At 70.5% G+C, this 43673-nt stretch carries 38 protein-coding genes and 3 pseudogenes; 14 read left to right on the top strand and 27 right to left on the bottom strand.

The window, feature by feature from the left end:
* Positions 1–282 (top strand): LAETG motif-containing sortase-dependent surface protein (locus tag VXC91_RS17355; protein WP_329508165.1); only part of this gene is annotated, 282 nt, incomplete at its 5' end.
* A 75-nt stretch (positions 283–357) separates the two neighbouring features.
* Here the strand turns inward: VXC91_RS17355 and ppc are convergent.
* Positions 358–3090, bottom strand: a complete 2733-nt coding sequence (ppc, locus tag VXC91_RS17350) for a phosphoenolpyruvate carboxylase (protein WP_329508164.1) — start codon at positions 3088–3090, stop codon at positions 358–360.
* A 359-nt stretch (positions 3091–3449) separates the two neighbouring features.
* Here ppc and VXC91_RS17345 point away from each other — a divergent pair, with 359 nt between their 5' ends.
* The gene (locus VXC91_RS17345; RefSeq protein ID WP_329508163.1) at positions 3450–4460 is read left to right on the top strand and encodes an acyl-CoA desaturase; all 1011 of its coding nucleotides are present in this window, start codon (positions 3450–3452) and stop codon (positions 4458–4460) included.
* 7 nt (positions 4461–4467) lie between these two features.
* Complete coding sequence (locus VXC91_RS17340) at positions 4468–5133, top strand: TetR/AcrR family transcriptional regulator (protein WP_329508162.1); 666 nt, start codon at positions 4468–4470, stop codon at positions 5131–5133.
* 16 nt (positions 5134–5149) lie between these two features.
* Here VXC91_RS17340 and VXC91_RS17335 read toward each other — a convergent pair.
* A pseudogene (locus VXC91_RS17335) lies at positions 5150–5534 on the bottom strand (VOC family protein).
* A gap of 3 nt (positions 5535–5537) precedes the next feature.
* Positions 5538–6344, bottom strand: a complete 807-nt coding sequence (locus VXC91_RS17330) for a trans-aconitate 2-methyltransferase (RefSeq protein WP_329508161.1) — start codon at positions 6342–6344, stop codon at positions 5538–5540.
* Between the two features lie 188 nt (positions 6345–6532).
* On the opposite strand from VXC91_RS17330, the gene VXC91_RS17325 reads away from it, so the two are divergent.
* The gene (locus VXC91_RS17325) at positions 6533–7030 is read left to right on the top strand and encodes a MarR family winged helix-turn-helix transcriptional regulator (protein ID WP_329508160.1); all 498 of its coding nucleotides are present in this window, start codon (positions 6533–6535) and stop codon (positions 7028–7030) included.
* Here the strand turns inward: VXC91_RS17325 and VXC91_RS17320 are convergent.
* On the bottom strand, positions 6989–7756 hold the full coding sequence (locus VXC91_RS17320) for a response regulator transcription factor (RefSeq protein ID WP_329508159.1): 768 nt from the start codon (positions 7754–7756) through the stop codon (positions 6989–6991). The two genes, VXC91_RS17325 and VXC91_RS17320, sit on opposite strands and share 42 nt — an antisense overlap.
* A 252-nt stretch (positions 7757–8008) precedes the next feature.
* Between VXC91_RS17320 and VXC91_RS17315 the strand changes: the two genes are divergently transcribed.
* Complete coding sequence (locus VXC91_RS17315) at positions 8009–8515, top strand: GNAT family N-acetyltransferase (protein WP_329508166.1); 507 nt, start codon at positions 8009–8011, stop codon at positions 8513–8515.
* On the opposite strand, the gene galK is transcribed toward VXC91_RS17315, so the two are convergent.
* From galK to galT, 3 genes are read right to left on the bottom strand one after another with little or no spacing between them, the layout of a single operon-like run.
* Positions 8445–9599, bottom strand: coding sequence for a galactokinase (gene galK, locus VXC91_RS17310; RefSeq protein WP_329508158.1), 1155 nt, complete (start codon positions 9597–9599; stop codon positions 8445–8447). The two genes, VXC91_RS17315 and galK, sit on opposite strands and share 71 nt — an antisense overlap.
* On the bottom strand, positions 9600–10568 hold the full coding sequence (gene galE / locus VXC91_RS17305) for a UDP-glucose 4-epimerase GalE (RefSeq protein ID WP_329508157.1): 969 nt from the start codon (positions 10566–10568) through the stop codon (positions 9600–9602).
* Positions 10565–11650 (bottom strand): galactose-1-phosphate uridylyltransferase, encoded by a 1086-nt coding sequence (galT, locus tag VXC91_RS17300; RefSeq protein WP_329508156.1) that lies wholly within the window; start codon positions 11648–11650, stop codon positions 10565–10567. The genes galE and galT overlap by 4 nt, the downstream gene beginning before the upstream one ends.
* 202 nt (positions 11651–11852) lie before the next feature.
* Between galT and VXC91_RS17295 the strand changes: the two are divergent.
* Positions 11853–12620, top strand: a pseudogene (locus tag VXC91_RS17295) (sodium:solute symporter family transporter); the annotation flags it as partial.
* A gap of 74 nt (positions 12621–12694) precedes the next feature.
* Here VXC91_RS17295 and VXC91_RS17290 read toward each other — a convergent pair.
* The 11 genes from VXC91_RS17290 to rsmI form a co-directional block, all read right to left on the bottom strand.
* Positions 12695–13402, bottom strand: a complete 708-nt coding sequence (locus tag VXC91_RS17290) for a helix-turn-helix transcriptional regulator (RefSeq protein ID WP_329508155.1) — start codon at positions 13400–13402, stop codon at positions 12695–12697.
* A gap of 282 nt (positions 13403–13684) precedes the next feature.
* Positions 13685–15442, bottom strand: coding sequence for an outer membrane protein assembly factor BamB family protein (locus VXC91_RS17285; RefSeq protein WP_329508154.1), 1758 nt, complete (start codon positions 15440–15442; stop codon positions 13685–13687).
* 60 nt (positions 15443–15502) lie between these two features.
* Complete coding sequence (locus VXC91_RS17280; protein ID WP_329508153.1) at positions 15503–17260, bottom strand: outer membrane protein assembly factor BamB family protein; 1758 nt, start codon at positions 17258–17260, stop codon at positions 15503–15505.
* 218 nt (positions 17261–17478) lie between these two features.
* Positions 17479–19284, bottom strand: coding sequence for an ABC-F family ATP-binding cassette domain-containing protein (locus tag VXC91_RS17275; protein WP_329508152.1), 1806 nt, complete (start codon positions 19282–19284; stop codon positions 17479–17481).
* A gap of 238 nt (positions 19285–19522) precedes the next feature.
* A complete protein-coding gene (locus tag VXC91_RS17270; protein WP_329508151.1) occupies positions 19523–20851 on the bottom strand; it encodes an acyltransferase family protein in 1329 nt (442 codons plus the stop codon).
* A 77-nt stretch (positions 20852–20928) separates the two neighbouring features.
* Complete coding sequence (locus VXC91_RS17265; protein WP_329508150.1) at positions 20929–21870, bottom strand: 4-(cytidine 5'-diphospho)-2-C-methyl-D-erythritol kinase; 942 nt, start codon at positions 21868–21870, stop codon at positions 20929–20931.
* Positions 21867–22784, bottom strand: a complete 918-nt coding sequence (gene rsmA, locus VXC91_RS17260) for a 16S rRNA (adenine(1518)-N(6)/adenine(1519)-N(6))-dimethyltransferase RsmA (protein WP_329508149.1) — start codon at positions 22782–22784, stop codon at positions 21867–21869. The genes VXC91_RS17265 and rsmA overlap by 4 nt, the downstream gene beginning before the upstream one ends.
* A gap of 141 nt (positions 22785–22925) precedes the next feature.
* The gene (locus VXC91_RS17255) at positions 22926–24260 is read right to left on the bottom strand and encodes a ubiquitin-like domain-containing protein (RefSeq protein WP_329508148.1); all 1335 of its coding nucleotides are present in this window, start codon (positions 24258–24260) and stop codon (positions 22926–22928) included.
* Between the two features lie 173 nt (positions 24261–24433).
* Complete coding sequence (locus VXC91_RS17250; RefSeq protein ID WP_329508147.1) at positions 24434–25315, bottom strand: TatD family hydrolase; 882 nt, start codon at positions 25313–25315, stop codon at positions 24434–24436.
* 51 nt (positions 25316–25366) lie between these two features.
* Entirely contained in the window at positions 25367–25822 is a 456-nt protein-coding gene (locus VXC91_RS17245; RefSeq protein WP_329508146.1) for a hypothetical protein, read from the bottom strand.
* Positions 25823–26108: 286 nt separating this feature from the next.
* Positions 26109–26972: a 16S rRNA (cytidine(1402)-2'-O)-methyltransferase gene (gene rsmI, locus VXC91_RS17240; RefSeq protein ID WP_329508145.1), complete on the bottom strand. Its 864-nt coding sequence runs from the start codon at positions 26970–26972 to the stop codon at positions 26109–26111.
* Positions 26973–27057: 85 nt separating this feature from the next.
* On the opposite strand from rsmI, the gene VXC91_RS17235 reads away from it, so the two are divergent.
* On the top strand, positions 27058–28797 hold the full coding sequence (locus tag VXC91_RS17235; protein WP_329508144.1) for a dolichyl-phosphate-mannose--protein mannosyltransferase: 1740 nt from the start codon (positions 27058–27060) through the stop codon (positions 28795–28797).
* Positions 28798–29287: 490 nt separating this feature from the next.
* Here VXC91_RS17235 and VXC91_RS17230 read toward each other — a convergent pair whose 3' ends face one another.
* Both VXC91_RS17230 and VXC91_RS17225 read right to left on the bottom strand, forming a co-directional pair.
* Complete coding sequence (locus tag VXC91_RS17230) at positions 29288–29875, bottom strand: hypothetical protein (RefSeq protein ID WP_329508143.1); 588 nt, start codon at positions 29873–29875, stop codon at positions 29288–29290.
* Between the two features lie 433 nt (positions 29876–30308).
* Positions 30309–30650, bottom strand: a complete 342-nt coding sequence (locus VXC91_RS17225; RefSeq protein WP_329508142.1) for a DUF5713 family protein — start codon at positions 30648–30650, stop codon at positions 30309–30311.
* Between the two features lie 343 nt (positions 30651–30993).
* Between VXC91_RS17225 and VXC91_RS17220 the strand changes: the two genes are divergently transcribed.
* Positions 30994–32631, top strand: coding sequence for a penicillin-binding transpeptidase domain-containing protein (locus VXC91_RS17220; protein WP_329508141.1), 1638 nt, complete (start codon positions 30994–30996; stop codon positions 32629–32631).
* Between the two features lie 94 nt (positions 32632–32725).
* A complete protein-coding gene (locus VXC91_RS17215) occupies positions 32726–34396 on the top strand; it encodes a penicillin-binding transpeptidase domain-containing protein (RefSeq protein ID WP_329508140.1) in 1671 nt (556 codons plus the stop codon).
* A 132-nt stretch (positions 34397–34528) separates the two neighbouring features.
* Here the strand turns inward: VXC91_RS17215 and VXC91_RS17210 are convergent, their stop codons facing one another.
* Positions 34529–34882: an SsgA family sporulation/cell division regulator gene (locus VXC91_RS17210; RefSeq protein WP_329508139.1), complete on the bottom strand. Its 354-nt coding sequence runs from the start codon at positions 34880–34882 to the stop codon at positions 34529–34531.
* A gap of 159 nt (positions 34883–35041) precedes the next feature.
* On the opposite strand from VXC91_RS17210, the gene VXC91_RS17205 reads away from it, so the two are divergent.
* The 5 genes and pseudogenes from VXC91_RS17205 to VXC91_RS17185 all read left to right on the top strand — a co-directional run bounded on the left by VXC91_RS17205 (position 35042) and on the right by VXC91_RS17185 (position 39050).
* Positions 35042–36082, top strand: coding sequence for an energy-coupling factor ABC transporter permease (locus VXC91_RS17205; RefSeq protein ID WP_329508138.1), 1041 nt, complete (start codon positions 35042–35044; stop codon positions 36080–36082).
* Position 36083: 1 nt separating this feature from the next.
* The gene (cbiQ, locus tag VXC91_RS17200; RefSeq protein ID WP_329508137.1) at positions 36084–36881 is read left to right on the top strand and encodes a cobalt ECF transporter T component CbiQ; all 798 of its coding nucleotides are present in this window, start codon (positions 36084–36086) and stop codon (positions 36879–36881) included.
* Positions 36869–37639, top strand: a complete 771-nt coding sequence (locus tag VXC91_RS17195) for an energy-coupling factor ABC transporter ATP-binding protein (RefSeq protein ID WP_329508136.1) — start codon at positions 36869–36871, stop codon at positions 37637–37639. Before cbiQ ends, VXC91_RS17195 begins: the two co-directional genes overlap by 13 nt.
* A gap of 76 nt (positions 37640–37715) precedes the next feature.
* Positions 37716–37829, top strand: a pseudogene (locus VXC91_RS17190) (organic hydroperoxide resistance protein); the annotation flags it as partial.
* Between the two features lie 63 nt (positions 37830–37892).
* Positions 37893–39050 carry a serine hydrolase domain-containing protein gene (locus tag VXC91_RS17185; RefSeq protein ID WP_329508135.1) on the top strand — a complete coding sequence of 386 codons (1158 nt, stop codon included), beginning with the start codon at positions 37893–37895 and terminating at the stop codon, positions 39048–39050.
* A 77-nt stretch (positions 39051–39127) separates the two neighbouring features.
* Here VXC91_RS17185 and VXC91_RS17180 read toward each other — a convergent pair whose 3' ends face one another.
* From VXC91_RS17180 to VXC91_RS17155, 6 genes are all read right to left on the bottom strand, one after another.
* Entirely contained in the window at positions 39128–39403 is a 276-nt protein-coding gene (locus VXC91_RS17180) for a DUF1876 domain-containing protein (protein ID WP_329508134.1), read from the bottom strand.
* Between the two features lie 71 nt (positions 39404–39474).
* Positions 39475–39894 (bottom strand): PPOX class F420-dependent oxidoreductase, encoded by a 420-nt coding sequence (locus VXC91_RS17175; protein WP_329508133.1) that lies wholly within the window; start codon positions 39892–39894, stop codon positions 39475–39477.
* A 17-nt stretch (positions 39895–39911) separates the two neighbouring features.
* Positions 39912–40802, bottom strand: a complete 891-nt coding sequence (locus tag VXC91_RS17170) for an NAD(P)-dependent oxidoreductase (protein ID WP_329508132.1) — start codon at positions 40800–40802, stop codon at positions 39912–39914.
* A 347-nt stretch (positions 40803–41149) separates the two neighbouring features.
* Entirely contained in the window at positions 41150–42241 is a 1092-nt protein-coding gene (locus VXC91_RS17165; protein WP_329508131.1) for a CU044_5270 family protein, read from the bottom strand.
* Positions 42238–42912, bottom strand: coding sequence for an RNA polymerase sigma factor (locus VXC91_RS17160; protein WP_329508130.1), 675 nt, complete (start codon positions 42910–42912; stop codon positions 42238–42240). Before VXC91_RS17160 ends, VXC91_RS17165 begins: the two co-directional genes overlap by 4 nt.
* A 139-nt stretch (positions 42913–43051) precedes the next feature.
* Complete coding sequence (locus VXC91_RS17155) at positions 43052–43597, bottom strand: YbaK/EbsC family protein (RefSeq protein WP_329508129.1); 546 nt, start codon at positions 43595–43597, stop codon at positions 43052–43054.
* Positions 43598–43673 lie beyond the last annotated feature (76 nt).

Genomic DNA, 43673 nt, shown 5'->3' with positions numbered 1-43673 from the left:
AAGGGCGGTGGCGGCGGTTCGAAGCCGTCCGCCTCCGTGTCGTCCTCCCCGTCCGCCTCGTCCTCGTCCCCTGCCGGTGCGACTGCCTCGCCGGGCTCGTCCCCGGGTGCGGGCGCAGCGACGCTGTCGCCTTCGTCGTCCCCGGCAGCCGAGGGCGCCGGCGGCGACCTCGCCGAGACCGGCAGCAGCGCTCCCGTAGGTCTGCTGGCGGCTGCCGCGGCCGCGCTGATGGCTGCGGGCGGTGGCCTGGTGCTGTGGCGTCGTAGGGCCGCGCGGAACTGACGGCCGCCGGGCACGACGGTGCCCCCGTACTCGCCGCCAGGCGAGTACGGGGGCACCGTCGTGCGCCAGGAGGGCTCAGCCGGTGTTGCGCAGGCCCGCGGCCACACCGTTCACGGTCAGCAGCAGGGCCCGGGACAGCAGCGGGTCCGCCTCGGCTCCCGCGGCCGCCGCGTCGCGCTGGCGCTTGAGCAGGGCGACCTGGAGGTAGGAGATCGGGTCGAGGTAGGCGTCGCGGATGGCGAAGGTCTGCTTGAGGACGGGGCCGGCGTCGAGCAGTTCCTGCTCGCCGGTCACCCGCAGTACCTCACGGACCGTCAGTTCGTGTTCGGCCTCGATCGCGGTGAACACGTGCTTGAGGCTGTCGGGGACGAGAGTGTCGACGTAGTGGCGGGCAATCCGCAGGTCCGTCTTGGCGAGGGTCATCTCGACGTTGGAGATGAAGTTGCGGAAGAAGTGCCACTGCTCGTGCATCTCGTCGAGCACGGTGTCGAGGCCGGCTTCGCGCAGTGCCTTGAGGCCGGAGCCGACGCCGTACCAGCCGGGCACGATCTGCCGGGACTGGGTCCAGCCGAAGACCCAGGGGATGGCGCGCAGTCCGTCGAGCCCGGCGCCGGAGTCCGGGCGCCGTGAGGGCCGGGAGCCGAGGTGGAGGTCGGCGAGCTGGTCCACCGGCGTGGAGGCGAAGAAGTACGCGGGCAGATCGGGGTCCTCGACGAGCCGGCGGTAGGCGGCGTGGGCGGCGTCGGAGACGACGTCCATGGCCGCGTCCCAGCGGGCGAGGGCTTCGCCGGACTGGCGGGGCGCGGTGTGCAGGGCGGAGGCCTGGAGGGTGGCGGCGACCGTCAGCTCCAGGTTCTCCCGGGCCAGGGAGGGGATCAGGTACTTGTCGGAGATGACCTCGCCCTGTTCGGTCACCTTGATCTCGCCTTCCAGGGTGCCCCAGGGCTGCGCGAGGATCGCGTCGTGGCTGGGGCCGCCGCCGCGGCCGACGGTGCCGCCACGGCCGTGGAAGAGCCGCAGCCGTACGCCGTAGCGGTGGGCGACGTCGCGCAGCCGGCGCTGGGCGCGGTGGATCTCCCACTGGGAGGTGGTGATGCCGCCGAACTTGGAGGAGTCGCTGTAGCCGAGCATGACCTCCTGCACGTCTCCGCGCAGGGCGACGAGCCGGCGGTAGGACGGGTCGGCGAGCATGTCCTCGAGGAGGGTGTCGGCGGCCTTGAGCTCGTCGGTGGTCTCGAGCAGCGGGACGATACCGATCCTGGCCCAGCCGGCGTGGAGGTCGATGAGGCCGGCCTCACGGGCGAGGACGGCGGCGGCGAACACGTCGTCGGCGCCCTGGCACATGGAGATGATGTAGGACTCGATGACCTCGGGGCCGAATACCTTCAGGGCCCGCTTGATCGTCTCGAACGTGCCCAGGGTCTTGGCGCCGGCCGCGTCCAGCGGGGCCGGTGTGGGCGCGAGGGGCCGGCGGGAGCGCAGTTCCTTGGCGAGCAGCTTGTGCCGGTACTCGCGCGGCATGTCGTCGTAGCGCCAGGACTCCTCGCCGAGCCGGTCGAAGAGCTGGCCGAGGGCGTGGTGGTGGGCGTCGGCGTGCTCGCGGACGTCCATGGTGGCGAGCTGGAGGCCGAAGGCGGCGATGGTGCGGATGGTGCGGGCGAGCCGGCCGTCGGCGAACAGGCCGCCTCGGTGCGCGCGCAGCGAGGCCTGGACGAGCCTGAGGTCGTGCAGGAGCTCGGTGGTGCCGAGGTAGTCGCGCCCGGGCTCGTGCTGGGTGCCCCGGGCGAGGCGCCGCTTGGTGTTGACGAGCTTCTGGCGGATGCAGGTGGCCTTGAGGCGGTAGGGCTCCTCGGCGTTGAGGCGCTTGTAGCGGGGGCTGATCTCGGGCAGCAGCTCCAGGTCGGCGCGGAGGGACTCCAGCAGTTCCTCGGTGGCACCGGTGTAGCGGATCGACTGGGACAGCAGGCCGCGCAGCTCGTCGATCATCTCCAGCACGTCGTTGATGCCGTGCTCGTGCTGGAGGATCAGCACCTCCCAGGTGACCTCGGGGGTCACGTTGGGGTTGCCGTCGCGGTCGCCGCCGATCCAGGTGCCGAAGGTCAGGGGACGGGTGCCGTCGGGGAGCTTGACGCCGACGCGCTCCAGTTCCGCGGTGAGGTCCTCCAGGACGTCGCCGACGGCACCGGCGTGCAGCTCGTCGAGATAGTAGATGGCGTTGCGGGCCTCGTCGCTGGGCTCGGGGCGCACGACGCGCAGTTCGTCGGTCTGCCAGACGAGGTCGATGTTCTCGGCCAGGCGGGTGTCGTGGCGGCGCCGGTCGGACTCGAGGACGGGGGTCTCCAGGAGCGCGGCGATGCGCCGGAGCTTGTTGAGGACGGAGCGGCGCGCGGCCTCCGTCGGGTGCGCCGTGAACACCGGGCGGACGTTCAGGTGCGTGACGGTCTCGCGCAGATGCTCCGGGTCTGCGTCCTTGAGCCGGTCGGCGGTACGGGCGAGGAGTCCGCCCTCGGCGGCACGCTTGGCGCGCAGTTCGCGTCCGCGGTGGACCTGCTCGGTGACGTTCGCCAGGTGGAAGTAGGTGGAGAAGGCGCGTACCAGCTTGGCCGCGGTCTCGAGTTCGGTGCCGCGCAGCAGTTCCGCGGCTGCCTCTCCGTCCTCTCGGGTGAGCCGGCGGACCCGCTCGACCAGCTCCAGGAGTTCGGGGCCCTCCTGCCGGACGAGGGTCTCGCCGAGCAGATCACCCAGTCGGCGGATGTCGGCGCGCAGCTCGCTGCTGGTCGTCGTGGTCTGGTCGTCGGCACTGCTCACAGGTGCGGCTCCTTGCAGTATTCAGGAGGTGCGTCGCGTCAGCGACTACCTGGAAGGGCGGTGATGGGCGACGGGTAGATGTCGTCTGGGAGGGAACCCGGACGGGTGCCGCGCGGCGGGTGCCGCATACGGAACGGGCATCCGGGAAGAAAACAAAGCGGACCGCGCTGTCCGACCGACTCCAGGATAGGTGTCCAGGCGGACGCGCAGGCTCACGGGCTCTTGCCGCCGGGCAACGCACTGCCATACTTACGACGCCGTAGGTTACGGAGCCGTAGGGTCTCCCGTCAGATCACGGGAGCACCCTGGGACCGTATCCGGGCACCTGCCTCAACCCTCGACCCCACAGGGGACGCCCCATGACCGCACGCTCCGATGTGATGGAAGACGCCACGCAGGCGAACAACGGCACTCCGCCGCTCTCCGCGACGCTGGGCGGCGAGCAGAAGCGCTCGGTCGAGCAGATCGCACTGCTGCTGTTCATCACCGTCCCGTTCCTGGCGCTCGTCGCGGCGGTGCCGCTCGCCTGGGGCTGGGGCGTGAGCTGGCTCGACCTCGGCCTGATGGTCTTCTTCTACTTCCTGGGCTGTCACGGCATCACGATCGGTTTCCACCGCCACTTCACGCACGGTTCGTTCAAGGCCAAGCGGCCCCTGAAGATCGCGCTGGCGATCGCGGGTTCGATGGCCGTGGAAGGCCCCCTGGTGCGCTGGGTGGCCGACCATCGCAAGCACCACAAGTTCTCGGACGCGGAGGGCGACCCGCACTCTCCGTGGCGGTTCGGCGAGACGCTTCCGGCTCTGATCAAGGGCCTGTGGTGGGCGCACATCGGCTGGCTGTTCGACGAGGAGCAGACGCCTCAGGACAAGTACGCGCCGGATCTGATCAAGGACCCGGCCCTGCGGACGGTCTCCCGCCAGTTCGTGCTGTGGACGGCGGTGTCCCTGGCGCTGCCGCCGCTGATCGGCGGGCTGGTGACGATGTCCTGGTGGGGCGCTTTCACCGCGTTCTTCTGGGGCTCACTCGTCCGGGTGGCGCTGCTACACCATGTCACCTGGTCGATCAACTCGATCTGCCACGCGGTGGGCAAGCGCCCGTTCAAGTCGCGCGACCGTTCGGGCAACGTCTGGTGGCTGGCGATCCTGTCCTGCGGCGAGTCGTGGCACAACCTGCACCACGCGGACCCGACGTCGGCCCGGCACGGCGTGGAGCGCGGCCAGCTGGACTCCTCGGCACGGCTCATCCGCTGGTTCGAGCAGTTCGGCTGGGCGTACGACGTGCGCTGGCCGTCACGCTCACGTATCGATTCCCGCCGCAACACGGACGGGAACGGCTCCCGGCGCGGGAAGGCGACCGCCGACGCGGCATGATTGACGCGTGGCGACCGACTCCTCCAACACCCCCAGCAACGAAAAGCCGCGGCGCACCCGTCGCACCCGGATGACCGGTGCGGAGCGCCGGCAGCAGCTGCTGGTGATCGGTCGCACGCTGTTCGCCGCCAAGGGGTTCGAGGGCACGTCGGTGGAGGAGATCGCGGCGAAGGCCGGGGTCTCCAAGCCGGTGGTCTACGAACATTTCGGCGGCAAGGAGGGGCTGTACGCGGTGGTGGTGGACCGCGAGATGCGACGCCTGCTGGACATGGTGACGAGCTCGCTGACCGCGGGGCACCCGCGCGAACTGTGCGAGCAGGCGGCCTTCGCCCTCCTCGACTACATCGAGGAGTACACGGACGGTTTCCGCATCCTGGTCCGCGACTCGCCGATCCCGCAGTCGACGGGTTCCTTCGCCTCCCTCATCTCGGACATCGCCACCCAGGTGGAGGACATCCTCGGCCGCGAGTTCAAGAGCCGCGGATTCGACCCCAAGCTGGCCCCCCTCTACGCCCAGGCCCTGGTCGGCATGGTCGCCCTGACCGGCCAGTGGTGGCTGGACGTGCGCCGCCCGAAGAAGGCCGAGGTCGCCGCGCACCTCGTGAACCTGGCGTGGCACGGCCTGGACGGGCTGGAGCAGAAGCCGCGGCTGATAGGTCATCGCAAGAGCTGAGGCGCCCTCCGCTCGATCACCCCTTGTGGTGATCTTTGCCGGTCGTGACCGGCTCCAGGAACTCCAGCCGGTTGCCCACCGGGTCCTGTGAGTAGAAGCGGCGGTGACCCGGCAGGTCGCCGTCCCAGGTGACCGTGACCCCCCGCGCCTCGAGCCGGGCCGCGTACGCCTCGATGTCCGTGACCCGCAGCCCCGGGTGGGCCTTCCTCGCGGGCCGGAAGTCGCTCTCGATCCCCACATGCAGCTGCACCGGCCCCGCCTGGAACCAGCAGCCCCCACGGGCGGCCGGCACCGGCGGCTTGGGGATCTCGTTCATACCGAGGACATCGATGTAGTACGCCCGCAGCAGCCTCCGAGCCGGGCGGAGCGGCGAGCTGGACGTGGTCGACGGCGGCGAGCATCGCTCATGCCTCCTTCGTGGCGACGGCGAAGATACGGCGGAAGGGGAACACCGTGCCGTGCTCGGTCGCCGGGTACGCCTCCCGCAAGGCCGCGCGGTAGTCGGCGATGAACTCCTGCGCCTCGTCCTCCAGCTCGGTGAGGATCGGCCGCAGGCCGGTGCCCTTCACCCAGTCCAGGACCGGGTCCTCGCCCTGGAGCAGATGCAGGTACGTCGTCTCCCAGACGTCCACCGTGCAGCCGAGGGCGGCGAGGCGCTCCAGACAGGCCGCGGGGGTGAGCACGGCGTCGTCGTGGCGCAGCGTGTCGGCGAGGCGGCCCTTCCAGCGGGGCGAGTGGGCCAGTTCCCGCATCAGACGGTGGCTGGGCGAGTCGAAGTTGCCGGGGACCTGGAAGGCGAAGGTGCCGCCGGGGGCGAGGCCCGCGACCCAGTCGGGGAAGCGGGCGGGATGCCCGGGCACCCACTGCAGGGTGGCATTGCTGACGATCAGGTCGTACGGCTCCGCGGGCGTCCAGGTGCGGGCGTCGGCGGGGGCGAAGTCGAGGCGGCCGCCGCCCGGGGTGGGGCCTTCGTGGTCGGTGTGGGCCTTGTCGAGCATCTCCGGCGAATTGTCGTACCCGGTGATGTGTGCCGTGGGCCAGCGGTCGGCGAGCAGGGCGGTGACGTTGCCGGGACCGCAGCCCAGGTCTGCGATGCGGGGCGGGTCGCCGGCCAAACCGGGGACGCGGGCGAGCAGGTCGGCGAAGGGGCGGGCGCGGTGGCCGGCATGGCGCAGGTACTGACCGGGGTCCCAGACGGGGGCGGCGGGCATGGCGGGGCCTCCTCACGGCGAGCGGACGGAGGCGGCGGAGCACCCGGGTGCGGGCGTCGTCGTACGGAGGCGGCGCCCCCGTACGACGACGCCTCCGTACGGACAGCATCCTCGCGCCCAACTATCTCGATGCCAAGAAACTCTACGCCAAGAGACTTCATGTCGACACAACCACTACACTGATCGCCATGGAGGACGAGGTCGATCGGCTGGTCGCGGCGTGGCGCCGGGAGCGCCCGGACCTCGACGTGGAACCGCTCGAAGTGCTCAGCCGGGTCAGCAGGCTGGCCCGGCATCTGGACCGTGCACGCCGGCTGGCGTTCGCCGAACACAGTCTCGAGCCCTGGGAGTTCGACGTTCTCACCGCGCTCAGACGGGCCGGCAGCCCCTATCAGCTCTCCCCCGGCCAGCTGCTGACCCAGACACTGGTCACCTCCGGCACGATGACGAACCGCATCGACCGCCTGGCGAAGAAGGGCCTGGTCGAGCGGCTGCCCGACCCGAGCGACCGCCGGGGCGTGCTGGTGCGCCTCACCGACGAGGGTCAGGACCGGGCCGACCAGGCCCTCGCAGGGCTGCTCGACCAGGAGCGCGCGATCCTGGCGGAGCTGAGCACGGCCCAGCGCAGTGAACTGGCCGCAGTGCTACGCCAGTTGACCGCCCCGTTCGACAACATCCCCGGCTAGGTCGACGGGCCCGACACCGGCGCGGCGGGCGAGGGCGACGGCGGCGAGGGTGGAGTGGACGCCCAGCTTGCCGAGGACGTTCTGCATATGGGTGCGGACGGTGTGCGGGGAGAGGAACAGCCGCTCGGCGACGGCCTTGCGGCCGAGCCCGGCGACCATGCAGCGCAGCACCTCCCGCTCCCGGGGCGTCAGGGACTCCACCAGCCGCTCGCTCTCGGTGCGATGCTTGCGCGCCGCGGTCAACTCACGCAGGACACCGGTGAGCAGGGCGGGCGGAAGATGTGTCTCGTCCCGCAGCACGCCCCGGATGACGGTGAGCAGCCGGGACAGCGAGCAGTCCTTGGCGACCCAGCCGGATGCGCCGGCCTGCAGGGCGAGGGCGGCTCGGCGCGGATCGTCCTTCTCGGCGAGGACGACGATCCGCACGTTGAGCTGCCCGGAACGGACACCGGCGACCAGGGATATGCCGTCGACGAGTCCGTCCTCGTCGCCCTCCTGGACGGGGACCGCCGGACGCGAGCCCGGGACGTTGCCCCCGAGGTCGGCGTCGACGAGCATCACGTCGAATCTGCGGCCCTCCGCGGCCGCCCGTTCGAGGCAGCGCAGCGCGGCCGGACCGCTGCCGGCCGCGGACACGTCGACGTCGGGCTCGGCCGCCAGGGCTGCGGCGAGCGACTCGGCGAAGATGCGGTGATCGTCGACGACCAGAACTCGGATGCGGATCACTGAAACCCCCACAGCTCGGGGGACGACCGGCGCAGGTACGGCGCCCGGAGTGCTCCCCGGTCATTCACCTGGGACGGAGGCGCCGCAGCCGCACGGCCGCCGCCGTGCTGGAACTGCTACCCCCATCCCGGGCGTCGTACCCGACTGTCTTCGCCCCCTGATCAACACCGGCCCCCACCGGCGCTGTTCACAGGGTAGGGCCAGGGACCGGGAGCGGAAGGAAATTTGCAGAACTGGTTGGCCAGCACGTTTATGGTGAGCCGCATGTTTCGTATCGAGACGGAAGTCGACAAGGCACGGCGGGATCTGCTCCGTGCTCGGCTGCGCGAGACGAACACGGCGGCGTCCCCGGTGCTGCGCGCACTGCGCAGATCTCTTGGTGAACGCGAAGTCCCGCTCCACGTATGGGCGTTGGACGCGGCGGGGGAACTTGCCGGCGGCCTGGTCGGCCATACCTGGATGACGTGGCTGTACGTCGCTTACCTCTGGGTGGACGACCGCCATCGCGGCACGGGCCTCGGTACCCGGTTGCTGGCCGAGGCGGAGCGCGTTGCGCGGGAGGAGCGCGTTTGCACGGCCGCGCGCCTGGAGACCTGGGACTTCCAGGCCCCGGAGTTCTACAAGAAACAGGGCTACGACGTGGTGTGCGTGATCCCCGACTATCCGCCGGGGATCACGGAGTACACCCTCACGAAGCGCTTCGGCCGACCTGATGCGCCCCTGCCGAAGGAACCGCCGGGAACACCCGGGGCGCCGTGAAACCGGCGGCGCCGAAGGCCTCCTCGATCGCCTTCATGACCGTGTCCGCATCGGAGGCCTCCACCAGGACGATCGCCGAGCCGCCGAAGCCGCCGCCGGTCATCCGGGCACCGAGTGCGCCGGAGGCGTTCGCCGTCTCCACCACCAGGTCCAGTTCCGGGCAGGAGATGCGCAGGTCGTCCCGCAGGGAGACATGGCCCTCGGTCAGCACGGGCCCGATGCCCCGGACGTCGCCCGCGTCGAGCAGGGCGACGACCCGGTCGACGCGGTGGTCGTCCGAGACGACGTGGCGCGCATAGCGGCGCAGCCGCTCGTCGGACAGACGCGCGAGCGCGGCCTGAAGGTCCTCGTACGCGATGTCCCGCAGATGCGAGACCCCGAGCTGCCGTGCGCCCTCCTCGCAGCCCTCGCGCCGCTCGGCGTACGCCCCGTCGCCCAGCGCGTGCTTGACGCGTGTGTCGACGACCAGCAGCGCGAGGTCCTGGGAGGCCAGGTCGAAGGGGATCTGGCGGATGGACAGATCGCGGCAGTCGAGGTGCAGGGCATGGCCCTCGGCGCTGCACGCCGACGCCATCTGGTCCATGACGCCGCACGGCACACCGACGAAGTCGTTCTCGGCGCGCTGGGCCAGCCTCGCCAGCTCGGGGCGGGTGAGGCCGAGGTCGTACAGGTCGTTCAGGGCGAGGGCGGTGACCACCTCGAGCGCCGCCGACGAGGACAGGCCGGCGCCCGTCGGCACTGTCGAGGACAGATACAGGTCCGCACCCGTGATCGCGTGGCCCGCATCACGCAGCACCCAGACGACCCCGGCCGGGTAGGCGGCCCAGCCGGTGTCGGACAGCGGCCGGAGCTCGTCGACGCGCAGCTCGACGACCGGGCCCTCGATGTCCGCCGAGTGCAGACGCAGCACCCCGTCGGTGCGCCGCGAGACCGCCGCGACCGCCGTGTGCGGCAGTGCGAACGGCATCACGAACCCCTCGTTGAAGTCCGTGTACTCGCCGATCAGGTTGACCCGGCCCGGTGCCGCCCAGACACCCTCGGGAGCCGTCCCGTACAGCTCCTCGAAGCCCTCGCGTACGCCCACCTACTGCTCCCTTGCGATGTTCTGCGTGAACTCCCACGCGTCCGCGACGATCCCCGCGAGGTCCGCGCGGGACGGGTTCCAGCCGAGCCGCTCGCGGGCCGTGGCCGCGGAGGCGACCAGGACCGCCGGGTCGCCGCCCCGGCGCGGGGCCACGACCTCCGGGATCGGGTGTCCGGTGACCTGGCGCACCGTCTCGATGACCTCGCGCACGGAGAAGCCGTTGCCGTTGCCGAGGTTGCAGATCAGGTGCTCGCCGGCGGTGGCGGCGTCCAGCGCCAGCAGATGGGCCTCGGCCAGGTCCGCGACGTGGATGTAGTCGCGGATGCAGGTGCCGTCCGGCGTCGGGTAGTCGTCGCCGAAGACCGAGATCGCCTCGCGCCGGCCCTGTGCGACCTGGAGCACCAGCGGGATGAGGTGGGACTCCGGGTCGTGCCGCTCGCCGCAGGCCCCGTACGCGCCCGCCACGTTGAAGTAGCGCAGGGACACGGCGCCCAGACCGTGCGCCGCCGCCTCACCGGTGATCATGTGGTCGACCGCGAGCTTCGAGGCGCCGTAGGGGGAGGTCGGCGCGGTCGGGTCGGTCTCGGTGATCGGGGTGCTGACCGGCTCGCCGTAGGTTGCCGCCGTGGAGGAGAAGACGAGCTTGCGCACCTCCGCCTCACGCATGGCGCCGAGCAGCGCCATGGTGCCGCCGACATTGTTGTCCCAGTACTTCTCCGGCTTCACGACCGACTCGCCGACCTGCGAGAACGCGGCGAAGTGCAGGACCGCGTCATAGGAGGGGTCCAGCCACTTGGCGGCGTCGCGGATGTCGCCTTCGATGAAGGAAGCGCCGGCCGGCACGCCCTCGCGGAAGCCGGTGGAGAGGTTGTCGAGAACGACGACCTCGTGGCCCGCCTCCAGCAGGTGCTGCGCGACCACGCTCCCCACATATCCCGCGCCACCGGTGACCAGGTACTTCCCACTCATGAACTCGCTACCTCTCGCAGTCGCTCGGCCGCGGCTTCCGGCGGCACGTCGTTGATGAACACGTTCATGCCGGACTCGGAACCCGCGAGGAACTTCAGCTTGCCGGAAGTGCGGCGAATGGTGAAAAGCTCGAGGTGAATGGCGAAGTCGTCTCTGGTGACGCCGTCGAACTCCTCCAGCGCGCCGAACGGCGCCTGGTGCCAGGCGGCGATGTACGGCGTCGGTGTCCGGGCCACGGCACCCGCACCGTCGTCCCCGCCCTCGAAGATCCGGTCGAAGCGCCTCAAGAGTTCCAGATAGACCTTGGGAAATTCGGCGCGGGCCGCCTCGTCGAGCGCGAGCAGATCGGGGACGCGGCGGCGGGGATAGAGGTGGACTTCGTAGGGCCAGTGCGCGGCGAAGGGCACGAAGGCCACCCAGTGTTCGCCCTCGAGGACGACCCGCTCGTCGGCGAGCTCGCGTTCCAGGACGGCGTCGAAGAGGTTCTCGCCGCCGGTCGCTTCCTTGTGTGCGGCAAGCGAACGGAGCATCAGGGCGGTGCGGGGGGTGGTGAAGGGGTACGCGTAGATCTGACCGTGCGGGTGGCCGAGGGTCACACCGATCTCCCGGCCCCGGTTCTCGAAGCAGAAGACCTGCTCCACGGCGGGCAGATGGGACAGCTCAGCGGTGCGGTCGGTCCAGGCGTCCAGGACCAGGCGCGCCTGCTCCTCGGTCAGGTCGGCGAAGGAGGCGTTGTGGTCGGAGGTGAAGCAGACGACCTCGCAGCGGCCGGAGTCGCCGGCGAGCGAGGGGAAGCGGTTCTCGAAGACCACCACGTCGTACGAGGAGTCCGGGATCTCGCTCAGCCGCTCGCCCCGGGAGGGGCACAGCGGGCACTCGTCGGCGGGCGGGAGGTAGGTGCGGTCCTGTCGGTGGGAGGCGACGGCGACCGAGTCGCCGAGCAGCACATCGCGGCGGATCTCGGAGGTCGTGACGGTCCGCTTCAGCGGCCGGCGGTCCACGGCGTCCCGCACGGTGTCGTCGCGCAGGTCGTAGTAGACGAGCTCACGACCGTCGGCCAGACGGGTCGAGGTCTTCTTCACGACACCTTGCCTTTCTGCTGCACTGCCGGACTCGTCATCCGCACCCGAACCATTCTTCAAACATAACTCAACACAACAAACCACAAGCAACCACCAGCGTCAACATCACAATCCAACAAAGCCCATCATCACAACTGTTCAGATATCGAACGCAAGGGCGTGGGTTCCGCTCTCTTTGGTTCATGCAGCCGAGCGAGTACGTATGCAAACCCCCACACATCTCGCCGCGGGGCTACGGCTCCCCACGAACGGACTCGACCACACGATCCTCGGGATCTACTTCGTCGTCGTACTGGGCATCGGGTTCGCGGCCCGGCGGTCGGTGAGGACCAGCCTCGACTTCTTCCTGTCCAGGCGCTCGCTGCCTGCCTGGATCACCGGTCTGGCGTTCAACTCGGCCAACCTGGCCGCCACCGAGATCCTCGGCATGGCCGCCAACAGCGCGCAGTACGGCGCCTACACCGTCCACTGGTACTGGATCGGCGCCATCCCGGCCATGGTCTTCCTGGGCCTGGTGATGATGCCCTTCTACTACGGCTCCAAGGTCCGCTCGGTTCCCGAGTTCCTGCTGCTCCGCTTCGACAAAGCAGCACACCTGCTGAGTTCGATCCTGTTCGCCTTCGCGGCCATCCTGATCGCAGGCGTGAACCTGTACGCGCTGGCGATCGTCGTCGAGGCGCTGCTCGGCTGGCCGCAGTGGGTGGCGATCGTGGTCGCCGGGTTCTTCGTGCTCGCCTACATCACTCTCGGCGGTCTGTCCTCGGCGATCTACAACGAGGTGCTCCAGTTCTTCGTGATCCTGGCGGCCCTCATCCCGATCACCGTGCTCGGCCTGAAGAAGGTCGGCGGCTGGGGCGGCCTGACCGACAAGCTCACCGCGGCCCACGGCCATGAATTCGTCACCGCCTGGGGCGGCACCGGCATCGGCCACACCAACCCGCTCGGCGCCAACTGGCTGACGATCGTCCTCGTACCGTCAGGAGCGCGGGGTACCGCCCGGCCGGCCGCGGACGGTCCGCGCGAGCACGAGACCTGCGGCTACGGCTATTGCGGCGACGGGTCCCTCCGTGGCGGCGCCGCGTTGTCGAGCGGCCCCGCCCGGTCCAGCAGACCCGTGCGGGCCGCCAGGGCCGCCGCCTCCAGGCGGGAGCCCACACCGAGTTTCATCAGGACCCGCTGGACATGGGTGCGGGCCGTCGACGGAGCGATGCCCATGCCGGCCGCGATCAGCCGGGTGTCCTCGCCGTCGGCGACCCGCACGAGGACCTCCACCTCGCGCGGGGTGAGCATCTGCAGCAGGCGCTGGCCCTCGTCGTCCGGTTGGGCCGCCGGATTGAGCAGCTCGCTGAAAGCGCCCTGCAACAGCTGCGGTGCCACCACCGCCTCGCCCGCCCGCGCCTTCATGATCGCCCGCTCGACGCCCTCGATGCGCTCGTCGTGCCGCACATAGCCCGAGGCGCCCGCGGCGAACGCGGCCGCGATCCCGCGCGGACTCGGCACCGGCCCGAGGACCAGCACCGCCACCTGCGGACGCTCCCGCTTGATCCGCACCACCGGGTCGAAGACCCCCGGCTCGGCCGGTGCCGACGTTCCCAGCAGGCACACCTCGGGCGCCCTGGTGATCACCAGTTCGGCCGCGCCCCCGGTCGGCGCGGCCGCGGCGAGCACCCGGTGCCCTCGCAGCTTCAGTGCCGAGGCCAGCGCCTCGGCGAGCAGTCGGTGGTCGTCGACCACCATGAGCCGCACTCCCATCGAGCAACCCCCCAGTCCCCCATGGATGCCCACTACGCGTGCCCACTGGCCCGTACGGGCAGAAGCCCCCAGCGCACCCCCGCCCTTCATGCCCCCGGAAGCTACACGCTTGTTCGACATTGCGCGCCCCTACCGGTGAGAAGTGCCCCGGATTGCGGAAATCCCAACCATTCGGAAGGGACGGGAATACGCACGCGGCCCCGCCCCTGAGCCGGGACGGGACCGTACGGCCGATACTCGGTCAGATGTGCGGGCCGGTGATCGCGGAGAGCTGCCGGGCCGTCAGCTCGTGCCGAACGCGACGGCCAGATACCGGCCGTCACCCGCGCCGGACGCCTTGTCGGCGAAGACCTGGGCCATGTAGAGGCGACCGTTCTGGTAACGGATCTCCGCGTAGTCCAGGGAGAAACGGCGCTCCGCGTTGCGGACGGACTCGGCCGACGGGTTCTCGAGGAGCTTGGTCTCCTTGAACGAGGCGCCGTCGATGCTGACGATCTGGCCGCCCTTGTCGTAGGGCGGGCGCTTGTAGGCGATGATGTTGCCGCCGTCCATGCGCAGCGGGGAGAGGGTGTAGCCGTCGCCCGCGTCCGCGCGCTGACCGTTCAGCTTTCCGGTGCCGAGGTCGAAGGCGACGATCTCGTTGGTCTCGCCGTAGCCGCCCGCGCTGCCCTCGTGCTCCTTGGTCGGCACGTAGACCCTGCCGTTGCCGACGACGATCTGGGTGCACGCCTCGGTCTGAGTGATCCCGTCGCACCTGGCCGCATAGGTCTTGGCCGGCAGCGAGATCTTGGTGCGCAGAGCGCCGCTCTTGATGTCGATGGAGAACAGGTCCGAGATGCCGCTGCCGGCCGCGGAGTCGCCGACGTCGGCGGCGACCACGAGCGGGCTCGCCGACACGACGCTGGCGTACTCGATGCCGGTCGCCATCTTGTAGTCGGAGTTCACCTGCCCGGACTTCGGGTCGATGGACTGGATGTGCAGCTGCCGGGCACCGTACTGACCGCACTTGCGGACGGCGACCAGCGCCGGACCGCCGCCGTACCCCGCGTCGTAGCAGGTATCGCCCGGCTTCGGGCTCCACAGCGTCCTGCCTGTGGCCAGGTCGAAGGCGGCCCCGCCGGAAGTGCTGCCCAGGGCGACCGTGTCCCCGCTCTGGGTGATGTTGCCGAAGGAGATCTTGTCGTCACCGGCCCTGGCGGACTCGGTCCACAGCTTCCGGCCCGCGCTCAGGTCGATGGCCGCGACCTCGGTGCAGCCGTAGGACGGCTTGTCCTTCGTCGGCATCCCCGACTGGTAGAGGATCGCCGTGCGGTCGTCCTCGCTGGTGTAGCGGCTCACCGCGCACACCGGGCCGGGGAGCTTGATGGTCCACAGCTTGGTGCCCTTGTCGGGGTCGTAGCCGTCGATCTCGGCCACCCCGCTCTTCACATACGCCTTGTCGGTCACCCAGGAGCCGGCGACCTGGACGCTGGAGTCGTTCTTCACCACCGGCATCGGCAGCTGGAACAGCACCTTGGCACCGGTGTCGGCCGGGACCTTCTCCCTGGCGTCACCGGAACCGGAGCCGCCGCCGGCACCCTTGCCGTCCTTGCCGCCGCTCGTACCGGCCGCGGAGTTCCCGCTCTTGTCGCCGCCCTGGCTGTTCGCATACCAGACACCGCCGCCGATGATCAGCGCGATGGCCACGACCGCCGCGACGATGATCCACACCTGGGCGCCCCGTCCCTTGCGGCCGCCGCCCTGGGAACCCTGCGCGCCCAGGGGAACGGTCGGCGCATAGCCGTAGCCGGGCTGCTGGTTCGGGTGGCCGTAGCCGGGCTGCTGCGGGTAGCCGTACGGCTGCTGGGGCGGGTTCTGCGGCTGCGGGTAGCCGTACCCCGGTCCCTGGGCGGGCGGCGGAGGGCTCTGGGGCGGCTGCGGAACCCCGAAGCCACCCGGCGGCGGGTCCTGCGGTGCCCCGAAACCCCCTGGCGGCGGGTCCTCGGGGGCGCCGAAACCACCCGGCGGCGGCTGGTTCGGGGGCGGAGGCGGCTGGCTCATGAAGGCGTACCTCGAAGGACGGAAGAGTGGTGGGCAGGGAGGGAGGAGCCGGCAGCCGGGTCATTTGCCGTAGGCGAGCATCAGCTTCTCCTTCGACTGGTTGTTGCCGCTCAGCCGGGTCGTGGAGATGTAGAAGCGCCCGTCCACGTAGTCGATCGCCTTGGCGTAGAAGCCGCTCTCGATCTGCGCGGCGCCCGACGGGTTCTGCAGCAGCCTGGTCGCGGTGTGGCTGCCGCCGGACGTCGCGATGGAGACCACCTGACCGCCGGCGGAGTACGACGGCTCGACATAGGCGATCAGGTGGGTGCCGTCCGTCCTCAGCGGGAGCATCGTCCGGTCCGCCGGGGACTTCACCCGCCACTTCTCCTTGCCGGTGTCGAGGTTGAACGCGACGACCTCGTTCGGGCCGCTCTTCGCCTCGGTCGGCAGGTACAGGGTGTTCGCGTCGGCCACCGCGCCGGTGCAGCCCTGCAGGTCACGACTGAGGGCGGCCCAGCCGCACTCGGGCGCGAAGGAGTCCTTGGAGTGGACGTCCGAACGGGGGGTGCCGTCGTTCTTCAGCGTGGAGATGGCCACGGCCTTCTTGTCGTCGTTGGTCAGATAGAGGACGACGGGATCGACGGAGAAGGCGCGCGCGACCTTCCAGCCCGTCGGGATCGGCCTGGTCCACTTGGCCTTGCCGGTCGTCGGGTCGAGCTCCTGCACCTCGTCGTGCGCTTTCGAGCTGCCGGCCGCGCAGGAGGCCACGGAGATCAGCTTGGCGCCGCCCGCGAAGGCGGTCGGGAAACAGGCTCCGGTGTACTCCCGCTTGTCCCACAGCTTTTTGCCGGTGCCGATGTCGTACGCCGTGCCCGACTGCGAACGGCCGACCATCAGGGTCTTGCCGGTGACGCTGAGGTCGACGCTGAGGGTGCTGTCGAACAGGGCGCCATCGGCAACCTGCGCCTTCCAGCCCAGCGTGCCGGTGCCGAGGTCGATCTGCTGGAGCCGGTTGCACTTGGCGTTCTCACTGATGCCGCTCATGTAGGCAACGACGACCTCGTCGTCCGCCGTCTTGTGCGGAGTGACCGCACAGATCTTCTGCGGGAACGAGATCGGCTCCCAGGCCGGGTCGCCGTCGCCGACGTCGTACGCGAAGACCTGCTTGTACGCGGCCTTCACCACCGCCTTGTCGGTGATCCACATGCTGGGGGCGTCGGCGCCGGAACCGGGCGCGTCGGGCGCCTCCTTGTACCAGAGGACCTTCGACTCACCCGCCTTGCGGCCCTCGTTGAGATTCTCGGGGTCCTCGGCGCCGTCGCCGGTGCCGTCGCCCGGGTCGACCGGCGTGGAGGCCGCCGCGGACGGTGTGGCCTGCCCGCTCTTCTCGGCGGTGGGCTTCTTGTCGCCGCCGCTGCCGCTGACCGCGTACACGGTGCCGCCGATCACGAGCAGCGCGGCGACCGCGGCGCCCACGGCCACCGCGGGCCTGCCCTTGAAGGGGTTCTTGGAACCGCCGCCGGGAGGCGGGGTCGGGGCGCCCGGGAACCGAGGCGGCTGCTGCGGGCAGCCGTATCCGGGCTGCGGCGGGGCGTAGGGCCCCGGCTGCTGCGGAGGGCCGTACCCGGGCTGGGCGTACGGCCCCGGCTGCTGGGGCTGGGCGTAGGGACCAGGCTGTTGCGGAGGGCCGTACCCGGGCTGCGGCGGGGCAGGGGGCTGGGCGGGCGGCGGAGGCGTGGCCTGCTGCGGGTCCTGCGGAGCGCCGAAACCCCCCTGTGGTGGTGGGCTCTGCGGTGCTCCGAATCCGCCCTGCGGCGGCTGGTCGGGAGGCTGAGTCATCAGTGCGTTCCCCCTCTTGACTGATGTGTCCCCACGCCCGCGGTGCGCGAATTCCGCCGGTGGTACCCAGTCTGTTCTCAGACGGCCCTTTGTATCACCGGGAGGCCCTTGAACACCGGGCTTGTCCTGCCCCTGTTCCCAAGGGAGGACCGGCCCGTGATGCCCCCGTTATGGCCTTCACGCGGCCTTCACGCCCGGGCGCGCGGACCGCCGAACGCCTATGCCTCTTCCGCGAGTTCCAGCCACCGCAACTCCAGCTCCTCGCGCTCGCCGACGAGTTGACGCAACTGGGCGTCCAGCCCGGCCACCTTCCCGAAGTCCGTCGCGTTGTCGGCGATCTGCCGGTGGAGCTCGGCCTCCCGCCCGGTGATCTTGTCCAACTGACGCTCGATCCGCTGGAGTTCCTTCTTCGCGGCACGGGCGTCGGCGGCGGAGACGGCCGGCTTCTCGGCGGCGGGCGCCGGAGTGGCGGCCGCCGCCGCGGCCTCCTCCATACGGTGGCGCCGCTCCAGGTATTCGTCGATGCCGCGAGGCAGCATCCGCACCGTGGCGTCACCGAGGAGGGCGTACACCTTGTCCGTGGTCCGCTCGACGAAGAACCGGTCGTGCGAGATCACGATCATCGAGCCGGGCCAGCCGTCGAGCACGTCCTCGAGCTGGGTGAGGGTCTCGATGTCGAGATCGTTGGTGGGCTCGTCGAGGAAGAGGACGTTGGGCTCGTCCATCAGGAGGCGGAGCAGCTGGAGCCGCCGGCGTTCACCGCCGGACAGGTCCCCGACGGGTGTCCACTGCTTCTCCTTGCTGAAGCCGAAGGTCTCGCACAGCTGCCCGGCGGTCATCTCGCGCCCCTTGCCGAGGTCGACGCGCTCACGCACCCGCTGCACGGCCTCCAGGACCCGCCAGGTCGGGTCGAGCTCCGCGACCTCCTGCGAGAGATAGGCGAGCCTGACCGTCTTGCCGACCGCGATCCGGCCTCCGGCGGGCTGCCGCTCCCCCTCGCTGCGCGCGGCCTCGGTCATGGCGCGCAGCAGTGAGGTCTTGCCCGCGCCGTTGACCCCGACGAGGCCGATCCGGTCGCCCGGACCGAGCTGCCAGGTGACGTGCTTGAGCAGCAGCTTGGGGCCGGCCTGGACGGTGACGTCCTCGAGGTCGAAGACCGTCTTCCCGAGCCGGGAGCCGGCGAACCTCATCAGCTCGCTGCTGTCCCGGGGCGGCGGGACGTCCTTGATCAGGTCGTTGGCGGCCTCGACGCGGAAGCGGGGCTTGGAGGTCCGGGCGGGAGCGCCGCGCCGCAGCCAGGCGAGTTCCTTCCTGATCAGGTTCTGCCGCTTGGCCTCCTCGGAGGCGGCGATACGCTCCCGCTCGGCGCGGGCGAAGACGTAGTCGGAGTAGCCGCCCTCGTACTCGAAGACCGTGCCCCGCTGCACGTCCCACATCCGGGTGCACACCTGGTCCAGGAACCAGCGGTCGTGAGTGACGCAGACGAGCGCGGAGCGGCGCTCGCGCAGATGGTCGGCCAGCCAGGCGATGCCCTCGACGTCGAGGTGGTTGGTGGGCTCGTCCAGGACGATCAGGTCCTGCTCGGCGATGAGCAGCTTGGCCAGCGCGATGCGGCGCCGCTCGCCGCCGGACAGGGGGCCGATGACGGTGTCGAGTCCCTGCGGGAAGCCGGGCAGGTCGAGCCCGCCGAACAGCCCGGTGAGCACGTCGCGGATCTTGGCGTTGCCCGCCCACTCGTGATCGGCCATGTCCCGGATGACCTCGTGGCGGACGGTGGCGGCCGGGTCGAGGGAGTCGTACTGGGTGAGCACGCCGAGGTGCAGCCCGCCGGAGTGGGTGACACGGCCGGAGTCGGCCTCCTCCAGCTTGGCGAGCATCCGGATCAGGGTGGTCTTGCCGTCGCCGTTGCGGCCGACCACCCCGATCCGGTCCCCTTCGGACACGCCGAGCGAGACGCCGTCGAGCAGGGCGCGGGTGCCGTACACCTTGCTGACGTTCTCGACATTGACCAGGTTGATGGCCATTTCTCTCCTGACGCGGGGATCGATCAGCCTTCAAGCCTAGGGCCTGCGGAAGAGGTGGCGGGACGCAGGCGGGCCGTCACTCTTCGTGGTGACGTCATCAGTGATCGACGACTACTGGGGAAGCAGGCGGCGGGATCCCGTCCATGGAAGGAACCATGACCGCCGACTCCACCGAGCAGCCTCGCCGGCCGACATCGACCTGACCGCCATCGACGACCTCCAGGACCCCGGGCCGCCGTCATACCGCGCCGCCGCGGCCCCGCCCCGCCCGTTCCACCAGCAGCCACCCCGAGAGCGTCATCATCACGGCCGCGGGTGCGGTGACGTGCACGGCCATCAGCAGGGCCGTACGTCCTTGCAGAAGTCCCCCGAAGCCGACCATCGACAGGCCGAGGACCCCGAAGAGGCAGAGGGTGACGCCGAGCGCGGCGGCGGGTCCCGCCCAGGCGCGCGGCGCACTCGACTCCCGTGCACCCGAGGGTTTTTCGAAGGCACGGAAGACGGCCACCAGGACACCGGTGAGCGTCACGGCAGCCACGATCCGCCATGATACCTGTATCCACCACGCACCCGAACCGGGCTCCGGCAGTCGGACGCCGAGGGCGAGCAGCGCCCCGTAGACGCCGAGCATCGCCGTCAGGTGCCACAGAAAGGCGGTCATCGAGACGCCGTTCGCCGCGACGACCGTGCGCCACACGCGTGGGCGGTTCAGCCACCGCACGGCGGGCGCACGCAGCAGTTCCACCGCCCCGACCAGCCACAGCCCGTGGCACAGCAGGGCGAGCGTGGGCGGCGCCATGTTGGAGACCTTCTCGCCCGGCATGCCCACCATCGACAGCGGATACGGTCCGAAGCCCACCAGCAGCGCGGCGCCCACGAGCCCCGCGCCGGCGAGCAGGTACGGCCGGCCGAGCCGCCCGTCCGCGCGCAGAAAGCCGAGTTGGTGGACGGCGAGCCAGACGAAGGCGAAGTTGAGGAACTCGACGTAAGGGACGCCGAGGCCGAAGCGGAGCAAGTCGACGAGCACGGCCGCGGCGACGAGCCCGCCGAACGCACCCCACCCGTACCTCTCGTGGAGCCTGAGCAGCGGTGGGGTGAAGGCGACCATTGCGAGATAGATCCCCACGAACCACAGGGGCTGTGCGACCAGTCGCAGGCTCACATCAAGCAACCCACCGCCGGACCCGGCCAGTTGGAGGGCCATCGCCACCGCACCCCACACCCCGATGAACACGACGGTCGGCCGCAGCAGCCGCTGGAGCCGGGCGCGCAGGAACACCGAGTAGGCCTTGGGGGTGCGGCGTCCGGTCGATCGCCAGGAGAGGGCATGCGAGAAGCCCCCGACGAAGAAGAACACCGGCATCACCTGGAACACCCAGGTGAGCAGCTGGAACCGGGGCTGGAGGGCGAGCAGGTTGCCGACCTGCACACGTCCGTCCGCACCCACGGACACGGCGGCCATCAGCCAGTGCCCGAGCACGACGGTGGCGAGCGAGGCGACCCGCAACAGATCGATGAAGCGGTCGCGGGAGGCGGGTGTGGCGGCGGCGAGGTCGCTGGGTCTCATGAAGGTACGGTCGCGCGGGCGCTGAAGGAGGCGTCAGCGCGCTCGTACTCAAGTGCGGTCTGAGTACGCGGACTTGCTCACATGCGGTCTGCGCACCCGGACTCGGTCGCACGGGGACGGCCGGGTCGGACCAGGGTCGCTCCCGGCGCCGGTGACGGCGCCACCCGCGCCGACCTGCACGTCCCGGACGCCAGCAGAGCCTCCGCGATCTTCTGCGCTCCGGACGCGTCCCGGGCGAGGAACGCCGTCGTGGGTCCCGATCCGGACACGAGCGCCGCAAGCGCCCCTGCCGCACGCCCCGCGGCCAGCGTGTCCGCCAGCTCCGGGAACAGTGACAGCGCGGCCGGCTGCAGATCGTTGGAGACCGCTGCCGCCAGGGTCCCGGTGTCCCCCTTCGCCAGCGCTTCGAGAAGGTCCTGCGCGGCGACGGGCTCGGCAATCCGCACGCCTTCGTTGAGCCGGTCGAACTCCCGGAACACCGCGGGTGTCGACAGCCCCCGGCCGGCCATCGCGAACACCCAGTGGAAGGTCCCGCCGACCTCAAGCACCGTGAGCTGCTCGCCCCGCCCGGTGCCCAGCGCCGCCCCGCCCACCAGGCTGAACGGCACATCGCTGCCCAACTCGGCACAGATCTCGAGCAGTTCCTCGCGCGATGCTCGCGTGCCCCACAGCGCGTCGCACGCCACGAGGGCGCCCGCCCCGTCCGCGCTTCCGCCCGCCATGCCTCCGGCGACGGGGATGTCCTTGGCGATGTGGACGTGCACGGCCGGCTCGAGCCCGTGACGCGCGGCGAGCGCCAGGGCCGCCCGCGCCGCCAGGTTGGTGACGTCGAGCGGCACCTGCGCGGCGTCGGGGCCCGAGCAGGTGACGCGGAGTGCATCGGCCGGGGTCACCGTGATCTCGTCGTACAGACCGACGGCCAGGAAGACGTTCGCCAGGTCGTGGAAACCGTCGGGGCGGGCGCCGCCCACCGCCAGCTGCACATTCACCTTGGCGGGGACGCGTACGGTCACGCTCACTGCTGGGCCTGCTCCTCGTGCTCGGTGACGCGATGGTCGGTGACGCGGTTCTCGGCGTCGCGGTTCTCGGCGATGCGGGCGAACTCCTGCACCGTCAGCGACTCCCCGCGCGCCTGTGGCGAGATCCCGGCGGCGACGAGCGCGGTCTCGGCCGCGGCCGCCGACCCCGCCCACCCGGCGAGCGCGGCCCGCAGCGTCTTGCGCCGCTGCGCGAACGCGGCGTCCACCACCGCGAACACCTCCGCCTTCGAGGCGGAGGTCCTGACCGGCTCGGCCCGCCGGACCAGCGAGACGAGCCCGCTGTCGACGTTGGGCGCCGGCCAGAAGACGTTGCGCCCGATGGCCCCGGCGCGCTTGACGTCGGCGTACCAGTTGGCCTTCACGGACGGCACCCCGTACACCTTCGAACCGGGCGCGGCGGCCAGCCGGTCCGCGACCTCGGACTGCACCATCACCAGGGTCCGCTGGATGCTCGGGAAGGTGTCGAGCATGTGCAGCAGGACGGGTACCGCGACGTTGTACGGCAGGTTCGCGACGAGCGCGGTGGGCGCCGGCCCGGGCAGCTCGCTCACGTGCAGGGCATCGGAGTGGACCAGGGCGAACCGCTCGGCGCGCTCGGGCATCCGCGCGCCGACGGTCGTGGGGAGCGCCCCCGCCAGGACGTCGTCGATCTCGACGGCCGTGACGCGCTCGGCCACCTCCAGCAGCGCCAGCGTCAGCGAACCGAGCCCGGGCCCCACCTCCACCACGACGTCCTCGGGGCGCACATCGGCCGTGCGCACAATGCGCCGCACGGTGTTGGCGTCGATGACGAAGTTCTGGCCGCGCTGTTTGGTGGGGCGTACGCCGAGGGCGGCCGCCAGTTCTCGGACGTCGGCGGGACCCAGGAGGGCGTCGAAGGCGGAGCTGTTCACGGAGCAAGGGTACGGGGCGGCGTGACGGCTCCGCGCGCGCGTGGCCGCGGGCGGCCCGGGCCTCCGCCGGTGCCTTGTGGGCCCGGCGGAGGCCCGCGAAAGGGCCGTCCAGGTAGGAACGGCGGCGGTCGGACCGCGCGCTCAGCGGTAGAGCCGCGGCCCGCAGTACGGCCAGGGACTGGAGCCCCGGCGCACGTACAGCTTCTTCGCGCGGTACGTCTGCTCCGCGGCCGGGGCGTCCTGCGGCCGGCCGGAGCCGCCGAGGCTGCGCCAGGTGCGCCGGTCGAACTGGTAGAGGCCGCCATAGGTACCGGACGGGTCCACCGCGCGCGTCCTGCCACCGGACTCGCAGGCGGCGAGCCCTCGCCAGTTCAGGCCCTCGGCGCCGTTCACCGAGTCCGGGTGCGCCCTGGTACCCACCCTCACCCACTGCATCCTCGGCTCCTGAACCACTTCGGACTCGATTCGCCTCGGCTTCTGCCGGACACCGTTGACGGTGCGCAGGACGTACGTCACCCGGCGCGTGCCCGGCCGCCCGGCACGCGCCACGATCTCCGTGCCCTTGAACAGGTGGTGGTCGCGGGTGCGCCTCACGTCGAACGGGATCGGCTCCTCGCGGACCTCCTTCGAGCCCTTCACCCGCAGCACGGTCACCGTCTGGCCGTCGCGAGGGAAGCTGTCCGGCCGCACGGAGGTCGTGTCCTGTCCGCGCAAGGTGACCCCGGCCTGCTCGACCGCCTCACGGACGGTGGCCGCGTTCGTGCGGATCGTGCGCGGCCGCCCGTCCGCCATGACCGTCACCGAGCGCTCGGTGCGGACGTCCAGCACGAGCCCCTCGCGGCCGATCTTCCGGGAGCTCGCGGTCGACAGGTACGCGCCCTCAGCGCGCACCCCGAACTGCTGGAGCGCGTCGTGGACGGTGTGCGCCGTCGTCCACACCTGGCGGCGGTGACCGTCGACGGTGAGGAGCAGGGGGCGCCCGAAGCGCACCACGACCTCGTCCCCGCTGGCCAGCGCCATCCCGGGCGCGGGTGTGACGACGTCGTGCTCGCCCACGGCGACCCGCTCCTGGGCGAGCAGCTCGCCCACGTCGCCGGCGAAGGTGTGCAACGCACGCGGCCGGCCGTCCACGGTGAGTTCGATCGCCTTGTCGTTGGCGACGAACGCGGTGGTGCCGCCGGCGAGGAAGGCGACGACCAGCGCCTGAGGGAGGAGACGGCGGACGGAATCGGGGCGGGAGCCGCCCTTCCCGCGTCGCGCGGCGTGCCGGGCCTGTGCTCGGCCCGGCGGGCGAGCCGTGCCGTCCGGCTGCTGGCGCGGCGGCGGTCCCGCTATGTCCCCGGCGCGCACGGTGCGGGCCTGCGCCTCGTAGGCGGGCCGGTAGGTGTCCGGGTACGCCGGGCCGAAGGGCTCGTGATCCTCGTACGCCGGGGCCGGGTCGTACGTCCTGCATGGCGAGTACTGCCGATTGCTCACGACGACACGCTCCAGAGAGGTCCGAAACGGGAGACCAGAACCTAGCGCCTGGCCGTCACTCTCCAAAGCAACGTCGTTACTCGGTGTGGCGACACGCTTTCGCCTCGAAGCAGCCGGAAATCCGGGCGTCCCGGGGCCCCGGCGGGACCCCGGCGACCGGAAGATTTCGACGCTCAGTAACCGAAAGCGCGCGCCGTGTTCCGCCCGAGTGCCTGAGCCAGCACGTCCTCCTCGACCCCCTTCACCGCGGCCATCGCGCGGACCGTGATCGGAACGAGATAAGGCGCGTTGGGCCGGCCCCGGTAGGGCGCGGGCGTGAGGAACGGAGCGTCGGTCTCCACCAGGACGAGGTCGAGGGGAGCCACGGCGAGCGCGTCCCGGAGCGGTTGCGCGTTCTTGAAGGTCACGTTGCCCGCGAACGACATGAAGTACCCGGCACGGGCGCAGACCTCGGCCATCGCCGCGTCACCCGAGTAGCAGTGGAAAACCGTCCGCTCGGGCGCACCCTCCTCCTCCAGGATGCGCAGCACGTCTGCGTGCGCGTCGCGGTCGTGGATGACCAACGCCTTGCCGTGCCGCTTGGCGATCTCGATGTGCGCGCGGAAGGAGCGCTCCTGGACGGCCCTGCCCTCGGGTCCGGTGCGGAAGTAGTCGAGGCCGGTCTCCCCGACTCCCTTGACGTGCGGAAGGGCCGCCAGGCCGTCTATCTCGGCGAGCGCCTCGTCCAGGGCCGTGTCGCCGCCCGGCTCGCGGGCGCCCTGCCGGGACCATCCGTCAGGGTCGCCGTCGACGATGCGCGGCGCTTCGTTCGGGTGAAGCGCCACGGCCGCGTGCACGGGTGCGTACGCCGCGGCCGTCTCGGCGGCCCAGCGCGACCCCTTCACGTCACAGCCGACCTGCACGACCGTGGTCACGCCGACCGACGCGGCCCTGGCAAGACCCTCCTCCACCGTGCCGGACTGCATGTCGAGGTGGGTGTGCGAGTCGGCGACGGGCACGCGCAGGGGCTCGGGAAGCGGGGGCGGTCCGCTCTTGCCGGACGCTTGGGAAGGCATGCCTCCGATCCTACGAAAGGGCCGCGCCGCCCCTCGTCCGGGAGGATCCATTCACCCGGCCTTGCGATGGTGAAACACGTGGAGCAGGTCCGAGAGGTGCCAGTGGTGCTGCTGTCCGGCCTTCTCCGCCCGCGCCACCGGCTCGTCCAGGGTCTCCTCGGCGGCCCGCCCCACCGGGCGGTGGTGGCCGTGCATGGAGTTCTGGACGGAGGACACCTGGCCGGGGCGCATGATGCGCACCACATGGCTGTCGCAGTTCAGGCAGGAGGGACGGCTCAGCGGCGACGGGACGACCCGGCCGCCCGCCACGTAGATCACGAACTCGTTGCCGTCTCCGTCGAGGTGGTGCTCTATGTCGTACGACTGCTCCCAGCCGTGCCCGCAGCGCATGCAGGCGAAGGAATAGGACTCCTGTACGACAGCGGTAGCCACACCTCGGTCGACCGCCTGCCCGGTGTCGAGACCGGCCGCGGCTATCCGGCCGGTCCGTCCTGCGATCTCACTCATTCCGGCTCCTCTTGCCCGTTGGACAAGCGCCCGGGTGGGGCGGGATTCCCCCTGAATCCCGCGGGGTCCCACAGTGGGCGAGGGACGGGGACGTCCCCTCACCCAGTGGACGCCTTCACCAGCGCGAACGCATCAAGGCCTGCCGAGTGTTGGAGGCGATTTGGATGTCGCTTGCCAAATCAACCCGAACGCTCCGTTATGGCTTTGCCTTCGGCGACAGCTCTTTGCCCACCCATGGGGCGCCCGCTCATGGGAGAAGCGCCCTGCTCAGAGGGGGTTGCGCACGTCATGCGGGCCGGTCGGCGTTCTTCGCGGCCACCACCGCGTCGAAAACCTCCCGCTTCGGCACTCCCGCCTCGGCGGCGACGGCCGCGATGGCTTCCTTGCGACGCTCCCCCGCCTCCTCGCGCACCCGCACCCGGCGCACCAGCTCGGCCGCGTCGAGCTCCGCCGGCGCCTTCTCGCCGGCACCCTCCACGACGACCGTGATCTCGCCCCGTACGCCCTCGGCGGCCCACTCCGCCAGCTCGCCGAGCGGGCCCCTGCGGACCTCCTCGTACGTCTTGGTCAGCTCACGGCAGACGGCGGCCCGGCGCCCGGCGCCGAACACCTCGGCCATGGCGGCGAGGGTGGCCTGGAGCCGGTGCGGGGCCTCGAAGTAGACGAGGGTGCGCCGCTCCTCGGCGACCTCACGCAGCCGTGACAGCCGTTCGCCGGCCTTGCGCGGCGCGAACCCCTCGAAGCAGAACCGGTCGACGGGCAACCCGGACAGCGCGAGCGCGGTGAGCACGGCGGAGGGGCCGGGCACGGCGGTGACACGGACGTCCTTCTCGACGGCGGCTGCGACCAGCCGGTACCCGGGGTCGGACACGGACGGCATCCCGGCGTCGGTCACCAGCAGCACCCGCGCCCCGCCCACCAGCGCCTCGACCAGCTCGGGCGTCCGGGCGGACTCGTTGCCCTCGAAGTAGGACACGACACGCCCGGCCGGCTGGACACCGAGCGCCTGTGTGAGCCGGCGCAGCCGGCGCGTGTCCTCGGCGGCGATCACATCGGCGGTGGCCAGCTCCTGCGCGAGCCGCGGCGGAGCGTCCTCGATGTCCCCGATAGGGGTGCCGGCGAGGACCAGGGTTCCGGGCGTTACTGTCACGTTTCCATCCTCCCAGGCACGGGCCGTACCCGATCGGAGGGCCCAAGCACGGGACTCACACAGACGCGTTCCCTACGATGGCGCGGTGACCAGTACCGCGTCCTCCACGGACACCCGGCAGGGCCAGGCCACCGAAGAGCACCGGCCGGCGTGGCAGCAGCGGCTGCGCCGATTCGGATACACGGCGCGCGCCACGAGCGACGTCCGCGACCGGCTGGTGCCGCCCTACAGCGAGCCCAGCCCGCGCATCTGGGGGGCGCTCGGCCTGCGCAAGGAGGTCGCCGACCGCCTCACCCGCTGGTCGGGCTGGGGCGGCCCGCTGCTCGTGACGCTCATGGCCGGGCTGATGCGGTTCTGGAACCTGGGCAGCCCGAGAGCGGTGATATTCGACGAGACGTACTACGCCAAGGACGCCTGGGCGCTCATCCACAACGGGTACGAGGCGAGCTGGGCGAAGGACGCCAACGACCTGATCCTCAAGGGCAACGGTCATGTGCCGATCCCGACGGACGCCGCCTACGTGGTGCATCCGCCGGTCGGCAAGTATGTGATCGGGCTGGGGGAGCTGGTCTTCGGGTTCAACCCGCTCGGCTGGCGGTTCATGACGGCGCTGCTCGGCACGCTGGCGGTGCTGATGCTGTGCCGTATCGGCCGTCGGCTGTTCCGCTCGACCTTCCTGGGCTGTCTGGCCGGTGCGCTGATGGCCGTGGACGGTCTGCAGTTCGTGATGAGCCGCACCTCGCTGCTGGACGGGGTCCTGGAATTCTTCGTGCTCGCGGCCTTCGGCTGTCTGCTCATCGACCGGGACAAGGCGCGCGAGAAACTGGCGGCAGCGCTCCCGGTGGACGCGGACGGCCGGGCCCGGCCCGACGCGTACGTCGCGAGGACCACCTGGCTGGGGCTGCGCCCCTGGCGCTGGGCGGCGGCCCTGTTGATGGGGCTCGCGATCGGCACGAAGTGGAACGGCGCGTACTTCCTGGCCGCGTTCATCGTGATGACCATCCTGTGGGACGTCGGCGCACGCAGGGTGGCAGGTGCTGACCGCCGGTTCTCCTTCGTGCTCGTGGCGGAGTCGGTCCTCTCGTGGGTGGCGATGTCCACCATCGCCGTCACCGTGTACCTGACCTCCTGGATCGGCTGGATCCTCTCTCCCGCCGACGGCTCGGGCGGCTACTTCCGCAGCTGGGCGGCCACCGACGGCAAGGGCGGCAACTGGAGCTTCCTGCCCGACTGGCTGCGCAGCCTGTGGCACTACGAGCACGAGGTCTACCTGTTCCACGTCGGCCTGTCATCCCCGCACACGTACCAGTCGAACCCGTGGAGCTGGCTCGTGGTGGGCCGCCCGGTCTCGTACTTCTACGAATCCCCCTCCCCCGGCGAGGCCGGCTGCCCCACGGACGCCGGCGACAAGTGCGCCCGGGAGGTCCTGGCGATCGGCACCCCGCTCCTGTGGTGGGCGGCCTGCTTCGCCATCCTGTACATCCTGTGGCGGTGGGCGTTCCGCCGCGACTGGCGGGCCGGCGCGATCGCCTGCGGCATCGCCGCAGGCTACCTGCCCTGGTTCATGTACCAGGAGCGCACGATCTTCTACTTCTACGCGGTCGTCTTCGTCCCGTTCCTGTGCCTGGCGGTCGCGATGATGATCGGCGCCATCATCGGCCCCCCCGGCCGCGACGAACGCCGCCGGATCTTGGGCGCGGCGGGCGCGGGCGTCCTGGTGCTGCTGATCGCCTGGAACTTCATCTATTTCTGGCCCATCTACACGGGCACCGCGATCCCGATCGACTCGTGGCGGTCGCGGATGTGGCTGGACACCTGGGTCTAGCTGGGGAAACGCACCACGAGGGCGCGGCTGCCGGCCGCGCCCTCGTGGGCGACGTCACCTTTCCTCTCCTGTGCGAGCAGGGGAAGGTCCTGCCCACCATGAACGAGATCCGCATGAGCAAGGACCGCTCCACCAGCTCGCTGCAGTTCACCGCGGAGCCGAGCGTGACGTGGTCTTTCGCGGTCGGTTGGGATCCCAGTCCGCCTGAGCAGCAGTAACACGTGCGGCACGACACAGGAGTCTGAAGGGCCAGCCTGGGAGGAAACCGCCTCCTGGGCTGGTCCTTCTCTCTGTGCCCGGACGGTTTCGAGCCGCCGACATCCGCCTTGTAAGTTCGATCAGAGGATCGTCGCGTCCCTGGATGGCTACGTCTGCGAGGCTGCCACTGCTCCGTCCCAGGGCGTGGTGATCCGCTCGTGTCCGCTGTCGTTGATGTCAGGCTTGGATGTCAGCTCGCCCCTCGAAGCGGACTACACCGGCAGGGGGGCCGCTACTGCCTTTCCAGCGTCCACTTATCGGATCTGCGGACGGCTAGGAGGCCATCACCTGGAACCGTGACCGTACCGCGGATTTGGTCGTGCCGAGTCAGCTGTTCTGCTTCGCCCCCGGCCTCGGGCGTGAAGTGGAGCTCACCGTATTCGGTGTCTCCCAGCCAGGCGAACGACACGCGGGTGTGGCCATCGAAGTACACGAGCGTCTCGTGCTTGCCAGACAGCGTGTCCGCCAGTCTCGGCAGGTCGGCGGCGTTCAACGTGCGCAGGCGCCAGCGGGAGAACCCTGTCCCTGAGGTGCGACTTGGCTTCACACGGCGGATCTCCACCCGGTTGTACTGCGCTGGCAGCAAAACCCTTCGCACCCTGGGCCCGTATGAATACAACAGCTCCTCGCCCAGCAACTTGCGGGTCGTCGACCGATACAGCGCGTGGACTTTGAACGAGGTGGTCAAGCCCCCCTTGAACTCCAAGAGCGCGGGGCCTCGCTGCCCCTCGGGGCGCAGTATCTCAACCTCGCGGCCTCGCCACCCGCTCGCTCGGAACTGCCCCTCGGCATGCATGGATCCCCCTTCGTCAGCACCCATGGCCGAACGATCAGCATCATCGGTGAGAAGAGTCTGGTCGGCAAGGTCGGCGGAGCGGCTTTGGGCTGGAGCTGCTTTGGCGCGAGTGATCACGGCCCATTACGCCGGCCCGCGGATCGGGCAGGTTTGTGAGCCTGCCCGCATGCACGTGGAGTTGTAGAGCGACCAGGCCCTTTGGAAGCTCGATGTCGGACACAATCAGTGCTGCACTTCGACCGCTGGTGCACGCTTTCCAAGTGTGCTTGGGCCCGTCGTAAGGCCGTACGGAATCGTTCACCTGCGTCTACATGGGCCCATTGCCCCGGAGCTCAACCTGGCCTGGTACTCGCCCGGACGCCGCGTGCTGTCCGCTCACCACCGTGGTTCCCAGTGGTTCCCTGCACGATCGGGCACGGATGCGGCACGGGCGCCTGATGTCAGCTGAAGCCCCTGGTCACCAATCCCGAGGCGCGATCAGCTCCTCTGCGTCGGCCTCCTGGAACCCGTAAGCCGATGCCACAAACCAGAACTCCTCGCCGATCAGCTCCCGGGCGGCAGTCTCAAGCTCACTTCCCGCTGCGTCGAACTCAGCTTCCAGATGGTTGAACTCCTCCGTCGCGGCGTGGGTGAGCACATACAAGGAAGCCAGATCCGTCGGCTGTTCGGCTTCGATCCGCTCGCACAGTCGCAGCATGATCGCCTTGCCCTTGTCGACAACGTGATCTGGAAAGTACGCGTCCGAGTACATCCCTTCCAGAAACGCGTGCCCTGCCACCTGTTGATTCGTGATGGCCATCGCCTACCCCATCCCCAGTCAGAACCGATGCGCCGATCATGCACCAGACCACTGACAAGGTCGGTGGAGTCCTAATGGGGCATTCTCATAACGGCGACCAACGCGAGCAGGGTCACTGGCCTGTGACGACAGGCGTACGCGACCGGATCTGCCGCCACTCGCCCAGACGGTCTGGTCCGGCTTCCGCAAGGTACGCGATCGCGCCTCCGTTCAAGTATGTGGATCGATGTAGGTTTTTGAGTCATCTATTTGATCACTCTTCGGACAATAATCAAACACACTGGTCACAACCTCCTCCGGGGCCACCTACAGTGCGAGATCTACGGGGAGGGGATGACGCGCCATGCGCAAGGGGGTCAAAGCCGCCATAGTCGGCGGGGTGTTCACGGTCATGGTGGGAGGAGCCGGATACGGGGCGTACAACGTCCTGACGGCACTCGACGGAGGTTCCACCGGCAACAGCGTCGGCAGACCCGCGCCGGTGAAGACCGGACCGCCGTCCGCAAGCGAGGTCAAGGAGGCGAGTGACAAGTTCCTCGCCGCCTGGCAGAAGGGCGACGCGGCCACCGCCGCCTCGTCCACGAACAATTCCGAGGCCGCGGAGCAGTTGCTGACCGCCTATGGCACGACCGCGCACATCACCAAGGTGCACATCACGCCGAGCGCGCCGAGCGGGGACTCGGTGCGGTTCTCCGTGAAGGCGACGGTGTCCTACGGCGGGCGGTCCGAGCCGCTCGCCTACGACAGCGAGGTGACGGTCGTCCGCGGGGTGACCAGCGGGCGCGCGCTGGTCGACTGGCAGGCGTCCGTGGTCCATCCCGCCCTGGACAAGGGCGACACGCTCGTCACCGGTGAGGCCAAGGTCCCGCCCATCGAGGCGGTGGACCGGAACAACACGGTACTGACCGCGGAGAAGTACCCCTCCCTCGGCCCGATCCTGGACGCGCTGCGCGAGAAGTACGGCGACAAGGCCGGTGGCAAGCCCGGAATCGAACTGTCCGTCGAGCGGGCCGATCCGAACGCACCCGGCAAGACCCTGCTCACCCTGGCCAAGGGCACCCCGGGCAAGCTGCGCACCACGATCAGCGCCTCCGCCCAGGCGGCGGCGGAACGGGCCGTGCGGCAGTACGCGGAGTCGTCGGTGGTGGCGGTGAAGCCGAACACGGGTGAGGTGCTCGCGGTGGCCAACCACCGGGGCGACGGCTTCAACGCGGCCTTCGAGGGGCGGCTCGCACCGGGCTCCACGATGAAGATCATCACGTCGGCGATGCTCATCGACAACGGTGTCACGACGATGAACGGCCCGGCCCCCTGCCCGTCCTCGGCGGTGTGGCAGAGCCAGACCTTCACCAACCTCAAGGGTCTGAGGGCCAACGAGAACGCCACCCTGGCCAACAGCTTCATGCGCTCGTGCAACACCGCCTTCGTGAAGCTGATCGACGAGAAGCCGCTCACCGACGGCTCGCTGACCGCCGAGGCGCAGGATCGGTTCGGGCTCGGGCGGAACAACTGGAAGACGGGCATCGTCTCCTTCGACGGCAACGTCCCCGCGTCCACCGGCCCGGACCGCGCGGCCAACGCCATCGGGCAGGGACAGGTCCAGATGAGCCCGCTGAACATGGCGTCCGTCACAGCGACCGCCATCACGGGAACCTTCCGCCAGCCGTACCTGGTCTCGCCGAAGCTCGACAACCGCCAACTGGCCACCGCCAGGGGCCTGTCCGCCGGTACCGTCGCCCAGCTGAGGGCGATGATGCGGCTGACGGCGACCCAGGGCACAGCCGCGCAGGTCATGGCGGGGCTCCGCGGGGACATCGGGGCTAAGACCGGCTCCGCGGAGGTCGACGGACAGGCCAAGTCCAACAGCTGGTTCACCGGCTACCGGAACGATGTCGCGGCGGCGGCCATGACCCAGGAGGGCGGGCACGGCGGCGACGCTGCCGGTCCTATCGTCGCAGCTGTGCTACGAACCGGCGGCTGACGTCACCCGCGCCGACCCGGGACTCTAGGGTGGTGTTCTCGTTGAGGAACATGGGGGCACCGGGGGACCTGGGGACTGCGGAGGATCAGGAGCTGTGGGCAAGAGAAGGCGCGTCGCCGAGCGCAGGAAGAGCCGCCCGCTGGTGATCGGAGGGCTGATCGCCGTCGTCGGCGTGGCCGGAGCGGTCGGCGCCTACAGCCTGCTCGGCGGCGGCGCGGCCGCGGTCGACGGCAAGGCGATCAAGGGCGCCCTCAAGCCCGCGAAGACCGGCCCGCCGTCGGCGTCCGAGGTCAACACCACGTCCGCGGCGTTCCTCACGGCCTGGCAGCAGGGCCAGGTGGCGAAGGCGGCGGCCGCCACGGACGACGCGGCGGCCGCGACGCAGGCACTGACGGGTTACGGCAAGGACGCGCACATCACCCAAGTGACGCTGACCCGCGGTACACCGTCCGGGGCTTCGGTGCCGTTCTCCGTCAAGGCCACGGTGTCGTACCACGGCATGAGCAAGCCTTTGGCGTACGACTCGAAGCTGACGGTCGTACGCCGCGCCAAGGACGGTGTCCCGCTGGTCCGTTGGCAGCCGTCGGTGATGCAACCGGACATGGCCGAGGGTGACCGCCTGGTGACGGGAGAGGCCGGCACGCCCCCGATCAAGGCCCTGGACCGGGACGGCGGCGCGCTGACGACGGCCAAGTACCCCTCCCTCGGCCCGGTGCTGGACGGCCTGCGCGAGAAGTACGGCAAGAAGGCCGGCGGCAAAGCGGGCATCGAGCTGCGCATCGTGCGCAAGGCGGCGGCCAGGGGCAGCCAGAAGACGCCCGACAAGACGCTGGTGACGCTGAGCGAGGGCACGCCGGGCACGGTGAAGACGACGCTGAGCCCGACGCTCCAGGCCAAGGCGGAGCAGGAGGTGGCGCGGAAGGACAAGGCGTCCGCGGTCGTCATGCGCCCGTCGACGGGCGAGATCCTGGCGGTGGCGAACTCCAGCCACGGCTTCAACGGGGCGTTGCAGGGCTCCCTCGCGCCGGGCTCGACGATGAAGATCGTGACGTCCACGCTGCTGTTCGAGAAGGGGTTGGCGCACGCGGACAAGCCGCACCCCTGCCCCAAGTACGTGACATACGGCGGCTGGAAGTTCCAGAACGACGACAAGTTCGAGATCAAGAACGGCACGTTCAAGGCGAGCTTCGCGGCGTCCTGCAACACGGCCTTCATCAGCCAGGCGGAGAAGCTGGACAACGACGACCTCACCAAGGTCGCCCAGCAGATCTACGGCCTGAGCATGAACAACTGGGCGATCGGCGTCCCGTCCTTCGACGGCTCGGTCCCGGTGCAGAGCGCGGCCCAGATGGCGGCCTCCCTGATCGGCCAGGGCGGCGTCCGCATGAACCCGATGAACATGGCCTCGGTGGTCTCGACGGCCAAGACGGGCGTCTTCCACCAGCCGTACCTGGTCTCTCCGTCGGTGGACAACCGCACGCTGGCCAAGGCGACCCGCACCATGTCGGCGTCGACGCAGGCCCAGCTGAAGGAGGTCCTCCAGTACACGGCCGCGGCGGGCACAGCCGCCAAGGCGATGGCGGGCCTGGGTCCGGACGACGGCGCGAAGACCGGCTCGGCCGAGGTGGACGGCCAGAAGCAGCCCAACGGCTGGTTCACGGCCTGGAAGGGCGACCTGGCCGCCGCGGGAGTGGTCCAGGCGGGCGGCCACGGCAGTGACTCGGCGGGGCCGATCGTGGCAGCTCTGCTGCGCGCGGGGAGCTGAACCGGGACCGGCACCGTCCTCCCACCGCGGGCCCGTCCTCGCGAGCCCGCGGCCATGTCGCCCGAGACAGAATCCGGATCGCCGGGAGCCGCGGATGCACCGGCGGCTCCGGGCGGGGACGGCGCACGGAGGCTAGGAGATCCGCTGCCCCACCCCGGCTCCCGCCGTGTAGGTACGCCGCAGGAAACGCAGCAGCGCCTTCGACTCCAGTTGCACCACCTCGACCCCCTGCTGCGAGTGGAACTCCATCACCGCCTGGACCCGGCCGCACGGCCAGATGCGCACATCATCCTTCTCCGCCGGTGCGCGCAGCCCCTTTTCCAAGAGGTCCCGGGAGAAGGCCCACTCGTGCGGGCCGGGCAGACCGATGCGGACGGAGCGCGGATCGGCGTCGGGGTCGTAGCGAAGGACGATGGGAACGGCGTCCGGAGCCTCCGGGGAATCCGTGACGACATGGGCTCGTGCGTACTGTTCCACAACTGTCATGGGACCGCTCCTCACGCTGCGTCACCCATACAGAAGGTGCACCCACTACTTCTCTAATGTCTCATATCAGGACAAAGGCAGCCCCCTGGTGCCTGCAGGAGGTAGTCACGGTGACATAGCTCTTGCAATAGCTTCGCAACAAGCCGCTATCCTCCAACGGTGCATGTGCCCGACGGATTCATCAACGCCCCCACCTCCGCCGCGACCGGTGTGATCGCCGCGGGTGCTCTGGCCGTCAGCCTCAAGGGTGCCCGGCGCGAACTCGACGAACGCACCGCGCCGCTCGCCGGCCTGGTGGCCGCCTTCATCTTCGCTGTACAGATGCTGAACTTCCCGGTCGCCGCCGGCACCAGCGGACATCTGCTCGGCGGGGCGCTGGCCGCCATCCTGGTCGGGCCCTTCACCGGAGTCCTGTGCGTGTCGGTCGTCCTCCTCATGCAGGGCATCCTCTTCGCCGACGGCGGGCTGACCGCTCTCGGCGTCAACATCACCGACATGGCGATCGTGACGACCGCCGTCGCCTACGCCCTCTTCCGCGGACTGGTCACGGTGCTCCCGCGCACGCGCCGCTCGGTCACCGTCGCCTCCTTCGTCGCCGCGCTGGTCTCCGTCCCGGCGGCGGCCGTCGCCTTCACCCTGATCTACGCCGTCGGCGGCACCACCGACGTCTCCCTCGGCAAGGTCGCCACCGCGATGATCGGCGTCCATGTGCTCATCGGCCTCGGCGAGGCCGCCATCACGTCCCTCACCGTCGGCGCCGTCGTCGCCGTACGCCCGGATCTCGTGTACGGCGCCCGGGGCCTTCGGCAGCGCCTGAGGCTGCGCGTCGGCGGCGAGCTGGTGGACGCACCGGCCACCGAGCCGGCACCCGTGCCGGCCGCCGCCCGGTCCCACCGCAGGCTGTGGATCACCGGTCTCGTCACCTCCCTCGTCCTCGCGGGCTTCGTCAGCTTCTACGCCTCCGCCAGCCCCGACGGTCTGGAGAAGGTCGCCGCGGACCACGGGATCGACAGCAGGACGCGACAGCACACCTCCGCCGACTCCCCGCTCGCCGGCTACGGCGTCAAGGACGTGGACAACGCCCGCGTCTCCGGCGGCCTCGCCGGTGCGATCGGCGTCGGGGTCACCGTCGTCGCGGGCAGCACGGTCTTCTGGGCCGTCCGCAGGCGCCGTGCCGACACCACCTCCCAGGCCGCCTGACATGGGAGAGGGAACGGGTGCCTCCCGGGCGCGGGGAGGCGAGCGCGGGGCGGCACACCGGCTCTACCGGCACGGGCACTCTCGCGTGCACGCCCTGCCGCCGCACACCAAACTCGCCGCCACCTTCGCCTTCGTGGTCGTCGTGGTGTCGACACCGCGCGAGGCGATGTGGGCGTTCGCGCTGTACGCCGTTCTGCTCGGCGTGGTCGCGCACCGGGCCCGCGTACCCGCCGGGTTCCTCGTGAAGCGCCTGCTGATCGAGATACCGTTCGTCGCCTTCGCCGTGCTCATGCCGTTCGTGGCGGAGGGCGAGCGCGTCGACGTCCTCGGGCTCTCGCTCAGCGTCGGCGGGCTGTGGGGTGCCTGGAACGTGCTCGCCAAGGGCACCCTCGGTGTCGCCGCGTCCGTCCTGCTCGCGGCCACCACCGAACTGCGCCAACTGCTCCTCGGGCTGCAGCGCCTCAATCTCCCGCCGCTCCTCGTGCAGATCGCCTCCTTCATGATCCGCTACGGCGACGTCATCACCGACGAGATGCGGCGGATGCGGATCGCACGGGAGTCACGCGGCTTCGAGGCGCGCGGCCTCCGGCACTGGGGCGTCCTCGCGAAGTCCGCGGGCGCGCTCTTCATCCGCTCCTACGAGCGTGGCGAACGCGTCCACCTGGCCATGGTCAGCCGGGGGTACGCCGGCTCCATGCCCGTCATCGACGAGGTGTCCGCGACCCGCGCACAGTGGTCCTACGCCCTCGCCCTGCCCGTCGCCGCCCTCGTCGTCTGCCTGCTGGGATGGATCCTGTGACGCCTTCGCTGGAAGTGGCCGGACTGGCCTTCGCGTATCCGGACGGGCACCAGGCCCTGTTCGGCGTCGACTTCACCGTCGCGCGCGGCGAGCGGGTGGCACTGCTCGGACCGAACGGCGCCGGGAAGACCACGCTCGTCCTGCACCTCAACGGCATCCTGACCGGCGGCACGGGCACGGTGAAGGTCGCCGGGCTGCCCGTCGGCAGCAAGCACATGGCCGAGATCCGGCGCAGGGTCGGCATCGTCTTCCAGGACCCCGACGACCAGCTCTTCATGCCGACGGTCCGCGAGGACGTCGCCTTCGGGCCCGCGACGGCCGGGTTGAAGGGCGCCGAACTGGAGGCCCGTGTCGACCGTGCCCTGGAGCAGGTCGGCATGGCGGACTTCAAGGACCGGCCTCCGCACCACCTCTCCTTCGGCCAGCGCCGCCGGGTCGCGGTGGCGACCGTGCTGGCCATGGAACCGGAGATTCTCGTTCTGGACGAGCCGTCGTCGAATCTGGACCCGGCCTCACGACGCGAACTCGCCGACATTCTGCGGTCGCTGGACGTCACGGTCCTCATGGTCACTCACGACCTGCCGTACGCGCTGGAGCTGTGCCCGCGCTCACTGATCCTCAGCGACGGCGTCATCGCCGCGGACGGGAAGACCGGCGAACTGCTCTCCGACGACGCGCTCATGTGTGCACACCGGCTGGAACTGCCCTACGGCTTCGATCCCCGATCCGTGCCGTCGGGCGCGGACCGCTCCCCATGACGGGTTACCCGCGGTTCCACCCCCTGGTGGCACGACCCGTACCTACCGACCGGTACCTTGCACACGTGTGTGTTGCCTGCCCGTCCTGGACCAGGCCGTCGCGGCCGAACTCGTGGACGCGGCCCACGCGCTCTGCCCCTGCTCCAACGCCACGCGCGGGAACATCGACGTCACGATCGTGCTGGGCTGAGGAATCGAAGGCGCCACGCCCGTGTTGCAATCACTGTCGCAGGCGAGTGAAGGGAACACGGGCGTGGACGTGAACGGCGCTGTGGCCGAGGGCTTCGAGCCGGTCAGGGAAGCGTTCGTACGGAACTTCGCGACGATGGGGGAACGCGGAGCGGCGGTCAGCGTGTACCGCGACGGGCGCAAGGTCGTCGGCCTGTGGGCGGGGACGCGGGACATCGACGGCACGAAACCCTGGGAGCAGGACACGGCACAGATCGTGCGCTCGGCCACCAAGGGCGTCGCCGCGGCCGTGCTGCTGATGCTGGCCGAGCGCGGAGAACTGGACCTGGACGCCCCGATCGGTGAGTACTGGCCCGAGTTCAAGGCACATGGCAAGGAGCACACCCTGGTGCGGCACGTGCTGGCGCACCAGGCCGGCGTACCGGTGCTGGACCGTCCGCTCACCCCCGCCGAGGCGGCCGACCCCGATCTCGCCGCAGCCGTACTGGCTGCCCAGCCGCCCACCTGGGAGCCCGGCACGGACCACGGCTACCACGCCCAGACGTACAGCTGGCTGACGGGCGAGCTGGTGCGCCGGGCCACGGGCCGCAACATCGGCGAGTGGATCGCGGCCGAGATCGCGGGCCCACTGGGCCTGGATCTGTGGGTCGGGCTGCCCGAGGCCGAGGCACACCGCGTGGGCCGGGTCGGCCTCCTCGAGGTGCCGACCCAGGCCGGCGCGCTGCGCACCCGCCCCAAGCCCGCGGTCGCGGACGCCTACGCCGACCCCGACAGCCTCACCCACCGCGCCTTCGCGGCCATCACCCCGCCGCCCGACGAGAACGATCCCGTCTACCGCGCGGCGGTCCTGCCGGCGTCCAACGGCATCGCGACGGCCGACAGCCTCGCCCGCTTCTACGCCGCGCTGACCGGCGAGGTGGACGGCGTGCGCCTGTTCGCACCGCAGACGCTGGAGCGCGCCCGCTCGGAGACCTCGGCGGGCCCCGACCGTGTGCTGGTGGTCACCACCCGGTTCGGCCTCGGCTATATGCTCCACGGCAGCGCCTCGCCGCTCCTGGCTCCCGGCTCCTTCGGCCACCCCGGCCGCGGTGGCGCTCTCGGCTTCGCCGACCCCGAGTCCGGCATCGCCTTCGGCTATGTCACCAACGGATTCCGCGCGAGCGTGACGACGGACCCGCGGGCACAGGCACTGGTACGGGCGGTTCGCACCTCACTGGCGTGACCGCGGCCCGCGGGCGCGAGGCCCGCACACGGCATGATGTGCGGGCCTCACCGGATACCGGTATCACCGGGACGCACTCAGTGCGTCAGCGGATGCGACGTCCTCCCCGACGCCTCGTCAATCTCTTCGTGCGCCTTCGTGAGCAGCTGCATCGCGAGATCGTTGAGCGCACGCGCCCCCGCGATCTCCTCCCCGACGCGTGGCTGATTCGCGTCGGAGTGGTGGCGGCTGGCGTACCCGTGGGACCGGACCTCGTTCCCGTCGGGAAGCCGTACGAGCGCCGCCGCCCGCGTACGCTCCTGGTCCTCCTCGAATTCGAGTTCCACATGCCATCCGACTGCGGTGTGCATCATGACGATCACCTCCGGAACCGCTGATTCCAGGGTGCTCCTCCTCGTACCCCGGCGCACGATGCGGACACGGCTCACCCAGCCTGATCGCTGTCCTTCATCTCCCCCCAGCCGTGCCACCGGTCGATCGTGATCCAGGCGCTGACCCGACCACGCTCCCGGTCCGGGTACCGCTTGCCGATGTAGTGCTCGGCGATGCGGTCGATGTCGCCCCGGTCCTTGTCCTCCTGCATCTCGGCGACACGGCCGATGACGGTGACGTGCGTGTACCAGTCCTCCTTGTCGAGGACGGTGAGACTCACGCGGGGATCGCGGCGCAGATGCTTGAGGCGGGCGCGGCCCTCGTCCATGTTGACGAGCACCCGGCCTTCGTCCCACAGGTACCAGGTAGGGGTGGAGATGGGCGAGCCGTCCGTGCGCAGGGTGACGATGACGGCCGGGTTGGGGCGGCGCAGCAGTTCGACGGCCTCGGGGGGCAGCGGCGGCTTGGACATATGGACTCCTCGGGTCGTCAGGAGCGAGGCTCTTCTTCGAAGCTGGCGAAGTACGCGGCGGCCATGTCCTCGTCGCCATGGCCCTGGGCGGCGGCCCGCCGGAAGCGTTCGGCGGTCGCGGCGGCGACGTCGAGGCGGACGCCGTTCCGCTCACCGGCCCCCACGATCAGTCGCGCGTCCTTCTCCGCGGTCGCCACCGCGAAACTGGCCGGGGTCAGCCCGTCGTTCTCGATCAGCTCGACCTTGGCGCGCAGATACCCCATGTCGAGCGGACCGCCGCCGATGAGGTCGAAGAAGCTCCGCGGGTCCACACCCAGCGCCTTGGCCAGGGCCAGGACCTCGCCGGCCGCGGCGGTGGCCGCGAGGACCCAACTGTTGGTCACCAGCTTCAGCCGGGTGGCGCTGCCCGCCGCACCGTCCTCGCCGGTCCACAGCGTGCGGGCGCCGACGGCGTCGAAGACCGGCGCCACCGTGTCCCGGCCCTCGGCCGGACCCGCGGCGAGGACGGTCAGCTGTCCCGCCTCGGCCGGCTGACGCGTGCCGAGCACCGGGGCCTCGTAGAAGACCAGGCCGTGCTCCCGGGCGAAGTCGGCCAGTTCGCCGGCGTCCTCGATCCCCGCCGTGGTCGACTGCGCCCAGACGATGCCCGGGCGCAGCCCGGGCACGGCCTCCTGCATGACCTCCAGAACGGTCTTGCCGTCGTACAGCATGGTCAGAACGACGTCCGCGCCCTGTACGGCCTCGGCGGGGCTGTCGGCGATGTGCGCGCCGTCGGCGGCCAGCGGCTCGGCCTTGGCGCGGGTGCGGTTCCATGCGCGGACGGCGTGCCCGGCGCGGGCGATATTGCGGGCCATCGCCGCACCCATGATCCCGGTGCCCAGGACGCTCACGGTGAGCTTGTCTGTCATGACGTCAACTTCCTGATTCGTACGGTGAGTCGTGCGCTTCCCATGCTCGCTCAGGCACACGCCTTCCCCGAAGCAGGGTCGACCGGCCGAAGGCAGCGAAGCGGACGTGGATGCCGTCCTTCGGCCCGGGCGGGCCCTTCACCGGGATGTCCTTCCCTCTGGGCATCGTCGGCCGCCGTGCCGTCCGCCGCCACTCGGCGAGGTTGTCGACGCCGGATCCGCCACCCGCCGAAGCCGCCCGCGCCGCGGGTCGCCGCTCGACCTCCTCGTCATGGCCGCGACGGCCGGACCCGGGAGGCCGGACCGGCCGTCGTGGGGCTGTACGGGTGTGGTCCTCCGCGCGCTCGTCAGCCCGCCTGCGACGGGGTCTGCTTGATGCCGTCGACGATCGCCCGCTTCATGATGGCGCTGGTGAAGGTGACCGTGCCGGGCTTGATCACGGCATCCTCCCCGCTGACCTTGTTCACCTGGACACTGCGCTCACCCAGGAAGACATGGGTCTTCCTGTCGAAGATCCACTCCTCTCGCTCACCGCTGGTCTCGTCCAGCCGGGCCACCGCCACCCCGTGCCGGCCCACCGCGTCCACCGCGTCCTGCACGACGACGACACCGGGGATCTTCGCGGCGGCCTTGAACAGCGCCGAGTACAGCTCGGCGGGCGGGTAGCTCTCCCCGAGCAGGTCACCGATGGTGGTGAACGCCTGCTGATCGAGGGAGTTGCCGTGGCCCTCGGCCGCCTTGTAGATCATGGCGAGCAGTTCGTCGGGGTCGGTGGTCAGCTTGGCCAGGTAGTCGTACGACGGTGAGTTCAGGCCGGCCTCCCGGGGGTTGCCCAACTCGTCGGGGAGACTCAGGGTCTCCCCTTCGGGGCCGTCATTGACGGCGGGGTCGATGAGCCAGCCCTTGGTGCCGTCGGGAGAGGACCAGATCTGGCGGCGGTGCAGCTCATGGCTGGCCAGGGTGGTCTTGTCGCCGACGGTCTTCGCGAAGGTGTCGGCCGTCTTGGACTCGATGTAGATGTACTGGCCGGGCTTGACGGCCGGGTGCGAGCTCTCGGCCGCCGCCAGTGAGATCTGGTCGAGCAGTTGCGGCACGCCCTTGGTGGTAGCGGCACCGATCGTCGTGGTCAGGGCCGGTCCGGTGGCGACGCCGCCGTTGCCCGCACCGTTGCCTCCGGGCATCGCCATCACGGCGATGACCGCACCGGTCAGGGCGGCGGCCACGGCGGGCAGTGTGATCGCCGGACGCGGCAGCCGGAAACGCCGTTCCTTCACCGGGTCCGTTGCCGTCCCTGTGCGCTGTTCCTGCTGAATCTGGGCCATCAGACGCTCCTTGTGGAACTGGTGACGGCCCGTCGGCAGGTCGCGCGCCGTGTGGGACAGCAGCTGTACGCCCTCGTCCCACTCGGCCGGGTTCTGCCGGGAAGTGCTCGTGTTCATCGGTTTCCTCCCTGCACGGGCCGGACCACGTGTGCGTGATCGCCTCTTACCTGTCGGCCCGGGCGGCCGCCTTCCCGATTTCCGCGCGCATTTTTCGGCGTCGTCTCCACGGTCGGGCCGGCCGCCTCGTCCTTGGCGAGCACGCGCAGCTTCTTGCGCGCCCGGGACAGCCGGGAGGCGACCGTGCCGACGGGGATCCCGAGGGCTTCGGCCGCGGCTTCGTAGTCCAGGCCCTCCCCCAGGCACAGCGCGACCACCTCACGCTCCGTGCGGCGCAGTGAGGCAAGGGCGGTCAGGGCCCTGGCGAGGCGGCGCCGGTCGTCGACGCGTTCGGCCACCTCTTCGGCATGGTCGGGCACCGACAGCTCGGCCGCCGCGGCGGCGCTCGCCGCAGCCCGGTATCGCCGGTTGCTCCGGTACTGGTTGCGCGCGGTGTTGGTGGCGATGCCCAGCAACCAGGGTCGCAGGGAGCCGCCCTCGGGATCGACCTTGTCACGCAGCCGCCACGCTTCCATGAACGTCGCCGCCATCACGTCCTCGGCCGTCGACCAGTCGGCGGTCAGCCGGAAGGCGTGGTTGTAGACCGCGCGGGCACAGCTGTCGAAAAGCTCCGCGTACGCGCTCGAATCCCCGGCCCGTATCCGGGTTCGCAGTTGAGTGCTCACTCCCATGAGCTGTCCGGCACCGCCCACCGGCTTCCCGTGATCTGCGCCACACCTCGCCGAGCCGCACGGCCGGAGGTGCCCGGGGATGCCTTCCGGGTGCTCATACGGCCGTCACCGGCTTGCACATCCTGCTTCCCGCGATCCTTCACCTGGGCTGCTCGTGCACGTCCACCAGCGTGCCGCCCGCGTGCGCGATCAACGTCCTGGGGTCCATCGGGAACACGGTGTGCGGGGTGCCCGCCGCGGCCCACACCGTGTCATGGTTCAGCAGCGAACGATCGGCGAGCACGCGAGTCGCCGTGCGGTGTCCGAAGGGCGGCACGCCACCGATCGCGTACCCGGTGGTCTCCCGCACGACGCCGGCCCTGGCCCGGGTCACCTCGCCGGCCCCCAGTTCCTGACGGACCCGCTCCACGTCCACCCGGGACGCCCCGTCCATGAGGACGAGTACCGGCACACCCTCCCCAAGCTCTCGACCTCGCTCGACCAGGGGAGACCCCCATGCGACGAAGATCAGCGACTTGCAGATCTGGCTGAGCTCGCAACCGATGGCGGCGGCGGCCTCGGCGGCGGTACGGGTCGCGTCCGGGAAGCGCCGGATCCGTCCCTGGAGCTCGCCGAGCCCCAGCTCTTCGAGGGCCTCGGCGAATCGAGGATGGACTCCGGAGTTCGCTGCGTCGGTCGTGGTCATGAAGGGCAGGCTAGTGCGGCGACCGGAAAGGTTCACCGGCTCGCGACGCCCGGCCCGGCACCTCGCCGCGTTGTCG

Origin of the sequence: Streptomyces chiangmaiensis, assembly GCF_036281785.1 — a bacterium.
Taxonomy (GTDB): domain Bacteria; phylum Actinomycetota; class Actinomycetes; order Streptomycetales; family Streptomycetaceae; genus Streptomyces; species Streptomyces chiangmaiensis.
This window is presented reverse-complemented; position numbering and strand designations above follow the sequence as displayed.

Bases quoted from the DNA above. Each gene is read 5' to 3' on its own strand.
- VXC91_RS17325 (WP_329508160.1), top strand. From the start codon at position 6,533: ATGGAGGACGAGGTCGATCGGCTGGTCGCGGCGTGGCGCCGGGAGCGC.
- cbiQ (WP_329508137.1), top strand. From the start codon at position 36,084: ATGGGAGAGGGAACGGGTGCCTCCCGGGCGCGGGGAGGCGAGCGCGGG.
- VXC91_RS17315 (WP_329508166.1), top strand. From the start codon at position 8,009: ATGGTGAGCCGCATGTTTCGTATCGAGACGGAAGTCGACAAGGCACGG.
- VXC91_RS17165 (WP_329508131.1), bottom strand. From the start codon at position 42,241: ATGAACACGAGCACTTCCCGGCAGAACCCGGCCGAGTGGGACGAGGGC.
- VXC91_RS17180 (WP_329508134.1), bottom strand. From the start codon at position 39,403: ATGATGCACACCGCAGTCGGATGGCATGTGGAACTCGAATTCGAGGAG.
- VXC91_RS17245 (WP_329508146.1), bottom strand. From the start codon at position 25,822: ATGAGTGAGATCGCAGGACGGACCGGCCGGATAGCCGCGGCCGGTCTC.
- VXC91_RS17275 (WP_329508152.1), bottom strand. From the start codon at position 19,284: ATGGCCATCAACCTGGTCAATGTCGAGAACGTCAGCAAGGTGTACGGC.
- VXC91_RS17170 (WP_329508132.1), bottom strand. From the start codon at position 40,802: ATGACAGACAAGCTCACCGTGAGCGTCCTGGGCACCGGGATCATGGGT.
- VXC91_RS17160 (WP_329508130.1), bottom strand. From the start codon at position 42,912: ATGGGAGTGAGCACTCAACTGCGAACCCGGATACGGGCCGGGGATTCG.
- VXC91_RS17330 (WP_329508161.1), bottom strand. From the start codon at position 6,344: ATGCCCGCCGCCCCCGTCTGGGACCCCGGTCAGTACCTGCGCCATGCC.
- VXC91_RS17345 (WP_329508163.1), top strand. From the start codon at position 3,450: ATGACCGCACGCTCCGATGTGATGGAAGACGCCACGCAGGCGAACAAC.
- VXC91_RS17175 (WP_329508133.1), bottom strand. From the start codon at position 39,894: ATGTCCAAGCCGCCGCTGCCCCCCGAGGCCGTCGAACTGCTGCGCCGC.
- VXC91_RS17285 (WP_329508154.1), bottom strand. From the start codon at position 15,442: ATGAGCCAGCCGCCTCCGCCCCCGAACCAGCCGCCGCCGGGTGGTTTC.
- VXC91_RS17225 (WP_329508142.1), bottom strand. From the start codon at position 30,650: ATGGCCATCACGAATCAACAGGTGGCAGGGCACGCGTTTCTGGAAGGG.
- galE (WP_329508157.1), bottom strand. From the start codon at position 10,568: ATGAGTGGGAAGTACCTGGTCACCGGTGGCGCGGGATATGTGGGGAGC.
- VXC91_RS17155 (WP_329508129.1), bottom strand. From the start codon at position 43,597: ATGACCACGACCGACGCAGCGAACTCCGGAGTCCATCCTCGATTCGCC.
- VXC91_RS17290 (WP_329508155.1), bottom strand. From the start codon at position 13,402: ATGGGAGTGCGGCTCATGGTGGTCGACGACCACCGACTGCTCGCCGAG.
- VXC91_RS17220 (WP_329508141.1), top strand. From the start codon at position 30,994: ATGCGCAAGGGGGTCAAAGCCGCCATAGTCGGCGGGGTGTTCACGGTC.
- VXC91_RS17270 (WP_329508151.1), bottom strand. From the start codon at position 20,851: ATGAGACCCAGCGACCTCGCCGCCGCCACACCCGCCTCCCGCGACCGC.
- VXC91_RS17230 (WP_329508143.1), bottom strand. From the start codon at position 29,875: ATGGGTGCTGACGAAGGGGGATCCATGCATGCCGAGGGGCAGTTCCGA.
- VXC91_RS17210 (WP_329508139.1), bottom strand. From the start codon at position 34,882: ATGACAGTTGTGGAACAGTACGCACGAGCCCATGTCGTCACGGATTCC.
- VXC91_RS17280 (WP_329508153.1), bottom strand. From the start codon at position 17,260: ATGACTCAGCCTCCCGACCAGCCGCCGCAGGGCGGATTCGGAGCACCG.
- VXC91_RS17250 (WP_329508147.1), bottom strand. From the start codon at position 25,315: ATGCCTTCCCAAGCGTCCGGCAAGAGCGGACCGCCCCCGCTTCCCGAG.
- VXC91_RS17195 (WP_329508136.1), top strand. From the start codon at position 36,869: ATGGATCCTGTGACGCCTTCGCTGGAAGTGGCCGGACTGGCCTTCGCG.